Below are 57,671 nucleotides of genomic sequence, written 5' to 3'. Positions count from 1 at the left end.
GGAGTGGAGTGCTCCCCGCACCCGCGGGGATGTTCCCAGTGACGTGGAGCGCCTGGAGGAGCTGCCCATGTGCTCCCCGCACCCGCGGGGATGGTCCCTCCCCGTTGTACGGATGGTCCTCGAGCGCACGCTGCTCCCCGCCTGCGCAGGGGGATGGTCCCAACCTCGCGGAGGATCGGGAGTACCGGGAGCTCTGCTCCCCGCTTGTGCGGGGATGGTCCGTGCGGGACGGGCCGCGAGGAATCCGGGCCGGCTGTTCACTGTCGTCTTTGGGGACGGCTCTCTGGGGTGTGAGAGCCGAGGGTATGTTGCTTCCGTTCGCGTGGGGTTGTTCCCGAGCAATGCTCAGGACTTGTGGATCGGCCTCGGGCGGGGACGCGGAGGGCGTACCTTCCCGAATGATCCGCAAGGTCTCCGAGTAGGCCCGCGTTGCAGCGCGGGTCGGGAAGGCACGCCCGTGCTCAGCGTAGTCACCGACGACGGCTCCACACAGTCCGGCTCCCTGATCGACGAGATCGTCCGGGAAGGCGCCCGCCGAATGCTCGCCGCCGCTTTGGAAGCGGAAGTCAACCAGTACATAGCCGAGTTGGCAGCCGAGACCGACGAGCAGGGACGGCGCCTGGTGGTCCGCAACGGCCACCACCGACCCCGCACCGTCGTCACCGCGGCCGGGCCGGTCGAGGTCACCGCGCCACGGGTGAACGACCGCCGCATCGACGATGAGACCGGCGAGCGGAAGCGGTTCTCCTCCAAGATCCTTCCCCCGTGGTGCCGCAAGTCACCGAAGGTCTCCGAGGTCCTGCCGCTGCTCTACCTGCACGGCCTGTCCTCCGGGGACTTCGTGCCCGCGCTGGAGCATTTCCTCGGCGGCGCGGCCGGCCTGTCGCCGGCCACGGTCACCCGGCTGACCAAGCAGTGGGCCGACGACCACGCCGCCTTCCAGTCCCGGGACCTGTCCGACCGCGACTTCGTCTACGTCTGGGCAGATGGCGTGCACCCGAAGGTGCGGCTCGGGCAGGCGCACTCGTGCGTCCTGGTCCTGCTCGGCGTGCGCCTGGACGGCACCAAAGAGCTCATCGCCCTGGCCGAGGGGCTGCGCGAGTCGACCGAGTCGTGGGCCGAGCTGCTGCGTGATTGCCGCCGACGCGGCATGCGCGACCCCGAGCTGGTCGTAGGTGACGGCGCAATGGGCCTCTGGAAGGCCCTCGCCGAGGTCTTCCCTGCCGCCCGCCACCAGCGCTGCTGGGTCCACAAGGCCCGCAACGTAGCGAACTGCCTGCCCAAGTCCGCACAGCCCGGGGCCACGAAGGCCATGCAGGAGATCTACAACGCCGAGGACCGGACCCACGCCGAGAAGGCGATCGAGGCATTCGCCCGCGCCTACGGCACGAAGTGGCCGAAGGCGGCCGCAAAGATCACCGACGACCGGGACGAGCTGCTGGCGTTCTACGACTTCCCGGCCGAGCACTGGATCCACCTGCGGACCACGAATCCGATCGAGTCGACGTTCTCCACGGTCAAGCTCCGCACGAAGGTCACCCGAGGCGCGGGCAGCCCGGCCGCGGCCCTCGCGATGGTGTTCAAGCTCGTCGAGTCCGCCCAGTCCCGCTGGCGGGCGATCACCGGCGCCCACCTGGTCCCGCTCGTCCGCGCCGGCGCCCGCTTCGAAAACGGCCACCTGGTCGAACGCACCGAGAACCACGCAGCCTGAGGAGAATCTCACGATGACCGTCACCGACACCTACGGCACGAACACCCACACGGCCCAGCAGCTGGCCGACCTCCTCACCGAACGACTGCCAGCGACCTTCGCCGAGCGCGACAGCGACTACTTCGGCCTCTATTTCCTCGCCACACTCGCCGACACGACCCGCATCAAGGTCCAGCCCAACACCGTTCCCGGAGACGACGGCGAAGACGACCTTCTTGAGGACGACCACCCCGACGTGTCCGTCCTCCTCATCGTCACCGCACCGGCCGAGGCTCAGCCCCTGAGCACGGAACTTGCAGCCGTCGACGGACTCACCCGGCTCCGGTCATCCCGAAACTGAGAAGCCACCGATCCACAGGTATTGACGATTGCTCGTCCGAGGAAAGCCAAAACGAAGACCGCGACAGTCGGTTCGTAATCGTGGTACCAGCCCCCCAACTTCTGGAACCACCGGTAGAGGTTGTCATTGAGATAGACGAGCACACCCAGGAACATCAGGAGGATCGCCCACCACCGCAGATAGCGCAGTGCGCTCGACTCCGCAGCTGTCGTCGGACCGGCCAGACTGCGCCTCAATCGTCGACCCGCGACGAGCAACAACGCACCTGAGGCGACGTACCAGAACGCTGCCGAGGCGCTGTAGATGCCCCACGTCTCCCAAACCTGCCAGGGTTCCTCCGTGGTGGTCGTGATGAAATCCCAATGCTGCACCGTAGGTGGGCGGAAAGTGACCGTGGGATTCTGGTCCGGCTCTTTGCGCTGCCAGCTCAGTCTCGTTCCGCCCTCGCCGAAAGCCGGCCGAGGGCTGGCCGTCAGGGCGCCCCGCCCGCCCAGATCGACCTGAACCCTGTCCCAGTCGGCGCCCTTCAAAGCAGCGGAAGGGCGCAACGCGATGCGCCAGTTTTCCTTCGAGACGGTCAGAACCCAGGGGCCGACAGCGTCGGAGGAGCTGAATTGGACCCACGTGGAAGCCTCATAGTGAACCTTGACCCGCTGGCCGTCGGCCTTTACGGTCACCGGCTTGAACCGCCACTCGTAATCACGGAAGTCGTTCCACTCATCCGTGGGCTTGCCCACCAGGCACGCCAGAGCTGACCGATAGGCCGGTGAATGGGCGTCCAGGAGGAGGTCGGAGGCGTGCGTCCAGCCAGCGGGCACGCTGATGTCCATGGTGCTCGTGACCATGCTGAAGTCGTTGCCACGGTGCTCGAACTCGGCCAGCGCCGTGACCTTGGCCGTCTTGAGCTGGTCGGCTCGGCAGTCCGTCGGGGTGTCCTCAGCAGCCGCAGCTTCCCCCACCGAGGGCAGAAGGAGGCAGAAAAGCAGCAGAAGCACATGCAGACAGCGCGGAGCGGACCAGCCGGAACGGATCACCGTCCCAGGATCCCCCACAGCGGCGCGCACGATGCCGCGCGACGCCTCGACGCGCGGGCACGTCCACCCCAGCGGCCGTGTTACGTCAGTACGGTGGGCGGCCGGTTTCAGGGAGTGGTGAGGTGGAGGTTGGCAGGATAGTGGGTACGTCGCGGCGGCGTGGGCAGGGCGAGTTGGAGGCCCAGGTGCTGGCCGCGCTGCGGGCGGCCAGCGGGCCCGTCACCGCGGGTATGGTGCGGGAGCTGCTCGGCGGCGACCTCGCGCACACCACCGTCATCACCATCCTGACCCGCCTGCACGCGAAGGGCGCCGTGTCGCGCAAGCGCGCGGGCCGGTCGTTCGAGTGGACGGCGGTCGCGGACGAGGCGGGGCTCGCGGCGCTGCGGATGCGCCGGGTCCTGGACGGCGAGTCCGACCGTGAGGCGGTTCTCACGCGCTTCGTCACGGGACTGTCGTCGGAGGAGGAGCAGCTGATGCGGGAGCTGCTGGCGCAGGCCGAGGAGGAGAGGGAGGACTGACGCCACGGGGTCTTCGTCTTCCTTCCGCTGGTGCTTCCGCTGACCGCCTGGCCGGTCGCGAGGCTCGCCACGCACCGTCTGCACCCGCGCACGGCGACCCGGATGCTGACCGCGGTCGCCGCCGTCCTGGCCCTGTGCAGCACGCTGTGCCTGGCGCTCCTCATGGTCGTCGGAGCCGCCCAGCTGCCGGGGCAACCCGCTCCCCGACGCCTGGTCCGACCCCGAGGTGCGGGCGGCGCTGCCGTAAGCCCGCCCGGGTGAGGATCCTCGGGAGGCAACGGCCCGCGTGCGTCGATTGACGCGCGCGTCAGCACGGAGGAACCAACCTCATGAGACATCACACCTTGTATTGACCACGAGCGTTGTTGACAGTGATCTCGATCCAACCAAGCGCGTAGGTTGGGTTCCCTTCGGCGAAGAGCCTGTCACTGTCGCGGTGTGGGAGGGTGTCGCCGGGCGGAGGCTGGGAGTAGAGGTCGCAGACAGGCGGAGGTCAGAGCCCCATCAGGGCGGCCAGCCCCTGGCCCCTCGGGGATGTCCAGTCGACCGCCAGTTCGGAGATGATCTGTGCCGTCGAGGTGATCACGGCGCCGGCCTGCTCTATGCGACGTAGCGCGGCGTCGTCGCCGATCTTGGTGAAGGATGCCGACGCGTCGGTGACCACCTGCACTTCGTACCCCCTCGTCGAGCATTTGGAGGACCGGGAACACGACGCAGACCTCGGTCGTGATGCCGGCGACCACGAGCTTGCGTCGGCCGGTTTTCTAGACCGCCTCGTTGAAGTTCTCGTCGTGCATCGCGTTGACGATTCCGGTGCGCTTGATCCGGTCGGCAAATGCCTTTGGTGCGATCTCTTCGAGTTCCGGTACCAGCGGCCCCTGCCTGCGGTCCTCCTGGCTGGAGGTCAGTACCAGCGGCATGCCGACGGCGGTGGCGATCTCGGCCAGGTTGAGAGCGCTCTTCTTCACATCCTCGACGTCGTGCGAGTGCGTCCAGGACACAGTGCCGGTCTGGTGGTCGATCAGCAGCATCGCTGCGTTGTCCGCGGTGAACACCTTGCTGTGCATCGTTCCCGTCCTCTCCTGATGGTCGCTGTGCTGCCTTCACGGTTCCGGTTAGTCGTCGGTGCGGGGGGCGTCTTGCCGAACACCGGGCCGCCGAACGTTGCTCGTCCTGCCGGGGGAGCGCTCGGCTGGCTCGGGGACGTGGTCGGCGGCCCAGCTGGCCAGGATGCGCAGCGCGTCTTCGGAGTCGCTGCCCGGCTCGGCGCCGTAGGCGAACAGGATGAGGCCGTCGGCGGGCAGGTCGAGGGATTCGTAGGCGAGGTGAAGGGTGCCGACCACGGGGTGGTGGATGGCTTTGGCGCCCTGGTGGTACTGGCGGACGTCGTGGCCGGCCCAGCGGGTACGGAAATCGTCACTGCGGGTGGACAGCTCACCAATGAGGTCGGTGAGGTCCTTGTCGTAGGGGGCGCGGCCGGCCTGGGCGTGCAGGAGAGCGACCAGGTTGTCGGCGGCGCTTTCCCAGTCGCCCCAGAACTGGCGGGAGCGGGGGTCCAGGAATATGAACCGGCCATGGTTGGGGGTGGCTCCCCCGGCAGCTTCGATCATGGGGGCGTACAGGGCACGGCCGAGGCTGTTGGCGGCCAGGACGTCACCACGGCCGTTCAGGACGAACGCCGGACAGGCCATGGAGTCCAGGAGACGCTGCAGGTTCGGCCGCACCGAGGCGGCGGCCGCCCGGCGTCGGCGTCGACGTCCCGGACCGGCGGCGCGGGCAAGATCCTCCAGATGGGTGCGGTCGTCCTCACTCAGCCGCAGCGCCCGAGCGAGGGCGTCAAGGACCTGGTCCGACACTCCGGACAGGTCACCGCGCTCCAGCCGCGAGTAATACTCGACGCTGACCCCGGCGAGCTGCGCGACCTCGGCGCGCCGCAGTCCCGGTACCCGACGGGGGCCATGGGCGGGCAACCCCGCCTGCTGCGGGCTGATCCTGGCGCGGCGGGAGGTCAGAAACTCCCGGGTCTCGGCTGCATTGTCCACGGTTTCCAGGTTAGGGCGACATCTCGGAGCCATCCCGGAATGAGGGGTGCCCTGCCAGTACACCTTTCATCAGTGGCTTCTCCCCAGCCCGAAAGTTACGTTCTTATGACCGAAGGAAATACCAGACGATCTCACCACGAAACAGAAAGAGAAAGAGATACTGTCATGGCGGATATTTCGGAGATGGTCAAGGGGCTGGCGAAGGGCCTCAGCAGCCCGGTGCGTGCGCCGATCCTGCACACGCCGGACGAGTACGGGATGGCATACGAGGACGTCACGTTCCCATCCCTGGATGGCACCCCGCTGGAAGCGTGGTGGATCCCCTGCCCGGGCTCGGACAAGCTGATCATCGCCAACCACCCGATGCCCATGAACCGCTACGGCTTCCCCTCGCACCTGCCCCCGTGGCAGTTCGTCCCCGGCAACACCATCGAGGTCAACTACATGCGGGAGTACCAGCACCTGCATGAAGCCGGTTACAACGTGCTGACCTACGACGCACGCAACCACGGCCAGAGCGGCGACGCCAATGGCTTCATCTTCACCTGGGGCCAGTTCGAGTCCCGCGACGTGGCCGGCTCACTGCGGTACGCCAGATCCCGCCCCGACGCGGCCACCATGAAGGTGGGCCTGCTCAGCCGCTGCATGGGCGCCAACGCCACGTTCATGGCGATGACCCGGCATCCGGAGCTCTTCGCGGACGTGCACGCCCTGGTCGCCATCCAGCCGATCTCGATGCGCGCGATGGTCGAGCGCAACCTTGAGGCGATGGGGATCGCGGACCAGTTCGAGGCCGTGGACCGGGAGGTGGAACTGAACCTCAGCTTCACCATCGACGAGGTGTCGCCGATCGAGTACGCCAAGAACTGCCAGGTGCCCACCTTCATCACCCAGGTGCATGACGACGCACTGACCAAGCCCTCCGACGTGCAGGCGATCTTCGATGCCGTCCCCGTCGGCGACAAGAAGCTGTTCTGGATCGAGGGCAGCACCCGGCGCTGGGACGGCTACAACTACTTCTCCGAGCACCCCGAACGGCTGGTCGAGTGGTTCGACAAGCACGTGAACTGAACCCATGGCACCCTCGGGCCGCCTGAACGGCCCGAGGGTGACGCACAACGGCGCAAGTCTCCACCGCCGCTACAGCAGCGACGCAAACATCCCGGTTTCACGCGTCTCGTGTGCAGCCCTCACGAGGCTCCCGAGGCGGGGTCAGACGGGGCTTGGCCGAGGTCGGCGGCGGCGCCCAGCCCATACATCACCGCAGAGGTCTTCTTGTCCCACCCCAACGCCCGGCTGACCGCCCACGGCAGACGGCTCCTCATCGACCGAGTCCGAGCCGACAGACCCGTCGCCCACGTGGCCGACGAGATGGGCATCTCCCGCGCTACAGCCCACAAGTGGGTCCGCCGCTGGAAAGCCGAAGGCGACGCTGGCCTGCACAACCGCTCCAGTCGGCCACGGACGATTCCTCGCCGATACCGAGACCCGCATCTGCGAGCTGCGGCGTGACCGGAAACTCGGCCCAGCGAGGATCGGCCCGATTCTGGGACTGCCCACCTCGACCGTCCACCGAGTCCTGACCCGCAACAACCTGAACCGTCTGCGCTGGCTGGACCGACCCACCGGCCAGGTCATCCGCCGCTATGGGCGGTCACACCCGGGTGAACTGGTCCACGTCGACATCAAGAAAGCTCGACAACATCCCCGATGGCGGCGGGCATCGGATCATGCCCCGCCAGCAGGCCGCCGGCAACCGGCAAGCCACAACCGAGGTCCGCAAGGGGGGCAGTCCTGTGATCGGTTACAGCTTCGTCCACATGGCCGTCGACGACCACTCCCGGCTCGCCTACAGCGAGGTCCTGACCGACGACGCCAGGAGACCGCCGCGGCTTTCGGGGGCGCGCCAACGCCTTCTTCGCCGGGTACGGCATCAACGTCGAGCGAGTCATCACCGACAATGGCTCCTGCTACAGGTCCAGGCTGTTCGCGCAGATCTTGAGCGACGCCGGCATCATCCACAAACGCACCCGCCCCTACCGCCCGCAAACGAACGGCAAGGTGGAGCGCCTGAACCGCACCCTGCTCGACGAATGGGCCTACGTACGCCCGTACTCCAGCAATGCCGAACGCACCGACGCCTTGGCGGAATTCATCCACACCTACAACCATCACCGCGGCCATACCGCACTCGGTGGTCAGCCGCCCATCAGTCGAGTCAACAACCCTGCGGGTCAATACACCTAGGCCGTCCTCATTGCCGGAGCAAGGGCGGCCAGTAGACGGGCGCCGAGGTCACGCCGGGCGGCCTCGGTGTCCGGGTGGGCGTCGTCGAAGCCCATCCAGTCGACCTCGCGGACGGCGCTCTCGAACATTGCCAGGTTCAGGGGCTCGTCCGGACGGCCCGGCCACTCGTCCGCCTCGCGCAGCACCGTCTCCAGGAGGGACAGGGGCAGGGTGCAGCTCTCGGCGAGGAGGACCGCGTCGTACAGGTCCTTGGCCTGCGGATACATGTCGCAGCTCAGCCACATGAGCTTCCAGGCCAAGGACGATTCCCTGTCCGCGGCCAGCAGGCGGACCCCCGCGACCTCGGCGGGGCGGGGAGGGGTCGGGAGGCGCTCATTGAAGACGAAGTCGAGCTGGACCTGGCCGCCGGGAAGCCCGGGGACGGTCCACGGCAGGACCAGACGGTGACCAGGTACCCGTTCGTAGGTCCAGATGTACTCGGACACGGCTCCGGCCGCCGAGATCGACAGGTCCGTCCCACGATCCTCGGCGAGGCGCTCGGCCGCCGCGGCGATCCCGTCGAGCATCGTCCGGGTCCGGGCCTCCTCGATGCGCCAGGTCTCGGGGACGACGACGAAGTCGATGTCCTTCGGGGCGCGGGCGGCGTCGCCGAACCAGGCCCCCATCAGCATGCTGCCGCGCAGCACGAGGGAGCCGGCCCACGGCGACCCGGCGACGGCCGCGAGGACGAGCTCCAGCGCCGCGCGCCGGGCCGTCTGCCAGCGGGCCCGCAGCTCTGGGTCCTCGACGACCCCGTCGGCGGGCCGGAACGCCTCGTCGAAGTGCTTGAGGGCGGGGTCGAAGATGCGGTGCGGCGCGGCCACGTCGCCGACTCCCGCGGTCAGGGTCTGCGGAACCTCGGTCCTGCGGCACACACGGTCGGCGATGGGCTCGGTGACGCTGTCGGGCCCGTCAGGGATCGACGGCGTCCACTGCTTCTCGTTCATACGGTCTCCTCCAGCCAACCCTCATCCCACGACAGATCGCTGTCGGAGACCACGAATTCCCGCTCCTCCGCCACCGGCTCGTGTCCGGCGGCGATCAATGCGCCGACGAGCGCGTCGCAGGCGCGCCCCGCCGCGTCCGGGGGGCCTGGGTGACGCTGGGTCACGAAACGCTCGTGCCGCCCTCCCAGCCCCGGCAACACTCGGCGGGCGTTCCACGACACGTGCGCGCCGTGGGGCATGACGAGGTCCTCAAGCGCCGCCCGGTCGTACGCGGCGGGCAGCGCCAGCTTGACGTGGTGCTCGTAGTAACCCCCGCCAGGGCCCGCGGGCTCCGCGCTCCACGGCACCGTTTCCACCTTGACCCGAGCCGGCTCGAAACCGGCCTCCCGCAGCCCGGACACCACCGCCGGATGACCTGCGCGGCCGCGCAGGGTCAGCATCGGCTGGACCGGCGTGCGGCCACGCGCGAGGATGATGGTGGTGACCTTCAGGTCCCGATCCGCCGCCCAGGCGCCGAGGCGGGTCAGCTCCCCCTCGCTCCGGCACCGCACTGTCACATGCGTCTCGAAGACGTCGTCGGCCTCGTTCATCCCCACCCCTGGAACCCCTCGCGTATCACCGCGAGTCTGTCAGACGAGCCGCCGGGGGCACCTCCGAGTTTCCGTCCAGCGGGCCGTAGGTCACAGCCGACGACGATGGGAGACCGGGAGTGAGGACGGAGCGGATCGATTGGCGGCCGATCCGCAGGCGAACTGAGAGGCCGTGCGACGGCTGGATTGGCCGCCCCCAAGTCCGGCTCTCATGCCGGTTCGGAAGCGGGAGCCTCGGGCTACTCCAGGGGCCGAAGGTGCTCCGCGAGATGACGAACGGGCGGAAGGCAGGGTGTCTTCCGTTTCGCCTCCACCAGAGCAAGGCAGGCATGGCGGAACGGTAGCCGGATGGGCGATCGCGTCGTCCTGGACATCACCGGCGGGATGAGGAGGCCGTGCGGGACGTCGCGGTCGAGGCCGCCTGGTGGGCGACCTCAAGCACACCGAAGGTCGGCGTATCCCTGGGGAGCCCGGGGCCCCTATGTGTTTGGTCAAGGTGGTGGGTGCCGGGCGGGAGGCCGTCTGGCACTCTGCCTGCCATGAACGATGAAGCGTGTGTGGAGGAGTCGGTCGATGAGGGCATGCGTCCGTGCGTCTTCTGCAATCACCCTGTCGTGATCGACTGTCTCGACGAATGGGACTGCCCGGTGTGCGGCGTGCGCGATGAGGATCAGGCTGAGGCGGCGGGTCGGGACTCGTAGAAGGTTCCGTCCCGGAGCATGGCGAAGAGGACGTCGGCCCGGCGTCGGACGAGGCAGAGCAGGGCCTGGGTGTGGTGCTTGCCCTGGGCGATCTTCTTGTCGTAGTAGGCCCGCGATGCCGGGTCGCCCAGGGCGGCGAACGCGGAGAGGAAGAAGGCCCGTTTGAGCTGCTTGTCCCCTCTCGGGGACGGCTGTTCACCGCGGATCGATGAACCCGAGCTCCGGGTCGCCGGGGCGAGGCCGGCGTAGGCGGCGAGGTGGCCGGCGGTCGGGAAGGTGCTGCCGTCACCGACCTCGATCAGGATCCGGGCTCCGGTCCTGACGCCGACTCCGGGCATCGCCGTCGGCCCCGGCCGAGGCTCGGCGGCCGGTTCGATCGTCGCGTACGCCATGGGCATCACCGACCTCGCCCCGATCCCGCACGGCGTGCTGTGGCTCACTGCCAGGTGTTGGTGTGGGCTGCGGTGAGGAGGCGTTCCCAGGTACGGGGTGTGCCTCCGTGCTGTTCGGAGAGCGTGGCGGCGATTCGGCTCTTGGGTGTGCCGCCGGCCGAGGCGAGGGTTTCGCGGGCGGTTTCGAGGCGGGGTCGCCTTCGTAGGGGTGCTGGCGGGGGCCTTGGGGTTCGCCAGCGCGGTGGCCGCCGCCTTTGCTGCGGTCGGGGGCGTTGTCGCGGTGGTCGAGGACTTCGTGGCGGGTCCAGAGGAGGGTGCCGTAGCGGGTGGTGCCGCGGGAGAGGTGGCCCTGGGGGCGTAGGCCTGGGCGGTGGAGGGGGTGGTGCCGAGGATGTCGGCGGTCTCTTTGTCGGTGAGGAGGTCGTCGGGGTGTTCCCCGCTGGGCAGGGGAGGGACGGGCCTGCCTGCGAGGTAGGCCTCGGTCTGGGCCAGGTCGTAGAGCAGGAACCGGCTGCCGGGCAGGAGGCTGGGGACGTGTTCGCGGAAGGCGGGGGCGTCGCGTCGCCGCCAGGTGGCGAGGAGCCAGCCGAGAGGGGCAGGGGCGGATCGCCGGTCGCCGCTACCTCCTGAACTCAAGCAAGACGACCTCCTTCCCCCCTCACGACCGGGACCGGGGTCCCAGCCTCCCGTTCCTCGATGGGTGTAGCTGACTCCCGGGCCGGTCGGGGGGTGCACTGGATGGTTCGGGGTGCCCTCGCGCGGCGAGAGTTGGGGCCATGAACACGCACAAGGTCCTGCTCGCTGCCCTGCTCGTCCCGCTCGGTGCCACCCTGGCCGTCGCTCCGGCCGTCTCTGCCGCCACCCCACCTGCCCCGGCCGCCGCATCGGTCTCCGCCGACGCTGCCGCGCCCGTCGGTCCGGAGGAGGTCGTGGCCGCCGCGTTCCGCTCGCCCGAGGCGGCTCTGGGCCGGGTGGCTCACCCGCTGCGCACTACCGAGCCTCGTGGTGGTCTGGCTGACCTGCGCCCGTTCGGCCGGATGGTCGGCGACGCCCGGGTGGTGGGCCTGGGCGAGGCTACCCACAGCTCGCACGAGTTTTTCACCGTCAAGCACCGCATCTTGCGGTACCTGGTCGAGGAGAAGGACTTCCGGGCCTTCGCCCTCGAAGCCCCGTGGAGCACCGGACTGCGGCTCGATGCCTACCTCCTGCGTGGCGAGGGCGACTTGAAGCAGATCATGGACGAGGAGTTCCAGGGCACTTACCAGTGGTGGAACAACGCCGAGTACCGCGATCTGCTCCAGTGGATAGGCTCGTACAACGTCAAGCACCCCAATGACCCGGTCCGCTTCGTCGGCGACGACGGCGGGTTCGCCGGCGCGGAGCTGTACGACAAGGTGAGCGCCTACGCGGCTGCGGCCCGCCCCGAACTCACCCCGCAGCTCACCGAGCTGTACCGGGGCCTGCGGCCCGCCACCGACGCCGAGACATACGTCAGCGACTACCTGTCGAAGCCGATGGCCGAACGCAAGGAGCTCGCCGAGCGGACCGGCCGGGCGGTGGACCTGCTCAAGCAGCGGCCCGGCACGGGCGCCGACGCTGACGCGCACGCCTGGGCCGTCCAGCACGCCACCGCGATCCACCAGATGACCACGCTGTTCGCCTTCGACTGGGACGACCCCCAGAGCATCCCTGACATCATGCTCTACCGCGACCGGATCATGGCGGAGAACGTTGCCTGGTGGCAGCAGCAAACCGGCGACAAGGTCGTGCTCGCAGCCCACAACGGCCACATTGCCCTCAAGACCTACATCCCCGGCGCCTACCCGAAGGTCCAGGGCGACTTCCTGCGCGAGCAGCTGGGTGGCGGCTACCTCAGTGTCGGCCTCACCTTCGACCACGGCTCGTTCAACGCCTTCGGCTCAGACGGCGACGTCCACCGCTTCACCGTCGGCCCCGCCGCGCCCGGCACCGCCGAACACACTCTCGACCGGGTACGGTACCGCGACTTCGTGGTGGACCTGCGCAACGCCCCGGCGACAGCCCGCGCCTGGCTCGCCGCGCCGCGCACCGTCAAGAACATCGGCGCCACCTATCCCGGGATCGCGGACGCCCCGCAGATCCAGCTCTCGGAGTCGTACGACGTCGTGATCCACCTCCAGCGAGTGGAGGCGGCCCGTCTGCTCAAGTAGCACCGGGCTCGCGCGGTGCAGCGACGGCGCGGTAGGTCGGCCCGGCCGGCCCGACGTCCCGCGCCGCCGGCAGCGAGCGTGCTCCTGGCCGGAGCGCGCGACCACTCCCTCACGCAGTCGCTTTCCTTCGCGGCATCGGCCTTCCTGTGCGTGCTCCTGCTCCGGTTCACCACGACGCGGGCCTCGCCGCCCACCACCGACGACCGGACTCCACCGCGCACCACATGACCTGCCCCCCAGCCCTTTTCTCCCGGGCGGGGCCGTGTCTGGCGGCGAGGCAAGGGTGCGCTGGAGGCGTACCTGGCGGGCGGGGAAAGCCCATGGGCCGGTGAGGTGGCCACGGGTGGGACTGTAAATCGTTCGGTGTAACTCCCGATCATGGAGGACGCATCGATGACCAGTGAGAACGTGACCGAGACCGAGACCGAGACCAGCGAGGCGGTAGAGCCGCAGCCGGCAAAGACGGTGGACGAGCGGCTGATCGACGAGCTGGTGTCCCGGGCCCAGGCCGAGGGCCTGCAGCTGACCGGCGAGGGCGGGCTGCTGCAGCAGCTGACGAAGCGGCTGCTGAAGTCCGCCCTGGAGGGCGAGATCACCGACCGTCTCGGGTATGACAAGCACGACCCGGCCGGGAAGAACGGCGGCAACTCCCGCAACGGCACCCGCACGAAGACCGTGCTGACAGACGTCGGTCCGGTGGAGATATCCGTGCCCCGCGACCGCGACGGCTCGTTCGAGCCGAAGATCGTCAAGAAACGGCAGAAGCGCCTGACCGGCGTGGACGAGATGGTCATCTCGCTGTCCGCGAAGGGCCTGACCACCGGCGAGGTCCAGGCCCACCTGGCCGAGGCCTAGGGCGCCGACGTCTCCCGCCAGACGATCTCCACGATCACCGACAAGGTCCTCGATGGCATGGCCGAATGGCAGGACCGGCCCCTCGACCCCGTCTATCCGGTGGTGTTCATCGACGCGATCCACGTGAAGATCCGCGACGGCGCCGTCGCCGACCGGCCGATATATGTGGCTCTGGCGGTCACCGTCGAGGGCCGGCGCGAGATCCTCGGTTTGTGGGCCGGGGACGGCGGCGAGGGCGCCAAGCACTGGATGCACATCCTGACCGAGATCAAGAACCGCGGCGTGAACGACGTCCTGATGCTGGTCTGCGACGGTCTCAAGGGGCTGCCCGACGCGGAGGGTGCGATCGTGTGGGACTTGAGCGTCGACTCCACAGTGTGCCGTGCCCATCAGCATGCGGCTGGGGCCCGCAAGCGGGGAGACCTGCAGAAGGAACCACCGGGCGGTGTCCATGAAGAGCCCTGTGATTACGGGCTTGGGCGGTCGCGCGGTGGGTTCACCACCAAGCTGCACCTGGCCGTCGAACAGGGACAGAAGCCCATGTCGATCGTGGTGACCGTCGGGCAGCGCGGGGACTCGCCGCAGTTCGAACCCGTGCTGGAGAAGGTCCGCGTGCCTCGCATCGGGCCGGGTCGGCCACGCGTCCGTCCCGATCGCGTGCGGGCCGGGCGTATGCCTCCCGCAGGAACCGCGCCTACCTGCGCCGACGCGGGATCCGCTGCACCATCCCCGACAAGGCCGACCAGGCGCGCAACCGCAAGAAGTGCGGCTCTCTCGGTGGCCGCCCACCCAAGTTCGACGCTGAGGACTACAAGGCTCGGCACGCGGTCGAGTGCGGCATTAATCGCCTCAAAAGACATCGTGCTGTGGCCACCAGATACGACAAGCTCGCGGTCCGCTACGAGGCAACCGTCCTCGTAGCGGCCATCAACGAGTGGCTGTGACCAGCACGTTGTGTCAGCTTTCTCGGCCTTGCCATGTGGTGACGCAGGCTTCGTTTCCCTCCAGGTCGGCAAGCACCCAGAAGGCCGGGGCACGGCTCGCGGACACGAGTCGACCCCCAGCTGCCAGCGCGGCTTCGATCCGCCGAGGTGCCTCGTCATGCGGAACACTGATGTCGATGTGGATACGATTGCGCTGCGGACGCGCGCGGTCCATTTGCTGGAACCAGATGGCCGGGCCCTGCCTGATCGGGTCGACGAGCGGATCCTCCGGCCCCTCGGCGCCCGCCTCATCCGTATAGCCCAACACCGCCTTCCAAAACGGTCGAATCCCGGAGATGCTTAGGGCATCGATTGCGATCTCCAGAACCTGAACCGACCGTAGTGCCCCTGTTCCGAGTCCGGGATCCGGCAGAAACCCTGACTTGCCAGCGGTGGCAGAGATCCGACGCGCGAGCTCGATATCCCGGGTAGTAACCGCTGCATGGTCCAGCGACTGCAGAGTGAAGACCGTCAGATCGGGGCGGACATCAACCCGGAGATGGCGATCGGCATCGTCGCCACACACCGCGACAGCGTCCGCTGCCAGGCTGATTGCTTGAGCCAACGTCCCCACCAGAACCGACGTTTGCAAGGCGCCCAGCAAGTAGCGCCACCCGTGATCTCGGACTGCCTCCGACGCTTCCTGCCGACTCAATATCTGCTCCATGACCGCATCCTCGCAGCACCACCGTCCCCGCCGCCCAGTACTTCCGACACACGCCCTAATCTTCTGAGTCAGGAATTCTGTTCAGATGTATAGGCTTGCCCTGTGGCGCGTACTGGGCGGCCGAAGGCCGAGTTGATCCTGTCCAGCGAGGAACGGACTGCGCTCGAGGGGTGGGTGCGGCGCCGTTCCACGCCGCAGGCGTGGGCTCTTCGCTGCCGCATCATCCTGGCCTGCGCGGAGGGCGCTTCGAACAAGGATGTCGCGGCCCGGCTCGGCTCGACGCCGCATGCGGTGGGCCGGTGGCGGGCGAGGTTCGTCGAGCACCGGATCGCCGGCCTGGGCGACATGCCCCGCCCGGGCGGCCCTCGGACGGTGACCGACGAGCAGGTGGCCGCACTGGTCACCAGGACGCTAGAGGCGGCACCGAAGAACGCGACCCATTGGTCGACGCGGTCGATGGCGAAGGAACTGGGCCTGTCGCAGTCGACCGTGTCGCGGGTCTGGCGGGCGTTCGGCCTGCAGCCGCACCGCTCGGAGTCGTTCAAGCTGTCGACGGATCCGTACTTCGTCGACAAGGTCCACGATGTCGTCGGCCTCTATCTGGACCCGCCCGAGCGGGCCCTGGTCTTCTGCGTGGACGAGAAGTCGCAGATCCAGGCCCTGGACCGTTCTCAGCCGGTGCTGCCGATGATGCCCGGAGTGCCGCAACGCGTCACGCACGACTATGTCCGGGCCGGCACGACCACCCTGTTCGCCGCTCTGGAGGTCGCCACCGGCAAGGTCATCGGCTCCCTGCACCGGCGCCACCGGGCCGAGGAGTTCAAGAAGTTCCTCATCAAGCTCGACAAGGAAGTTCCGGACGGCCTCGCCGTCCACCTGGTGCTGGACAACTACGCCACTCACAAGACACCGGCGATCAAGACCTGGCTACTGGCCCACCCTCGGTTCCACCTGCACTTCACGCCGACCGGGTCGTCCTGGCTCAACCTGGTGGAGCGATGGTTTGCCGAGCTGACGAACAAGCGGATACGGCGAGGCGTCCACAAGACCGTCCAAGCCCTGGAGCAGGACATCCGGACCTGGATCGCCGCTTGGAACACCGACCCCAGGCCCTACGTCTGGACCAAGACCGCGAACGAGATCCTCGAACGCCTCGCCTCATATCTGAACAGAATTCCTGACTCAGAAGACTAAAGCGTGTTGCAGAAGGCTTCGATTCGGGCATTTCCCCTGTATGCGTGGGGTGTTGAGGGCTGAGCCGTTGTGGGTGGAGACGTTCACGGGTCTGCGGATGCGCCAGTTCGAGCGGCTGCTGAAGGTCGTGCGTGAACGGGGCGGGAACGGGCCCGGCGGCGGCCGGCCGTGGTGTCTGCCACTGGCCGACCGGGTGCTGCTGGTAGCCGTCTACTACCGCACGAACCTCACGATGCGGCAGCTCGCGCCGCTGTTCGGCGTCTCGCCGGCGACGGTGTGCCGGGTCATCCAGCGGCTGCGACCGCTGCTGGCGATCGAGCCGACAACCCGCCCGGACGACGCGGTCGAGCGGCTGTGGATCGTGGACGGCACCCTGATCCCGGTCCGCGACCGGAAGACCGGCGCGTCCTCACGCAACTACCGGTTCTCGGCGAACGTGCAGGTCATCATCGACGCCGACACCAAGCTGGTCATCGCCGGGGCCCGTCCGGTGCCCGGCACCACCGCGGACGCGAAGGCCTGGCGGGGTTCCGGCCTGGCCGCCGTCTGCGAGGGCGTGACCGTGCTGGGCGACGGCGCCTACATCAACACCGGGCTCGTCGTCCCGCACCGCAAACGCCCGGGCCGGGCCCTGCTGCCGGGCGAGGAGGAGGACAACGCCGAACACCGACGGGTCAGGGCCCGCGTCGAACACGCCTTCGCCCGCATGAAGCACTACAAGATCCTGCGCGACTGCCGCCAGCGCGGCAACGGCCTCCACCACGCGGTCCAAGCCGTCGCCCACATGCACAACCTCGCCCTGGCCGCGTGAGCAGGACAGCTCCGAAACCGGCCCTGACCTGCCCGGACACAACCTTCTGCAACACCCTTTAGAGCCTGAGGCTTGTGCACAGGCATCGGCCCGGGCGGGGACGCTGCGAGATGCCGGTGCCGGGCCGGCCGGATCGGCCGGATCGGCATCTGCTGGGAGCGGTGGGTGAACAGGAGTGTCTCGATCTGCCAGGCGGCCGTCGCCCCATCTGGTATGTCGAGGTCCCCCGGGAGCGTCGGGGGGAGGACCCCTTCATCGGCCGCGTACCCGACGAGCATGTCTCCTCCTGCTTGCCGAGGGCGCCGCTCCGTGTCGCAGGGCCCTCTGCAGAGCAGCACGGCAGAGGGCAGCGAATTCATTATCTTCTGATTTCTGTCGGATAAGGAGATCGGGATGCACGGGAGTGGCGCAGGCGTAGAGGCCGACAGAACCAGGTTCCTCCGCCTCCCGGGGCCACGCGGGGAAAGCGGTTCATGGCGTGATCATCTTGCCGGAGCCGCCAATCGGGGTGGCGGTTTGGACCCTGCGGTAAGGGCCGGGTAGACGCGGAACGGGGGGCGGCTCCGCTGATCTCCAGGAGCCGTGTGACCTGCCGCCCGGGCGCGTGACCAGGTCGGCGCCCGTGGGGACGGCTACGCTCGGTACCTGGTGGGCCGTGCCTTGTGCGCCGGCGGAAAGGCTTTGCCATGGAGTCGCGCGAGAAGGTGTTGTCGGATCTGATCACCGATGCGCGCCTGGTGGCGGGGCGGGAGCTTGCCGGGCTCGTGTTCCGGACGGGCCGGCTCCTGGGCCTGGACGGCACCTGTATGTACGTGACCGACCTGCAGCAGACCAGCCTGGTGGCGCTGCCGCAGCCCGTGGCGGCCGAGCCGCGGATGCTGGACATCGACGGCTCGCTGGCGGGCCTGGCCTACCGCACGGAGCGGATACAGCGTTCGCGGGACGGCGGCACCGTCTGGGTGCCGATGATCGACGGCATCGAGCGCCTCGGCGTACTGAAGGCCACTGCACCAGATCTTGACGAGGGCCTGATCGGGTGGTGCGAGGCGCTGGCGAGTGTGGCGGCTCTACTGCTGGTGTCGAAGTCGTCGCACAACGACCTGCTGACCGAGGCGGAGCGGCGCCGGAAGATGACGGTGCAGGGCGAGCTGGTGTGGGCGTTCCTGCCGCCGCGCACGATCGGGACCGCGCGCGTGACGTCGTCCGCGGTGCTGGAGCCCGCGTATGACATCGGCGGGGACGCGTTCGACCACAGTCTCACCGAGGACGCGCTGCACCTGACGCTGCTGGACTCGATGGGGCACGACCTCGCATCCGGCGGCGCGAGCGCGGCCGGCCTCGCCGCCTGCCGGGCCACACGCCGCTCCGGCGGCACCCTGGCGGACATCATTCCGGCGATCGACACCATCTTGAGCGAGTGGTTCACCGACCGGCTCATGACCGCGGTGATCGCCCACCTGAACGTCCTGGACGGCACGTTCACCTGGGTCAACTGCGCTCACCCGCCGCCGCTGCTGATCCGGGACGGCCGGGTGCTGCCGCGCATGCTCGAGCGGGAGCCCGATCTGCCCCTCGGGTGGGCCTTCCACACCGCCTCCCCGCCGACGGTGCACCGCACGCGTCTGCAGCCCGGCGACCGGGTCCTGCTCTACAGCGACGGCGTCACCGAGGCCCGCTCCACCCAGGGGGGCCTCTTCGGCGAGGAGCGGCTCGCCGACACCGTCATCCGCGCGATGGCCGCGGGCGATCCGGCTCCGGAAGCCTTGCGCCGTCTGCTGCAGGAGCTTTTGAACCATCAGGACCAACACCTCCGGGACGACGCCACCATCGTGCTGGCCGAGTGGCACCCCGGCCCCGACAGACCCTGATGCGAAGCAAGCGCCTCCCCCGGTCCTCATGCCGCGCGAGCGATCGCCGATGGCTTCACGGACAGGTGGCCCACCGTGGCGGTCAGTGCGATGGCGCAGCTTCCGTCGTGTCGGCGTACTCGTTGAAGTGCTCAGCCAGGTACGGATGAACATGCTCAGCTTCGTGAACGTCAGGATGTCGGTCGTGTGGTGGGAAACCTCAGGGCGGTGAGCCCTTGCCGTTGACGGCAAATCGAACGCATGATCGACTCATGCGAGGCGCCTTCGACGATGTCCCATTGACCAAGCTCTTCCCCCGCCTGTCGCCTGCCGACGTGAAATCCCTGGAACACACCGCTCGTGCAGTCGATGCGGCTCGCGCGCACGGAGACAAGGCTGAGTGGGAGTGGGCACTGGATCACGCGGTCTTCCCGGGCCCGCAGCCGTGGACGCCCATCGTGCTTGGCCTGGATGTCATTGAGCATGCGGACGGGGGTGATCAGCTGGAGTTCCTGCTTCAAATCGTGTGGTCAGACTTCGGCCGGCTCGCGGTCGACGCGGCGGTGAACGTGGCCTGCTGGTGCGACACCGATCACGCTAGCCATGACGTCGACGCCCTCAGGCTTGTTGTCGGTGAGGAGACCTCACTGCCCCGCGCCTTCAAAGCTGGTGCTGAGCGACTGATCGGATGGCTCACCGACCCTCGCGACGCGGATTTCTGGCGAGCCCGAGCGGCTCTGCCTCCCCGCCAGCCCGCCTAACTGGGTCTTTCGTCCCTGGATTTGGTCTTCACGTGCCTCGCCAAATGGGTGTGTTTCCCCCGGCGAGGCGGCGGGTCATGAGGCTGATCATCGCGACGTGAATCATGGCTTCAAATCGGGCCGGGAGGGCTTCGCAGTCGCGGGCCAGGCGGCGATGGCTCATCAGCCAGCCCAGGGTGCGCTCGACGACCCAGCGGCGAGGCTGGACGACGAACCCCTTGGTCGCGGGGTCGCGACGGACGATGCCGACGTCGATTCCCAGGGCGGCGCCGTGTTCCACGACGGTGTTCTTACTGATCGTTTCAGAATGATGTTCGCAGGCGGCGGAGGCATATGAGGCTGCAGGCCAGTTCGAGCAGGCCCTGGTGGAGATCGGCGCGTCGCTCGTATCGGATGCGGAGCCGTTTGAACCGGTGCAGCCAGGCGAAGGCGCGCTCGACCACCCAGCGCACCTTGCCCAGTCCCGAAGCGTGGGCAACGCCGCGGCGGGCGATCACGGGTTTGATGCCGCGTTTCCACAGCACGCGGCGGTATTTGTCGAAGTCGTAGCCCCGGTCCGCGTACAGACGCCGGGGCTTGCGGCGAGGACGTCCCCGCCGGCCCCGGATCGATGGGATGGCGTCCAGTAGCGGCAGGAGTTGGGTGACGTCATGACGGTTGCCGCCGGTCAGCGTCACGGCGAGCGGGGTGCCGTGGCGGTCGACGATCAGGTGGTGCTTGGAGCCGGGACGGGCACGGTCGACGGGTGAGGGGCCGACGTGATCCTCCCTTGGAGAGCCCGGATGTGCGATCCGTCCACGGAGCAGTCGTCCAGGTCCAGCAGGTCGGCGCGGCGAAGTTCGGTCAGCAGGGCGGCGTGCAGACAGCGCCAGGCGCCGACCTCGGTCCAGTCCCGCAGTCGGCGCCAGGCCGTCACCCCAGAGCAACCCACGGTTGCATGGGGCATCACACCATCGGCGCCGATTTGGTGGCATCTGTCCCGGGCGGACAGGGCTGATTCTTGGTGCCGGAGCTGCTTGCCGCTGAGGCGCGGGGCTCGGTGTACGGAGGCTGTCCTGGCGCCGCAACGAGCGGATACGGCCGTCAGGCTCCGGGTTTGCCTCTGGCTCATCGATTGGGCCGCGGCACGGCAGTCGTCGTCGGTCAGCCGCAGTGTTGTCGTGGTGATGGCGCGATGCCGGAGGATTGAATTCCGTTTGGGAAAACCGTTCACAATCGGCTTGTTCTGTAGCAGCGGTGTGCCCATACCGGACAGTAGCGTCACTCTTCCGACACACCGGAAGAGACGACGGCATGGCCTCGACGCACCACCCCAAGCATCACGCGCAGGCTGCGGCAACGGACGTCTACGTCTTCGGCTACGCGCAGATCATGATGGAGCTGACCCGTCGGCTGCAGACGAACACCGTGAAGGTGAACGCGACGCAGGCGCCCACCAACCAGTTCTGTCAGTACGACGCGCCTCCCACGCCGGAGATGAAGAACGTGGTGCGGCCCAACGTGGACACGCTGTACTCGCAGGCGTGGATAGACCTGGCGGCCGAGCCGATGGTGCTGGCGGTGCCGGTCATGGACGAGGGCCGCTACTGGCTGATGCAGTTAATGGACGCCTGGTCGAACACCTCCTTCAAGTCGCCCAGCAGCACCAGGCCGCTCGGCGCCCCGACCACCGATCCGTCCTCCGGCGCCCAGGTCTACGCCTACGCGCTGACCGGACCGGGCTGGGAGGGCGAACTCCCCGACGACGTCCATCAGGTACCCATGGAGACCGACACGGTCTGGCTGATGGGCCGCATCGAGATGTTCAACACGGGCGACGACGTGGACAACGTCACCGCGTACCAGAGCCTGATGCGGCTGCTGCCGCTGAGCGCGTGGCCCGACCAGGGCACCTACGTCCCGCCGGACGGCACCTACGACCCCATCGTCTCCATCGCCCCGCCGTCGGAGCAGATCAACGCCCTCAGCGGTCCGGACTTCTTCGCCCAGATGATCGAGCTGCTGCCCACCACCCCGCTCAACCCGCCGGACCCGGCCATGAGCGCCACTCTCGCGGAGCTGGGCGTCTACCCTTACGACCCCGCCAAGCTCCCCGACGCCCAGGTCCTGGACCGGGCCAAGGAGGAGGGCCTCAAGCTCATCACCAACCACAAGGGGCCCGCCCCGATCAACGGCTGGACCTTCGTCACGACCGACATCGGCTACTACGGCACCGACTACCTGCAGCGCGCCTACGTCGCCATGTTCGGCCTGGCCGCCAATCTCCCCGAGGACGCCCTCTACCCCAGCACCGGCGGCCCCTCGACGGACAGCACCGGCAAACCGATCCCCTACACCCTCACCTTCCCCGCCGACCAGCTGCCGCCCGTCGACGCGTTCTGGTCGCTGACCGCCTACGACGCCGACAGCTTCCTGGTCGCCAACACCGCCGAGATCTACTCCGTCGGCCACTTCACCGCCCCCGCGCCTGACTCGGACGGCGCGGTCACCCTGTACATCAGCGCCGTCGCGCCCGAGGACGACTCCGTGGACAAGACGAACTGGCTGCCCATCCCCACCAGCGGGAAGTTCACCGTCACCCTGCGGCTCTACGCCCCGCAGACCGACGCGATCCCCGCCGACTGGCCGCCCGCCCTCACCAGGGCCGAGTAGCCGACCTGCCGCACGGCAAGCCCCGGCCATGCCCCGGACGAAGGCCCGGACCCCGGTCTTCGTCCGGGCTGCCGCCATGAGCTCTCGACGGGACGCCTCCCGGCGCCATCTCAAACTACTGACAGTACGTCATGTCACCTTATTTCAATGAGCTTTGAGAAAATTCAGTCTATCCCGGGAAAGCTGTAGAAAGATCTCTTTTGGTAGCGCACCGCAAGCGCGCCACTCCTGTGCGTTTCCGCCTTCGGTCTCCGGCTTGATCCGGATGCCGACCGCAGGACGGCGGATCGAGGGGCGGCGTGCACTGTGCGCCGTCGTCGACGGCTGCCGCCCCGCTGCTAGGTGGCATTCCGCCGGAACCTGTCGTACGACGGTTCCCGACCCCGATGGAGAGCTCTCATGTCCCGCACCACCCGCTCCGCGACGCCGACCCGCCGCAGACGCCGCCCGGTCGCGCTGCTCGCCGCGACGGCCACCGCGTTCGGCCTGCTCGCCTTCGCGAGCCCCGTCCACGCGGATTCCGTCATCCAGGTCTCCGCCCCGGCCGGGCCGGTACAGGCGGGCACTGCCTACACCGTCACGGTCCAACTGCCCAACGCCAGCCCTGATCAGCGGAACAACGCCCCCCAGGTAGACCTGAACCTGTCCGGTGCCGCCGCCACGGTCACCACCGCGACCACCTCGGTGTGGGACTGGTCCTGCCAGATCAACAGCGGGACGGGCGTCTACTGCTGGAACCTCGCCGCCATGACCACTCCCGCGACGATCACCCTCACCGTCCTGCCCACCGCCGGCGGCACCGTGGCCGTCCATGCGAACGCCCTCGGCCTCTCCAACAACGTGGTCGGGTCCGACAGCGGCAGCACCGAGGTCACCGCCCCGGTCCAGGCCCCGGCCCTCACCGGCGTGAGCCCCTCCTCCGGCCCCGAGACGGGCGGCACCAGCGTCACCCTCACCGGCTCCGGCTTCACCGACGCGACCGCCGTCCACTTCGGCTCCACCGCCGCCACCTCGTTCACCGTCCTCTCGGACACCCAGATCATCGCCACCACCCCCGCCGGCACCCCCGGCACGGTCGACGTGACCGTCACCACCCCGGCCGGCACCAGCGCCACCGGGATCGCGGACCAGTTCACCTACGCCCCCGTCTTCCCCTTCGCCGGATTCTTCGCCCCCGTGCACAACCTGCCGGACATCAACTCCGTCAACGCCGGCCGCAGCATCCCGATCAAGTTCTCCCTCGGCGGCGACAAGGGCCTCAACATCCTCGCGAACGGCTCACCGCGGTCCCAGCAGACCGACTGCGGCACCGGAAAGGTCGACACCATCGAGACCGGCACCGCCAGCGTCTCCGGCCTCACCTACGACGCGGCCTCCGGCACCTACACCTACGTGTGGAACACCGACAAGACCTGGGCCGGCACCTGCCGCACCTTCCACCTCACCCTGACCGACGGCACCGACCACACCGCCGCCTTCAAGTTCAAGTAGCCACCAGCCCCTCCGCGGACTCACCACATGCCCCACAGCTCCGACTGGTTCCACCGGTCGGAGCCTTCGGGAATGCTCGGATCGTTGCTGTTTCCGCAGCAGCGGCAAGGCGGAACGTGCTCGATGGGAACACTTCCCGCCACCGCTGGTTCCTGGCGAGCCGTCACATAGCGCCATGTGATGACCCACAAGTAGGTTGCTCTGGGGTGACGGCCTGGCGCCGACTGCGGGACTGGACCGAGGTCGGCGTCTGGCGCTGTCTGCACGCTGCGCTGTTGACCGAACTGCGCCGCGCGGACCTGCTGGACCTGGACGACCGCGCCGTGGACGGATCGCACGTCCAAGCCCTCAAGGGAGGGACCATGTCGGCCCTTCGCCCGTCGACCGCGCCCGCCCCGGCTTCCAGCAGCACCTGATCGTCGACCGCCACGGCACCCCGCTGGTCGTCACGCTCACTGGCGGCAACCAACATGACGTCACCCGGCTCATACCGCTCTTGGAGGCGGTCCCGCCGATCCGTGGTCTGCGGGGGCGGCCCCGGCGGCTGTTCGCCGACCGGGACTACGACTTCGAGAAGTACTGCCGCCTGCTGTGGAAGCGCGGCATCAAGCTGATGATCGCCCTACGGGGCGTCACCCACGGCTTTGGACTCGGCGAAGTCCGCTGGGTCGTAGAGCGCGCCTTCGCCTGGCTCCACCGGTTCAAGCGCCTCCGCACCCGCTACGAGCAACGTGCCGATCTCCCTCAAGGGCTGCTCGATCATCCGCCTGCGGCGTCTTCGAAAGTCATCCTGAAACGATCAGTTAAGAGTATTTTGTCCCGGCAGGGGTGTTTGATGGCCTCTAGGGTGGGCGACCTGCCTGTAAAGGTTGAGGCGGGTGGTCGCCTTCGTGGCATCTGTGGCGGGTGACAGCAATCGAGGGTCCGTTTCAGTCCCTTCGCTCCCGTCTGATCCCAAGGCGCCCCCGCTCACCCCCGTTTGCACCCTGTGGTCGAGGGACTGGTCCCGGCACTACCGAAACATGCGCCGACAGCGACCGTATCCAAGTGACCTGTCCAATGCCCGATGGGAGTTGATGGAGCCCATCCCGTCGGCCTGGCGGGCCGAGCGGAGAGGAAAGGGCCTGGACATAGGCCGACCGCCCGAGCACGATCTGCGGCGGATCATGGACGCGGTCCTCTACGTCGACCACACCGGCATTCCCTGGCGCTACCTACCGCACGATTTCGCGCCCTGGGAGACGGTCTACGGCTACTTCGCCGCCTGGCAGAAGGACGGGCGTCTTCGACCAGCTCAACGGAGTTCTGCGGCGACGGGCACGCGAAGCCGAGGGCCGCAACCCCGAAGCAAGCGCATGCGTGCTGGACGCCCAGAGCGTCAAGACCTCCGCGAACGTGCCCGCAGCCAGCCAGGGCATCGACGCGGGCAAGAAGATCGCCGGCCGCAAACGCCACATCGGCGTCGACGCCCTCGGCCTTCTCCTGGCCGTCTTCGTCACCGCAGCCAGCGTCTCCGACAACGCCGGCGGCATCCAGGCGCTCTCACAAATCTCGGAGAGCCACCCGCGTGTCACCAGGGCCTGGGCGGACACCGGCTACCGCACCAAGGCCATCGACCACGGCGCCCGCCTGGGCATCGACGTCGAGGTCGTCCACCGCGACCCCGGCCAGCAGGGCTTCAAAAGCATCCCGCGGCGTTGGGTCGCGGAAAGGACATTCGGCCGGCTCATGCACCACCGCCGCCTGGCACGTGACTACAAGACCCACCCACACCGATCCGAAGCCATGATCCGCCTCGCGATGATCGACCTGATAAGCCGCAGACTCACCCGGGAATCCACCCCGAACTGGCGTGAGCTCTAGCCAGAGGCTTCACCTCTCGTCGGATGCTTGACGCAAGGCGATGAAACGCCAGTCGAGGAGGTCCACGCACTCATGAATCCCCGGCTTCAGGCCGGTGGCGCACTCGCGCATCACCAAGATGGCCTGCACATTACGACCGGCGGCGATCAGGCGGTCCACCTCCTGCTGCCCCTCGGCCGAGAGTCGGCCCCACAGAGAATCGTTCATTCCCGCATTGAACCGCCTGATCAAGCCAGCGGTTACATCGCCTGCATCGGCTGGTCAGAAGGACCTTTACCAAACACCCCTGCCGGGACAGAACGCACTTTTAGTGCAGGCATGCTCGGTACGGCTGAGTTGTCGTGGGTCGCAGCCGTCAAGCGAACGATGGCCACCGGTCGGCGGCCCACTCCCGCCAGCCGACCCAGCCGGGCGGCGGGCCAGCGACCCTGCGGCCCTCCAGCTCCGCTGCGTCGGGCTCCTCAAAATGCGCCTGTCCGTGCAGGATGTCGGCCTCGGACATCGGCAACGTCTCCTCGGGGACGGTCACCCGGCGGTGGGCGATACGGGCGCGTTGGGTCTCGTCGTCCACCGGCAGGTAGACCATGCGGAAACACGCTTCCTCGGCCTCCACCAGCCAGCGGATTGCAGACCGTTCGTCGCGTGACCAGCAGCCGTAGTCCACGACGACGTTGGTGCCAAGTTTGACCGCCTCCAAGGCGAGCCAGAGCATGCGCCCCTCCAGCACGTCGCGCTTCCCGTCCGCCTCCGCCTCGCCGAACAAGGGAATCATCCAGTCGTCGGGCGTCAGACGCAGCGCGCCGTGCTCCGCAGCGAGCTGCCGAGCCCGCGTGGTCTTTCCGGCCCCTGGCAGGCCGACCATCAGGAACAACGTAGTCACACCCAGATCGTGACAGGGAAGCCAATCAGACGACCACCGCTTATCCGCCCGATCACGGGCCGAGCCACAAGACCACGGTGACAGCGCCGTGGAAGACGAAGGCGCGCTTGTCGTAGCGCGTAGCCACGTCCTTTCCCGCCGACTACCCCTGGCAGGGCAACGAGGAGCCAGCAGCTCTCCCAGATCGGCAACGCGGTCCCGCCGAGGCTCGCCGCCCGTCTCCTCGTCCCGCACCTCGACCGCGCCCTCAGCCCGGACGACTACACCCTGGCCGCCTGATGCCCCATGTCCTCGCCCCTTCCGAAAGCCGGAACTCCGGGCGCGATCAATGGTCGGGCGAGGGCGCGGCGGGGCCGAGCGGGGTGCCGGCGGTGCTGCGGCTGCCTGCTCGCTTTGGCCGCTGGGCTTGTGCGTGGCGGGCCGTTCGCCGGGTCGCAACTGGAGAGCGTCCGGGTCGATGCGCCGCTTGTCGCGGGACCACCGGCGGGCGCCGGTCTTCGGTGTTCTTGCCCGGCCTCGGCCGGGTGGCCATGCGGCGCCTCCCTTTGCTCGTCCTCGTCCACGATCTCGGCGTTCACGACAGCGGTCGGCAGCCGCGTTGCGTACCCGGCTGCTGGATGCCCGGCTGGAGTTCCGTACCCGCGAGGCCCTGCGGGCCTTGGAGCGGACGTACGGGGAGATCGACGACTCGGACGGACTGATCGGGGACGTCGCGAACGGCCTGGCCGAGGCCACCCGGAGGGCCCGCCTGACCGCCCGGCCCGATCCGGTGGAGACCGCCGGGTGGTTCTTGAGCCACCTGCTGGACGACGCCAACGACGCCACGGACCTGTTCGACTACCGGTAGGTGCTGGGTGAGCCGGGTATGGCCCGGGCCCACCCCTTGGTGGTGGCCGCCTGGCGGGCCAACCCCAGGGGGTGGGCGGAGAAGTCCTCATGGAACGTCTCCTGAAGGCGGACGGCGGCAGCGTGGACGCGCTGATCACGATCCACGCTGCGGGCCTCGCCCGGAACGGCCACGCCCACCTCTTGATCGCCAGGGAGCTGGAGGCGGCGGGCCGCACGATCGAGGCCGTGGAGTGGGCCGAACGCGGCCTGCGGAGGCCGAGTCCGCCTGGGGACCGGACGAGGAACTGGCCACCTTCCTCTGCGAACGGTACGCGCGGGCCGGCCACCCGGCTGACGTGGTCACCGTCCGCCATGACCTGCGGCGGGCCGCCTCCCGCCGGCCGCGTACCAGCAGTTGCCAAGACACACCAGACTCGACGCCCCCTCATCGGGCGCGGCGGACGCGGGCGAGGACCAGAACCGCGTCGTCGGCCGGCTGGGCGGGCAGCAGGCTCGCGAGGATGCGGTCCGCCGTTGCTTCCAACGGGCCTGGGGGCCCGCCCAGTTCGGCGCGCAATGTCTTCAGACCGACCTCGAGGTCCGCGCCTCGTGTCTCGATGAGGCCGTCGGTGTACAGGGCGAGACTCGCGTTCCCGGGGAGTTCGATCTCGATCGTCCGGAAAGGACAGCCGCCGACGCCGAGAGGGATTCCCAGGACGTCGTCGATGGTCTCCACTGTGCCGTCCGGCCGGAGTACCAGGGGCGGGGGGTGGCCGGCGCTGGCGATGCGGGCTCCTCCGCTTTTCGGGTCGTAGACGATGTACAGGCACGTCGCCAGCTCGATGCCGGCCTCCTGGGCGCATGCGTCGAGCTCGGTGAGGAGGTCGTCGGGCTCGCTGTCGTGCCTGGCCAGAGCCTTGGCGGTGATACGAAGGCGGCCCATGGCTGCGGCGGCCGACACACCGTGCCCCATCACGTCGCCCACCACCAGAGCGACTCGGCCGTCGGACAGGCTGATCACGTCGTACCAGTCTCCGCCGACCTCGGTGATCCGACTGCCGGGTACGTACCGGTGGGCCACGTCCACGTACGGGCTGGTCGCCAACGCGCTGGGCAACAAAGCCCGCTGCAGGGTGAGGGCGATGTCCTGGACGCGGCTGTACAGACGGGCGTTGTCCAGGCAGATCGCAGCCCGTGAGGCGAGCTCACCGGCGAGGCTGACATCGTCCCGGGTGAAGGCCGGCCGGCCCGTGGACCGGCCGAACATGGCGATTCCCTGGACCGTGCCCCTGGCGATGAGCGGGGCGACGAGGACGCAGGCCAGCCCGCTCTCGGCGAAGAGCCGTGAGCGTGACTCGATGAGGACGGTCCGGGCCAGGAGCTCCTCGTTCACCACGGCGGAGATGGCGCGACCGGTCCTCAGCATGTCGTGGATGACGGAGCCGGGCGGATACCGCACCGTCTCCACCCCGCTCACGAGTTCGGTGGCCGGAGGGGGCAGGATCGTCCCGGAGGCGATCCTGCGGGTGAACAGCGGTCGCGCCGGATCAAAGTCCTCTGCCTCGTCCTTCCACTCCACGACTTCGACCACGGCGCCGTCGCAGAAGTCCGGCATCGAAGCGTCGACCAGCTCCTGGGCGGTGACGTTCACGTCCAGGGTGGTCCCGATGCGGGTGGAGGCCCCGTCCAGCAGAGCCAGCCGTCGACGGCTGGCGGTGGCTTCCAGGATGGCCTGTTCCCGGTCGGTCACGTCCAGCATCAGCCCGCCCACTCCGGGGCGCGAGCCGACCGCCTGGCTCAGGGGGAAGAAACTCACCGACCGCACCTGATCACGGTCCGGATGCCCCCGCGGACGCATGCCCACCAGGGTCCCCACGACCGGTGCTCCGCCCAGGGCGACGCCGCGGAGCATGCGCTGGTACTCGCCACCGTCGGACATGATCATGATTTCGTCCATGCGCCGCCCGAGGTGGGCCTCGATCGGCAGACCGTCCATGTCGGCGAGCGCCTGGTTGAGGTGGACGTACCGGAGGTCCTGGTCGAGCATGACGAGACCGATGGGGCACGTCTCGAAGAGGGCGTCGAGGAAGGCGAGGTTGGTCTTGACCCGATCGAGCTCGTCACTACGGCTCGCCAGGACCACCACCACCGAAGGTCCGCCGGATCCGGTCACGGAGAAGGCCCGGAAGCCGCAGTCGAAGACGGTGCGGTCACGATGCCGAGCCGGCAGCCGCCCCCTCCAGTAACCCTGGGTCCGGCCTCGCTCGGTCAGCCAGGAGCACGGATCGGGGGTGCCCGGGGGTCCGTCGGCGAAGAGAACGGCGCCGGGCTTCGACAGGACGGCGGTGGCGTCATATCCGAAGAGGTCCCGCGCGCCGGGCCCCCAGTAGCAGACGAGGTCCCCGTCATCGAGGCCGAAGACGGCCACGGGCACGTGCTCGAGCAGCGTCCCCGGCTCGGACCAGAACGGGCCGTGGGTCTCCTCGCCCCCCGGCCGAGCCGATGGCACGAGATGTCCCCTTCCACTCGCCGTTCCACCCATTATCCGGACACCACGGGCATTCCGCGGCACGAAGTGCGCCGTGGCGAGGACTGGGCCGAGAGAAACACCACCGGCCGCCCGTGGCCGGCTCAGCGCAGCAGGGCGGAAACGACGGCCGGCACGTCGTAGCGCTCGTCCCGTCCACCCCTCCACTTCCCTGAACCGGCATGACTTCCTGCACGGCGTGTGGGCGTGGGGGATCCACATCAGCGCGGCGGCGGCCCGGATCCCGCCCGCGCCCCCACGCGCCGCGCCTCGCCACACCCTCGCTCTGCGGAGGGGACCCGGATCGCCGGCTCGGCGACCGTCGCTCCCCGCTGCCGACGGCCCATAGAGGTCAGAAAATAAAGTATGAGCGACCTACTGGGACACGTCCGACGTCGGCTGCTCGGCTCGACCACGAGCTCTTCCTCTCCCCCTCGGCGTCCCCGCTCAGGAAGCCACCAGGAGCGTCAGGAGCACGCCCAGCCCCCCGAGGGAGGGACGCGGCGGCCGCAGCGTCTGTCCTCCCTTCTGAGCGTGCGCAGCGTGGCCGGCGAGGTGTTCCTCCTGCAGCTGGCCGTCGTGGTGCTGCTCGTCGCCGCCGCGGTGGTGGCGCTCGTGGTGCAAGCCCAGAGCGCCGGCATGGTGGACGCCCGGCACCGTACGCTCGCCGCCGCCGGAACGTTCGCGGAATCCCCGGGAATCGTCGCGGCCCTCCGCAGCCCCCATCCGAGCGCAGTGCTACAGCCGAGCGCAGAGGCGGCCCGGAAGATCGCCGGGGTCGACGGCATCAACGTGTACACACTCTCCGGGGTCACCCTCGCCCACAGCGACCCACGGCAGATCGGGAAGCACGTCGTCGGCCCCTTCTCCAAGGCGGCGGCCGGCCAGTCCTTCACCGAGACCTTCGAAGGGTCCCTGGGACAGTCCGTGGTATCGGTGGTCCCCGTCAAGGACTCCGACGGCCGTGTCATCGCCATCGTCTCCTCCCCGGTCACGGTCCAGAACGTGCAGAGCATGGTGAACCGGCAGCTGCCGGTCGTCCTCGGCAGTGCAGCCGCGGTGCTCGCCCTGTCCGCGGGCGGAACCGCTCTGGTGAGCCGTCGGCTGCTGCGCCGGACCCATGGCCTGGGACCGGCCGAGATGACGAGGATGTACGAGCACCACGACGCGGTGCTGCACGCGGTGCGAGAGGGCGTGCTGATCGTCGGCGGCGGCGGACGGCTGCTGCTGGCCAATGACGAGGCGCGGCGGCTGCTGCGGCTGCCCGTGGACGCGGAAGGCCTCCCCGTCACGGACCTGGGTCTGGAGGAGGGGATCGCCGAGCCGATCGCATCGGGCCGTTCCGCGACCGACGAGCTGCACATGGCAGCCGATCGGCTGCTGTCGGTGAACATCCGGCCCACCGCCCCCTATGGGCAGGCCGGGACCGTCGTCACGCTGCGGGACACCACCGAGCTGCGGGCACTCTCCGGCAGGGCCGAGGTGGCCCGCGAGCGGCTGAAGCTGCTCTACGACGCGGGGGTGCGGGTGGGAACGACGCTGAACGTCGAGCGCACTGCGGAGGAACTGGCGGAGGTGGCGGTCCCGCGGTTCGCCGACGTGGTCACGGTCGACCTGCTGGACCCGGTGCTGCGCGGCGAGGAGCCGGCCGAAGCGAGCACCGAGATGCGCCGCACCGCCGCCGTCGGCCTTCAGGGCGACCACCCGCTCTACCCCGTCGGCGAGCTGATCCGGTTCGTTCCCACCAGCCCCATGGCGGCCGGGCTGGCCGCCGGCCGTGCGGTCCTGGAGGCGGACCTGCGCACCACCCACGGCTGGCGGACCCAGGACCCGGCCAACGCCCTGCGGATCCTGGACCGCGGCATCCACTCCTTGATCGCCGTGCCCCTGCGGGCCCGGGGCGTGGTGCTGGGGATGGCCGGCTACTGGCGGGGGCAGGACTCTCCGCCGTTCGACGAGGAGGACGTGTCCTTCGCCGAGGAGCTGACCGCCCGGGCGGCACTGGCCGTCGACAATGCCCGCCGCTACACCCGCGAGCACACCATGGCCGTGACCCTGCAGCGCAGCCTGCTGCCCCGGGGCGTACCGGAGCAGTCCGCCGTCGAGGTCGCGCACCGCTATCTGGCTGCCCAGGCCGGTGTGGGTGGTGACTGGTTCGATGTCATCCCGCTGCCCGGCACCCGGGTGGCCCTGGTGGTCGGCGACGTCGTCGGCCACGGTCTCCACGCAGCCGCCACCATGGGCCGTCTGCGCACCGCCGTGTACAACTTCTCCACCCTCGACCTGCCTCCGGACGAACTCCTGAGCCACCTGGACGAGCTGGTCGCCCACATCGACACCGACGAGCAGGAGTGGCAGGGGATCACCGGAGCCACCTGCCTGTGCGCCATCTACGATCCCGTCTCGGGGCAGGTGACGGCCGCCACCGCCGGGCATCCGGGCCCCGCTCTGGTTCGCCCCGACGGAACCGTGTCCTTCCCCGAGGTGCCCGTCTCCCCGCCGCTGGGCCTGGGCGAGGGCCTGCCCATGGAGACCATGACGGTCACCCTGCCCGAAGGCTCCCGGCTGGCACTCTTCACCGACGGGCTGATCGAGAGCCGCGACCGCGATCCGGACGCGGGCCTGGCAGCGCTGCGCGCCGCCCTGGCCGGGCCCGCCCGCACCCCGGAGGAAACCTGCACCGCGGTGATCGACGCGATGCTGCCCACCAGGCCCAGCGACGACGTCGCGCTGCTGGTGGCCCGCACCCGCCGACTGGACCCCGCGCGGATCGCCGAGTGGGACGTGCGCCCCGACCCTGCGGCGGTGTCCCCGGTGCGCAACGCCTGCGCCCGCCGACTGGCGGACTGGGGCCTGGAGGAGATCGCCTTCACCACGGAACTCATCCTCAGCGAACTGATAACCAACGCCATCCGCTACGGCACCGAGCCCATCCGGGTGAGGCTGCTGTACGACCGCAGCCTGATCTGCGAGGTCTCCGACGGGTCCAGCACCTCCCCGCACCTGCGCCGGGCCGAGGCCACCGACGAGGGCGGTCGCGGCCTGTTCCTCGTCGCGCAGTTCGCCGAGCGCTGGGGCACCCGCTACACCGCACGCGGCAAGATCATCTGGAGCGAGCAGGCCCTCCTCGACGGGGCCGCACCGCCCGCGATGGATCTCGGGGAGGCGCTCCTGGCCGGGTGGGACGACGAGGGGTTCTGAGAACGCGCCGGTACGGCAGCCGCAGGGAAGACAGCGGACACCACCGTCTGGGACTGCGCCGCCGAGGCCGCCGAACGTACGCTGGCCTCGATCAGTACGCGACCGCCCGTTATGGAGCCTTTGTGCCGGCACCTCGTCTCCGGACAGCCTTCGTCGCCGCCTGCCTGGTCCTCGCGGCGCCCCTCGGCGCCTGCGAAGACAAGCCCACCACCGCGCCCAGGGCACCCGCGGCGGCCACCTCCGCCGCGGACGCCGGCGGCATGGCAGCACTGACCACAGCGGCCAAGAAGGAAGGCTCGCTCCACACGATCGCGCTCCCGAGCGACTGGGCCAACTACGGCGCAATGATCGACGGCTTCGAGAAGAAGTACGGGATCAGGGTCACGGTGGAGAACCCGGAAGGTACCAGCCAGGACGAGATCAACGCCCTGAAGGAGCACAGGGACGGAGGCCGCGCCCCCGATGTGATCGACGTGGGGGGCTCCTTCGCGCAGTCCGCGGCACGTCAGGGCCTGCTCGCTCCGTACAAGGTCGCCGCGTACGACGAGATCCCCAAGGAACAGAAGGACGACCGGGCCCGCTGGTACAACAGCTACGGCGGTTACATCTCGATCGGCTGTGACGCCAAGCGCGTCACGACCTGCCCCGCGACCTTCGCCGACCTGCGCAAGCCCGAGTACAAGGGCAAGGTCGCGCTCAACGGCGACCCCACCAAGTCCGGCTCCGCCTTCGCCGGGGTCTACGCGGCGGCCCTGGCCAACGGGGGTTCCTTCGACGACGTCCAGCCCGGCATCGACTTCTTCGCCGAGCTCAGCAAGAACGGCAACTTCATCCCGGTCGAATCCACCCCGGCCACGATCGCGAAGGGCCAGACCCCGATCAGCATCGACTGGGACTTCCTCAACCTCGGATACGCCGACGAATTCCGCGAGAAGGGCACGGACGTCGACTGGCAGACCGCCATCCCCTTCGACGGCAGCTTCGCTCAGTACTACGCGAACGGGGTGAACAAAGACGCTCCGCACCCCGCGGCGGCACGTCTGTGGCAGGAGTACGTCTTCAGCCCGGAGGGCCAGAACCTCCGGCTCGGCGCCTACGCACGCCCCGTCCTCATGGACGCCATGGAGAAGGACGGCACCCTCGACAAGGCCGCCGCCGAGAAACTGCCGACGGTCGAGGGCACGCCGACGTTTCCGACGGAGGCGCAGAGGGAGAAGGCAAGAGAGACCGTCAACCGCGGCTGGGCCGAGGCCGTCTCGGGCTGAGGGCCAAGGGCGTTCCTGACCAGGCGTGCACCCACCGGTCCGGGCCTCACACCGGTGGCCACCGCACTCGCGGCCGCTGTCCGGCCCGACTACAAGGCATGCTCACCGTTCGACGATCAGATCGAGGAGCTCTGCGAGCCGGTCCCTGACCGCCTCACGGTGGTGAAGGGCGTCCGGTGTCGACTCAGCGCTCGGCGGCACGCCCCGTCCGCGAAGACATGGAGCATGCGCAGCGTGCACAGGCAGTTGGCGAGGTGCGCGGGAACCGGGATCGTGATGCGGATGAGCTCACCCGCCTCTGCGACATCAGCGAGACCATGGTTTCGCTCGAGACCTCGCCCGCGACGGTGACGGTGACGGTGACCGCCGAGCGGATCTCCGTAGGAGCAGTTCCCCGCCTCGACATCGACCTCCTCTACGGCATGGACCGCCCCGATGCCGATGCGCCGGGACTGCCCCTTCAGGCTCCGGATGCCGGCCCGATCGTTAAGGACCACAGCCTGGTTGCGTACTTCAGCCACCCCCGAGCTGTAAGTTCGACGCGGACCAAGATCCGGACCATTTCCGGACCAGCCGCAGCCAAGAACACGCAACAACTGCCGTTTACTACGGCCAGCGCGGGTGCGGGCCCTGTACCGCCAACAGACCAAGAGCATTCTGCAGAGCTATTCCCCGAAGAAGCTCGGGTTCTTCCAGAGCCGTGAAGTTCGGCGCCTGGAGGGGACATCGTCCTCGCCAGGCATCAGCTCGGCAGGCACATGCCGGCACCGCGAGAAGACCGTGTGCAACCGACGGGCCGTGCAAGGGCATCTCGCGGACCGGTCGCGGTCCAGGCCTGTTCACCAGTCGCCCGTGCCGGCGATGCGGTGACGGGTGTGCCGGTCGCGCCTCGGTGATCCCTCAGCGGGCATGGAGCAGTACCGGGCCCTCCATCGGCGCAATTGGCCGTGTCGCGAAACCGGGATCCGGACCAGGCCGGAAGGACACTGTCGGCTGCTCGTTCAGTGCCGCGGGAACGCCAGTGCCGTCGGAGCCGGCCCCAGCGTCGTCGTGCCGGGGGGCGAGCGATGGCCCAGCCCCGTGCGGTACGCGTCCAGCGCGGCCTCGGTGCGGCCGCCGCGGCGCAGAAGGTCGCCCAGCAGACGGCACAGATCGGCGAGGTCGCCGCTCGCGCCGCTGCGCTCCAGCAGTCCGAGCGCCATGACGTAGTGCTCCTCGGCGGTCTCGCTGTCCCCCCGCTCCTCGGCGATCAGCCCGAGCAGCCTGTGCGCACCCCCCGCGTGCACCGCCCCGTGCCGGTCACCCAGCTCAAGAAATGCGGAGAGCAGGTCCGACGCCTCGTCGTGCCGTCCGAGCCGCCGGAGGACATCGGCCAACTCCACCTCCACCTGCGCGGTGAACAGAGCCGCGCGCTTGGCATTCAGCATGTCCCGGGCGGCTCGCAACTCCTTTTCAGCCGAAGCCAGTTCACCCTTCTGAGCCTGAACGTAGCCGCGCATCCAGTGGCAGTGCGCGAGATCGGTGCACAGGCTCAGCTGCTGGTAGATCGCCTGCGCCTTGGCCAGTGAGGCGTCGGCGTCGGCCGTGCGCCCCTCGGCGAGGAAGGTGCGAGCCACCTGCCGGTGCATGCCCGCCACCAGCGCCGGATCGTCGACCTGCGGAGCCAGCGCCAGGGCGAGCTCGGCGGCGTGCGCGGCACGGGCGTGTGCACCCATGTCGATGTACGGGCCGATCACGGCCGCGTACAGGATGACCAGCGCCTCGGGGTCGGCCAGGCCGCTCGCACCGAGCTCGTCGATGGTGGATTCGAGCAGGTAGCAGGCGTAACGCAGCTCCCCCGCCAGGAGGTGTGCGACGGCACGGCCCCGGATCGCGCGTGCGCGGCGGGGCAGCGGTTCCTCGGCGAGGAGCCGCTCGGCGGCCTGGAAGTGATGGCCCGCGTCGACCAGTTCACCGGTCTCCAGGGCACAGTCGCCGAGCCCGAGCAGCGCCTCGGCCTGCTCGGGAACAAGCCCGAGGTGCTCCGCGTCGGCGAGGAGCCGGCGGTAGCGCACGGCGGCCTCGTCCGCCGTCCCGGTGGCCAGCTGCTGGTGGGCGTCGGAGAGAGCGAGCCGCAGCTCGGTGGCGAGGTGTGCGGGGCGGCCGGTGGTCAGTTCTTCGTACGACGTACCGAGCCGCTCCGCAAGGAAGCGCAGTGCGGTCTCCGAGGGCCTGACCTTGCCCGACTCCAGCGTCGAGACGTACGCGGGGGTGTACGAGGGCTCGGCCAACTGCCGCTGCGTCAGCCCGCGTTGAGTGCGCAGGCGCTGTACTCGGTGGCCGATCGTGGCCGGATCGTCCATGCGGACCCCCTGGTTCGTGAACTCCCCAGTATCCAGAAGCAGTAGGCATTGCGCACCCCATGCCTTCCCTCTAGGTTAAGCAACTTGTTCAGCACATTTACTGAGGCGGTTAACTCGCCTGACAAGGGGCTGATTTCATGCGTTCAGCACGACGCGGAGCCATGGCGGCCGGAGTGGCCGTCGCCCTCGCGGCCGTCCTCGCCGCCGCACCCGGCAGCGCCGCTGCGGACCCGACGGCACCCCCCACGGCCGGAGTCGAGGTCGAGATACCCGGGCCGGAACACGGGACGCTCGCCGGATCCGGCCACACGCATGTGCCGCCGGGGGGCCGGAACCAGCCGGCCTCCCGCCTGACGGCGACCGAGGCGGTCGCCGACGGCGAGGTGGCCAAGGTGATCGACAACGGCCCCATCGCCGACCGGCTCGACATCGTCGTCGTCGGAGACGGCTACACCGTCGCCGAACTGCCCCGCTTCCACGCCGACGCCCAGCGGAAATGGGCCGAGCTGACGGCCGTCGAGCCGTACACCACCTACCGCAACCTCTTCAACGTCTGGACCGTCGACGCCGTCTCGAACCAGTCCGGCATCTCCGGCGACCCCTCTCCCGGCACCCTCCGGGACACGGCTCTCGGCTCGTACTTCTGGTGCGACGGCATCGAGCGGCTGCTCTGCGTCGACCAGGACAAGGTCGACGGATACGTGGCGAAGGCCCCCGAGGCCGACCTGGTGCTCGTCCTCGCCAACAGCACCAAGTACGGTGGCGCGGGCTACAACGAGCCCAGCAAGACCCTCGGCTACGAGGGCATATCAACGGCCTCGGCGGGCAACGAGAAATCCGGCCAGGTCGCGATCCACGAGACCGGCCACTCCCTGGGCAAGCTCGCCGACGAGTACTTCTACCCCGACTATCCCGGCTACGAGCGCTACGTGGGCCCCGAGCCCGCCGACTCCAACATCACGACCCTCACCGCCGACGACATGGCCGACCGGGGCACCAAGTGGCACCGCTGGCTCGGTGAGCAGTCTCCCGACGGCGGCGCCGTCGGCGCGTACGAGGGCGGCGGCTACTACGTCACCGGACTGCGGCGTCCCACCGAGAACTCCATGATGCGCTCCCTCGGCAAGCCCTTCAATCTGCCCGGAGTGGAGGCGATGATCGCCGGCTTCTACCGCGAGGCGCGCATCGCCTCCCCCGTCACGCCCACCGATCGCACCCTCCGCAGGGGCGACACCGCCAAAGCCCTCGTGCCCCGGCTGACGGGGGCGGACGGGCGTCAACTCACGATCCGCTGGTACCTGGACGGGCGGGAGATGAAGTCCCTCGCGGGCCGCACCGACGTACGGGTGTCCGACCCGGCCCTGCGGCTGCTCGACCTTCGGACCCACACGCTGTCCCTCACCGCCGAGGACCGTACGCCCTCGGTGCGGGACCGCGCCATCGCCCGGACGATGAGGACCACGGTCAGCTGGATGGTCCGGCTCTGACGGCTCCGGCGGGCATACGTCGCGGTTCGCGGACAGCTCGAGGACGCCGTCCGGGAGTGTGACGCGGTGGCGGTCGATGCGGATCGGGCAGCCCGAAGAGGTGGGCCGTCCCGTGGGCGACGACGTTGCGGCCCCAGCACCACACGTCCTGGTGGAAGGTGACGTCCCACGGTGGCGCTCCTTCCCCCGGTCGAACCCACCTCCCCACCGAGGGGGGTGGCTGACACCAGGATCCGGGCCATTCGCGGACCAGCGCTCCACCGACAACGACCGTCACGGCCGTTCCGGCTGGTCAGCGGGGGTGCAGCGCGCGTACCACCATGAGACGAAGAACCTGCCGGTCAGCCACTCGCCGAAGAAGCTCGGCTTCGTCTGACCGTCCCCGCCAAGGCGGGCCGGGAGGCACTGCGGGGGACGACCGAGTCCTTGAGCCACGAAGTGGTCCTGAGGTGGAAGGCAGGTGATGCCTCCTCACACTTCCAGCGGTCCCGGCGGCGGAACGGAACACAGCCCCGTGACGACGCCGTGGACCGCGCCGACGCGCGGCCACACCAACGACTGCACCCGGTTCACCACCATGATGGAAGCGATCCGGGTGCCCCGACCCGGACCCGGGCACCCCCGCATCCGACCCGATCACGTCCTGGACGACAAGGGCTACAGCTCGAACGCGATCCGCGCCCGGCGCGGCAGCCACAGAGGTCGGCCGCCGGCCTTCGACCGCGCGGTCTCCAAGCACCACCATGTCGCGGAACGGTGCTTCAACCACCTGAAACAGTGCCGCGGCAGCGCCATCCGGTTCGACAAGCTCGCCGTCCGCTTCGAAGCCACCGTCCTGATCGCCGCGATCGGCGAATGGACATGACGGGCCTGAACGGTCGGTTCCTGCACGAGAACGATGCAACCTGGCTCACTGCGGTCTGGGACGGGGCACCGCTGCCCTCACGGTCGCGCAGTGGCTTCCCAGGCGGCAGTGACACACCCTTCTTCCCAGTGCCACCACTCCCTCGTCTCGCCGTGCTCCAACAGCTCGCGGATTTTCAGCAGCTCTGCCTGCGGCGGGACATCCAAGGCCACCATCCCGAACCGCTCGATGCCTTCGCCCGTCGTGCCGAGGCGATGGAAGACCTCCAGCACGCTCTGCCGCGCGGCGGCTGAGCCGGCGTCCTTCAGCACGATGAGCCGGATGGTGCAGTTCTGCGAAGGCTGCACCGTTTCTCCGGCCCAGAGAACACCGTCGTCATCCGGTTGAACCCGGATGACGTCACCACTGGCGACTCCGCGGACGAACCAGGGAGTGTTGTCCAGCCGCACCGTGCCATCGCCGAGGTCAACCGCCCACGGACTCTCGACACTCGCCGTAGGCGCCTGAGGTGTCTGTCCGGTCCTCGCCCATCCCCGCGCGGGCGGGGTGGGCGAGGGCCAGGCAGGGCGTCAGGTCAGCGGGCGCGGCGGGTGCGCAGTTGGCGGGTGGGACCGGCGCGGACGGCGCCGACGCCCGCTACCGGCCCCTGCCCGACCCGTTGACCGGCGGGTGAACGGTCACGGCAAGGCCCCCGGGGTGGGTTCCCGGGGGCCTCGGCGGTGGGGTGGGGTCAGCCCGGCAGCGGGCGGTCCCGCTGGACGACGGCGTCGGTGTGCGCCGAGCCGTCGGCGACGCTGATCACCCGGTAGCCGCCCTTGTGGAAGACCCAGTACCAGTTCTGGGCGTTGCCCGGCTGCCGGCCAGGCACGGGCTGGACGGCGTCGACGTGCTCCACCCCCGCGAGGGACGACCACAGCGAGATGTCGTTGTCGTCGCTCTCGCGGCGGTCCCGGTACCCCCCGGCCTGCAGGGAGATGATCCGGTACCGCTGGCCCGCGGGCGTGGTGTGGAACATCCAGTAGTGGTACCGGCCGTCACCCCCGGGCTGCTTGTCGGGGATCGGCAGCACCGCGTCGACGTGGGTGACGGGGTCGGGGGCGGCGTCGAACGAGCTCCACTGGCTCAGCGGCCGCGCCCGGTTGCCGTCCACCCTGACCCGGACGGGCTCCTGTCCGTCGACGAGGACGTACCGGTAGCGCTGCCTGCCGTCGTCGCCCGTGAAGAACAGCCAGTGGCCGGACTCCCCGCCGATCTCCTGTCGGCCCGGGACGGGCCAGGCGGCGTCGACCCGCTTGATGTCGTGCAGGTCGTCCCAGAAGGACAGCGGCCGCGCGCCCGAGCCGTCGAGTGCGAGGGTGGCGTCGCCACCGCCGACCGAGGAGGTGAGTGGGACGGCCTTCCCGCCCTGGAAGGCGAGGTAGCGGCCCGGGTGCCCGGGCTGGGGGACCACCGCGTCGACCGGCCGCGCCTGGGGATCCGGCACGGGCGTGACCGACCCGCCGCCCTCCAGGCGCCCCTGGGCGAGACCGCGCAGAGTGCTCAGGGAGGGGCTGAAGGCGTACACCGCGCCCTCGGTCCTGACGAACGGACGGAACCCGAGCGTCGTGGTCTGCCGCTCACCCGCCGCGTTACGGCTCTCGAAGCTGACCTGGCCGTCGTTCACATCGGTCAGCTGCCCGCTCACCATGGGATCGGGGCCCGGCCGGTGCGGGCGGTCGTGCGGGAAGTCGGGGTCGTTGACCCAGTCGGCCTGGATGAACTCGAACTGCCGCACCAGGTCGGCCTGGTAGCAGACGAAGACGAGCCCCCGGGGGTCGTCGGCGCCGCCTCCCTCGCCCTGGGTGGGGTTGAAAGGCCGCCCGTAGGGGATGCCTCGGCGGATGATGCGCCGCTCGTCCATGAACTTCTCGTCGACCAGCTCGCCCCCGTCGACCAGTCCGTCGCGCGGGTTGGTCTTGCGCAGGTGGGAGAAGAGCGGGGTGACCAGACCGTCGGGGTCGTCCTTGAAGGTGATGTCGTTGTCCGGCTCGGGCTCCGGCTTCCCGGCCGGCTTCATCGGGCAGTTGGCGACCGACGCGCCGGACGGCCAGCGGCCCACCAGACGGGCGGCGAGCCACTCCTGGGTGGTCCGGTCGTCGACTGCCTTGGCGGCCTTGAGCCGCTTGAGCTCGACGCCGACCTGCGCCCACCAGCCGGGCACGTCCTGGTGGAGGCGGCGCAGGACCTGGAAGGAGCCGTTGCACATCCAGGCCGGGACACCGGCGGGCCGCTTGCCGTCGCCGGTGGCGTCGACGACGAACTTGTCGGCCGAGATCAGCCGGGTGCCGGGGTGGCCCAGCACATAGCCGGGGCGGGCCGGGTCCTCCTCCTCGAAGCCGCGCACGCCCGGCTCGCTGACGCCGTCCTTGAAGCCGAAGTGCTCCTTGCCCGCGGAGTCGCCGGGCAGGGTGGTCCCGTCCTGCTGGAAGACCACGACGGCCCCGGCGCGGGAAGCCGCCTCACGCTGCCGGGCCAGCTCGTTCTTGAGGTCGTCCTCGGTGTCGGAGGCGATCGTCAGGACGGCGTGCACGACGCGGGAGTGGTCGTAGCCGAACAGCCAGCCCTTCGGATCGCTGTCGTCGGTGTCGCCGAGGGCCAGTGCCCGGTCGGACGCGCCCTGGACGAACGCCTCGACCGTGCTCCCGCCGGGCACGGAGTCGAAGAGCTTCTCCTTGCCGGTGAAGAACTGGAGTCCGGGATGGGTGAGCGCGAGTCCCAGCCAGGTGGCCTTGAGGTGCTGGGGGTCGTCGCCCATCGAGTTGCGCCGGGCCTCGCTGAACCGGGCGTTGAATTCGGCGACCTGCCGGGTGGTGGCGATCTGCGGGACGAGGGCCTCCAGCCAGGAGCGGGCGGCGGTGACGTCGCCGAACTGGAGGAGGAGCAAGGACATGTTGTCCTTCTTGAAACCGGCCAGGATGTCGCCCTGGATCTCGGTGCTGTCGCGCAGCGTGAGCTGAGCGGGCATGAGTCTCCCTGAGGGTGTCGGGGACGGACGGGGTCGGGCGCGGTCAGGCGCCCGGGCGCAGCTGCACCCACTGGGCGGTGCTGGGCACGCCCTGGTCGTCGAGCAGGAACAGCAGGTAGTAGCCGGGGGGCGCTTCCTCGGCCGAGGCGGGGGTGCGCAGCACGAGCTTGTTGCCTGCGCGGCTGGTGATGGGCAGTTCGAGCCGGCGCTGGCTGGTGTCCACCGAGTGGGTGGAGGTGATGGGGGCCATCAGGACGGCCCGGCTGACCCGGTCCGGAGTGCTGGTGCTGACCCGCAGGTTGGCGGCGTACCCCTGCGGGGCGGTGGGGACGCCGGACAGGGTCGGCCGGTCGCCCTGGTGCAGGTAGGCCGGCTCGTAGATCTCGATCGTGCCGTTCATGTCGGACTTCACGTCCGGGTCGTTGGCGATCTGCTGGAGCTCGTCGCCGGTGACCATGATGCGGCCGTCGGGCAGCAGCACCGCGTTGGAGTGGTAGGCGCGCGGCAGCCGCTGGACGGGGCCGAGGCGCCACTGGCCGCTGCTGTCGCGCAGCTCGATCTGCCGGTACTTCTCGTCCGCGTTGGGGTTGTACGGACCGTTGCCGTAGTCGCGGATGTCGTAGCCGCCGTTGACGGTGAACAGCGTGCCGTCGGGCAGGATCAGCGTGTCGTCCTGGGTGCGGCCGAAGGCGCGCGGGGTGTCCTTGGTCCAGCGGCCGCCGGAGAACTTGTAGGTGTTGGGGTCGTTGCGGTTGCCGCCGAGGATCAGGACGGAGTCCGGGCCGTTGACGCCGTTGGGCAGGGCGACGGCGGAGCCGTAGTTGCGCATGCCGCCGTCGGGCCGGTTGGTGAGCTTGCGGCTGGTCTCCTGCTTCGGGTCGAAGACGTACTGCTCGTCGTAGTTGCGCCCGAACCCGTAGATCAGGCCGTCGCGCAGCGAGAACAGGTGCGGGTAGTCGACCGTGAACTCGGCCTTGACGGGCCACCTGTCGAGCGACTGGCCCCGGGGCCTGGCCGCCGGGTCCAGGGAGACGGCCGTGCCCTTGGCGGGGAAGCGCTCGATCGACTTGGACAGCACGCCCCATCCGACGTCGCCGTGGCCGGAGGTGATGAACTGCCGGCCGTCGGCGCCGGTGACCACGGTGGGGTACCAGCGGCCCTCCGCCATGTCCTGCTGCTGGAGCCAGGTCTCCTTCCACGGGTCGAAGACCAGCGCGAGGTGCGCGCCGGAGCCGTGGTTGCCGCCGAGGTTGCCGCCGAAGACGCCCACCATGCCGTTGGGCAGGTAGGAGTGGCCGGCGCAGAAGATCGGCGCGGGCCGCGGCTCGTCCGTGCCGTCGTCCACCTCGACGACGGGCGGCGGTACGGCCTTGAAGGCGGAGGCCTTCGTGCCCTCCTTCGGGTCCCAGACGTAGGCGCGTCCGGCGTTGTCGCCGCCGATGACGTCGGTGGGCGCGGTCTCCTTGTTCGGGCTGTCCTCGACGGGCTCGAAGGAGAACAGCAGGACCTTGCCCGTGGGCAGCAGAGCGACGTGGTCACCGAAGTCGGGGCTGGGGAAGTACTCGGTGAACTTGCCCCAGCTCTCGGCGTCGAACGCCGAGTTGATCTCCCTCTGGGACTCGGTCAGCCGCTTGAGGCTGCGGGTCCGCATGGGCTGCGAGTAGCCGTGGTCCATGGCCCGCATGCCGATGCGGTCGCGGGCCAGCTGTTCGGCGGCGCCCTGGCCGAGGGCTTCCACCTCGGCGGGGCGCACCTCGGCGCGGACCTGTTCGTCGGTGATGCGGACGCCGCCCGACCGGACGGGGGACTCGTGCGCCGGGGAGGGCTTCGAGCGGGCGGACGGCACGGAGGCGCCGGCGGGCGCGGTGGCGGACAGCGCGATCGCGGCACAGCCGACCGCGAGCGCCCATTTCCTTCTGCGGGACATCAGGCTCCTTAAGAGCGCATGGCAGCCACCCGGACGGAGCCGGGTGACCACACAGAGTGACTGAACGGGGCGAGTAGATCACACACCGTAGCGATTTGGGGGCTGACGTCCGAGCGGAACGATTCGGCATGGCCCATCGGTGTCTCACTCTGCGTGTCCACCGGGGCGCGGATCGACGCGCTGCTAGCAATGGGCCGTCTCCCCCTTCCCCTGCTCCAAGGAGGACTACTGCCATGCGCACGACTCGGGCCGCTCTCGCGGCCGTCGCGAGTGCCGTGACCCTGCTCGGCCTCTGCGCCGCCCCGGCCGCGGCGGACCCGCCCCAGCCGCCGCGCCACATCACCGGCAAGGTGATCCGCGGCGGCGCCGACGGCCGCCCCCACGAGCTGTTCTGTCCCGCGCCCTTCCAGGCCTACAGCGGCGGCTTCACCATCAAGGCCCGCAAGGGCGCCCGCTTCATCGAGGAACCCGCCGACCTGCTGGAGAGCCGCCCCAACGACACCGCGACCGGCTGGATCGTCGCCGTACGCAAGGGCCAGCTCCTGCCGTCACCGCACCCCCACCGCGCGCACCCGCGGATCGAGCCGGCCGACCTGGTCGTCCACGTCGTGTGCACACAGGACATGCCGACGCACGGCATGTGACCGTCCCCGCCGCGGGACCGCCGGCGCCTCGTCCCGCGCCGGCGGTCCCGCGGTGCTGAACTACCCTGGCCGGTGTGCTGCGCGATGTGACTGCTGTTCGATACGTGACCCCGCTGCGGTCCGGCGGCTCCGTGCCCGCAGTCGTGGAGGCCGACGACCTGGGCACGTACGTCGTGAAGTTCACCGGCTCCGCGCAGGGCCGCAAGGCGCTGGTCGCCGAGGTGATCGTCGGCGAGCTGGCCCGGGCCCTCGGGCTGCGCTTCCCCGAACTGGTGCTGGTGCACTTCGACCCGGCCGTCGCCGCGCACGAGCCGCATCAGGAGGTGCGCGACCTGCACGGGGCGAGCGCCGGCCTCAACCTCGGCATGGATCACCTGCCGGGCGCCCGCGACTTCACCCCCGAGATCGCCGAGGTCCTCCCCGTGGACCCGCTGGAGGCGGGCCGGATCGTCTGGATGGACGCGCTGACCGTCAACGTCGACCGTACGGTCCAGAGCTCCAACCTGATGGTGTGGCCGACGCTGGGCACCGTACCGCCGCGGCTGTGGCTCATCGACCACGGCGCGGCGCTCGTCTTCCACCACCGCTGGGACGGCGCGGACCCCGCCAAGGTGTACGACTTCCGCCACCACGCCCTCGGCCACTACGGCCCCGACGTGCGCGCGGCCGACGCCGAACTCGCGCCGAAGGTGACCGAGGAGCTGCTGCGCGGGATCGTCGCCGAGGTGCCGGACGCCTGGCTCACCGACGGCGGGTTCGCCACGCCGGGCGAGGAGCGCGAGGCGTATGTGGCCTACCTCCACGCGCGCGTGCGGGCGTCGCGGCAGTGGCTGCCCACCGACTTCCCCCACCGGGACGAGCTCGCCGCGGAGAACGCGCGGCGGGCGGCGAGGAATCAGCGAGGACGCCCCGCGTGGCTCAAGCAGGTCCCCGACCTGCACGGCAAGCCCGCGGCCGAACAGGATTGGTCGGTGCATCTGGGATGACGTCCGAGACCCGCCAGGTCCGGATCGAGTACTGCACCCAGTGCCGCTGGCTGCCGCGCGCGGCCTGGCTGGCGCAGGAGCTGCCGACCACCTTCGAGGCCGAGCTGGATGAGCTGGCCCTCAAGCCCGGCACGGGCGGGGTGTTCGTCGTGCGGGTGGGCGACGAGGTGGTCTGGGACCGGCGCGAGCACGGCTTCCCTGAGCCCACTGCGGTCAAGAGGAGATCCTCGCCCGCTACCGGACCGGGTGCTCCGCATCGGCCATCGCCCGCGAGCTCGGCGTGGACGGCAGGACGATCCTGCGCCGCATCCCCCAAGCCGAACGGCGCACCCACCTCCAGGCCCGGCAGCTGAACCGGCCGGCCCCCGGCATCGACGCGGCATCCATCCAAGCTCTGCGAGCCCAGGGCCTGACCTGGGCCGCGATCGCCGCCGAAACCGGCCTGTCGGTGAAAACAGTCCGCGCCCGCGCGTGAAACGGTGCTGGAGCCGCATCGACCTCGACCAGCTGCGCAGCATCGCCACCGTCACCCATACCGAGCTGTCCCCGGACGGTCAAGGCGGCCACCGCAGCAGTGGTCCCCGCGCGAGCGGGGATGCAGGGATCACAACTCGCGGTTCATCGTGGCCATAAGGGGGCGGGGCTGAGCGGCTGTCGTCCTTCGGTGCGAACTGCTCCCGCATGGCGGTCGCTCTTCGGGGCCAGGGACGAGGCCGACCAAGATCCGGGCCATACACGGACCAGCCGCCTACAGCCAAGCCGAATCATGGCCGTTTCCACTGGTCAGCGGCCACGCGAGGCGTGTACCACCAGCACTCGAAGAACCTGCTGGTCAGCTACTCGCCGAAGAAGCTCGGCTTCTTCTGACCATCCCCGCCAAGGCGGGCCGGGAGACACTGCGTGGGGCGACCGAGTCCTTGAGCCCCGAAGTGGTCCTGCCGTGGAGAGCAGGTGATGCCGCCTCGCGCCTCCAGCGGTCTCCCGGCGGCGGAACGGAACACAGCCCTGTGACGACGCCGTGGACCGCGCCGACGCGCGGCCACACCAACGACTGCACCCAGTTCACCACCGTGATGGAAGCGATCCGGGTGCCCCGAACCGGACCCGGGCACCCCCGCATCCGACCCGATCACGTCCTGGGCGACAAGGGCTACAGCTCGAAAGCAATCCGCGCCTGGCTCCGCCCGGGCATCCCGCACACGATTCCCGAGCGGGCCGCCGGGGCCGGCAAGCGGGCCCGGCGCAGCAGCCACAGAGGCCGGCCGCCGGCCTTCGACCGCGCGGTCTCCAAGCACCGCAATGTCGCGGAACGGTGCTTCAACCACTGGAAGCAGTGCCGCGGCAGCGCCACCCGATACTACAAAGCCGCCGAACCCTACGAAACAGCCGTCGCCCTCGCCTCACTCCTGATGGGCGTGACATTCGACGACAGAACCTGGGTCCAGCCTGAAGCGAATCACGCGATTCCCGAACGTTACTGATCCGCCTGGTTGCCACCGAAAGATCGTTCACGGAAGTGCGGACAGAACCTTGAAAACGGCCACCCCTTGCTCGGAGGTGATCCCACACCTGCTCGGTGGATCTCCCCACCCATACGGGGGGCGTGGCCGAGGTACGCGCCAGAGGGGCAACGAGATCATCTTGAAGCCCTGAGCGCTCGTCCCCCGTATTTCAGAGGGGCACGAGGGACACGCACCCTGTTCTGCCGGCGGCAGAACACCGACCGAACCGGGCTCGACGATCACTACAGTCCAGTCTCATGACGACGATCACGACGCGTACGGTTGAGTACCCGGCCGACGGTTTGACGATGATCGGGCACCTCGCGCTCCCGGCCGGTGTCGACCGCCGGCCCGCGGTGCTGCTCGGACCAGAGGGCATGGGACTCAGCGACGTCGAGCGCCGCCGGGCCGATGCTCTCGCCGAGCTGGGATACGTAGTGCTGGCCTTCGACCTTCACGGCGGGCGCTATTTGGGCGACCCCGAGGAGATGTTGGCCCGTTGCCTGCCGCTGCTCGCCGACCCCGACCGGATGCGGGGCATCGGCCATGCGGCACTCGACGTGTTGCGCACCGAACCGCGGACCGCCCCCGACCGGATCGCCGCCGTCGGCTACGGCACCGGGGGCGCCATCGGGCTGGAACTCGGGCGCGACGGCGCCAACCTGCGCGCGATCGGGACCGTCAACGCACTGACCACGGGCCGACCGGGCGAGGCAGCCCGCATCCGCTGCCCGGTGTGGGCCGGGGTCGGGTCGGAAGACCCGATCATGCCGCCCGCGCAACGGAACGCGTTCACCGCCGAGATGCAGGCCGCGGGCGTCGACTGGCGCCTCACGGTCTACGGCGGCGCCTTGCACGCCTTCCACCACCCGCCGGTCGACCACCCCACGGTCCCCGGCGTCGGCTACCACCCACAGCACGCGCGGCGAGCATGGCGCGACGTCGTCGACCTGCTCGCCGAGTGCCTGCCCGTGACGGAGGAGCCGGGGGCATGACTCAGGCATACAGCCTGGCGCCAGGTTTGGTCCGCGTCGGGCACTGACCGTCCCCTCCCCTCAGATCCGCACAGCAGAAGCACATGAGGGCGGGTGCTCGATCGCGGAGACGGACTCGGCCCACCGGCGCACCTGGCCGGGGATAGGGTCGGTGGATGCGCCAGTTCACGGATGGTGAAGCCTTGTCAGGGATCGTGCATGAGGCACTGGGGGCGGGAGCCCGCGTCGTCGGAGTGGACCGGTTGCGCGGCGGGAGCAAGAAGGGGGTCTACCGGGTTCACACGAGCGGATCACGTGCAGCGAGTGTGATCGTCTACAGCTGGGCCGAGGCCGAGAACTTCTGGCCGGCTGCAGAAGCCATCGATGCGGCCCATCCGTTCGCTCCCGCCTCCGGGCTGGTCCCCTTCCTGGCCGCTCAGCGGAGGCTGGACCGCCTCGGCGTCCGGGTTCCACAAGTGCTTCTGGCTGACGACAGCAGACGCCGCTGCCCGGCGGATGTGGCAGTTGTCGAGGACGTTGCCGGCGGCACTCTGGAAGCGCTCCTGAAGACGGATCCCGCACACGCATCACATGCCTTGAGCGAGCTGGCGGCAATGCTGGATGTGATGCACCAGCAGCACAGCCGACACTACGGCAGGGTGGACGTGCTCGAACGGGGCGACAAAGCCAGTGGCGATTCATGCGAGCAACTGGTGCTCGAGCGCGCCATCGAGGATCTCGCAGAAGCGGCCGAACGCGTTCCCAGGATCGAATCAGCCGCGGCTCCCTTGCACGATCGCCTGCAGGAGCTGGCCACAAGGGTGGCTCCGCGCACGCAGCACGGACTGATCCACGGCGAACTCGGGCCCGATCACGTTCTGGTCGATGCGTCCGGACATCCCGTCCTCATCGACATCGAGGGCCTGATGTTCTTCGATGTCGAGTGGGAGCACGTGTTCCTGCAGCTTCGTTTCGGCGACCAGTACCCAGCCTTGTCACGTCCCGGACTCGATCCGGTACGGCTCGACCTCTACATGCTCGCGATGCGTCTCTCGCTGGTGGCCGGCCCCCTTCGCCTGCTCGACGGCGACTTCCCGCACCGCACGCTGATGCAGGAAATCGCCGAGCACAACGCGAAGGAAGCACTGGCCTTGCTGGTCCAGTAGCACCGCGTCCGCCACATACGTATCGCCCAAGCCGCTACCTGCCTCGACGGCCGGCCGCCCTAACGGGCGGCTGGCCGTCCCGCGTTCCCCTCACTCACTCGGCAGTGCCGTCATTTCTCGTCGACACTCGCGAGCCGGCTGATCGACAACTGACTCCGGAACCGGTCGACAATCGCTGTTCCTTGAGACGAACGAAGCCACAGCTCGGAACCACCCCTGCCCTCCACCCACCAAGCGCCTTCTCAGCACTTGGCCGCAGGACTGAAACCGTGCGCCAGGTGTGGCTCCGTACGCCGGGGAAGCCTGTGAGGCGATACGCACGGGAGGGGGCTCTGTGACGGACGTCGACGTGGTGGTCGTGGGCGCGGGGGTGCTGGGCAGGTCGATCGCGTACACACTGGCGTGCGCCGAGCCGGAGCTGCGGATCGTGTTGTCGGGGCAGCGCGGTCCCGATGCCTCGCAGGCGGCCGGCGCCATGCTCGGAGTGCTGGGCGAGGTGACGGCGGCCGGTCTGCGGACCCGGCATGGCGAACTGCGTCTGAGGATGGCCGTGGAGGCCACCGCGCGCCGGCCGGCCTGGCGCGAGGGCGTACGGGAACGGGCCGGGGTGGCGGCGCCTGCGGACGGGTACGGGGCGGGGACCTACATCCTGCTGAACGCGGCGTCCGGGCCACTGGACGAGTCGGCGCTCCGGGGCTGCCGAACGTACACCGCACGGGGACCGGGCGGCTGCGCGCCCACGGAATCGGGTACGAACTCGCCAACCGCAAGGGCACGTTCAGGGCCGGTCGGGCCGTCCTCGCGGCCGGCGCGTGGGTCGGCGCGCTCCTGGAACGTCTCGACCCGGAACTGCCCGTCCTGCCGGTGGTCGCGGCCGAGGGCACCGCCGTCGCCCTCCGCCCCACCGCCGCCCCTATGCCGCCGGTGGTGTTGCGCACGCCCAACCGTGCCTACGCGTGCGGGTTCCACGCCGTCCCGCAGGCCGACGGCACCTGGTATCTCGGCGCCTCCGCCGCACCGGCCCTCCACCCCGGCGACACGCCCACCGCCGGTGCTCTCCGCTTCCTCCTCGACGCCGGTCTCGGCCAGCTCCACCACGGCTTGACCGGCGCCAAGGTCGACCGCGTCCACCACGGCAACCGCCCCGTGGGACTCGACGGACACCCCCTCCTCGGGAACGCCGGACGCCCCGGCCTGTGGGGCGCCACCGGCACGCACCTCGACGGCCTGCACGTCTCCCCGCTGATCGCCCAGGAACTCACCGCCGGGATCCTGCACGGCACCCCGAGCCCCTGGCTGAGCCCCTGGCGACCGGACCGGCAGCCGATCGCCGACTGGGCGATCGCCAGGCCGTCGAGGAAGCGGCGGCCCAGCACGCGGCCCTCGCCGCCGAGTCCCGGATGCGCCCACCCCTGACCGGCGACTGGCCCGGCCTGCTCGCCGGCGCCTACCGACAGCTCATGGAGCAGACGTACGCACGAGCCGGATGGCTACGTCCTCCCCCGTAACTCGCGCCGCTCGGCTACGAACACGGGCCCGCGCTCGCGAAACTCGCCCAGCGCCACCTCGACCGCCTGGCGGGCAGTCTCAGCCATAGAGCCTCGGGGGAAAGCGCCCGTGCCACAACGTGCCAGAGGGGCGGTAAACGGCGGTCACCTAGGGGCCTGCCAGGCAAGTCCACGCTGAGGCCATGCCGCGCGTTTCCACAGGTCAAGTGCTATTTACCTGCCGAAGCACCGGGTGATTCCCAAGCTTATGGCGCGGGTTCGATTCCCGTCATCCGCTCGTGAACGAAAGCCCCGGTCAGAGACCAGGGCCTTCGGCGTTGTCCGGACCTCTCTCCGGGCTCACGCGCATCACCGGCCCGTCGAGCCGTGCTCCGGGGTCTCAGAGGGGTTACAGCGTGGCGTCACGTGCCGCAGGTGCCGACCGGCAGGAGGGCTGCCACCTCCCCCAGTGGGATGTCCACAGCCTGCCCGGTGTCCGCGACCTCCAGGCCCAGGGCGCCCCCGCCGCTCGGCCGCAGGGTGCCGCACCAGGTGCCGGAAGCGGTGGAGACCTCGACCAGGGCCCCCGCCTTCGATGACCCCTCCTCCGGCCACCACGCCGTGCTGGCCGCGACAGCGACCAGGAGCACGGCCAGGAACGTGAGGCCGATGCCGAGGCGGAGCCGCCGCCCGGCCCGTACCGCGTCCGTCGGCGGCGGCGCGTGCACCGGCCAGGCGATCCGCGCCACGAGGTACGTCGCCACGCACGCGACACCGAGAGCGAGCAGCACCAGCACCCCGGCCACCGCCTCCACGGCGCGCGGCGCGGCCGAGCCGCCCGTGCCGCCGCTCTTGATCGCCCCACACAGCCCGGCGAAGCCCAGCACGGCGAGCTGGAGCGTCAGCCAGCCGCGCGCGGAGGTCTGCAGTCGGTCGTCCGCGTCATCTGTCATCCCGTCAGGATGACGAATGCAAGGCCGAGTCGACGGTGCACACGCGGGCAAGGCCCCCCGTGCGGCGGTTCGCACCGTGCGTGTACGTTCGAACCGCTCGGCCCTGGTCAGCAACCTGAGCCGTCGTCACTGCCCCGACATCGCCAGGGCCTGCCGTGCTCTCCGTGTACCCGTCGGGATGACGGCGAGGCATCCGCCACTACGCACCGATGCCGATCATCGCGAGCGTGATGTTGTCGGGACCTCCCGCTTCGATGGCGGCCTTCCACAGCTCGAAAGCGGCCCTGCCGTCGTCATGGACCCGCAGCACGTCACCGAGTGCGTCCTCCGGCACGGGGTCGGTCAGGCCATCGGTGCACACCAGGTAACGATCGCCGGCAGAGAGCGGCGACGTCGTGACGTGCGGTGTGATGGCGCTGAACCGGGGAGCACCACCGAGCGCCTGCGTGATGAGAGACGTGGTGCGCTGTCCTCGCGGCAGCGGCGGACTGTCGTCCACACTCACCTGACGGAGTCTGTCCTGAGTCGCATCGAACACCCTGCTGTCGCCGACGTTGAATACCAGCAGCGACTCTGCCAGCACGACGGCACCCGCAACTGTAGTGCCCATGGTGAGCAGCGCCGGATCACGGTCGGCGGCCGCGTACACCACGTGATTGCAGATGTTCAGCGCGTCACGTACGGCTTCCTCGCTGTCCAGTGAAGGACCGAACGACGCCAGTTGCCGGACGATCAGAGCACTGGCCACCTCACCGGCCGGCTGCCCGCCGATGCCGTCGGCAACCGCGACGACCAGTGGTTTGCCGAGAGGGAACACAAGCGTCTGCGGGTTCTCGGTCACGGTGCCGCACAGCGTCCATGGACCGGCCACAAGGCTGTCCTCGTTATGATCACGAACCAGCCCGGTATGACTCAGGGCAGTCACCTTTATGTACCGCATCGAAGTGTCCCGCCTCTCCGCAACGGCAGGCGTGTCCCACACCCCCCATTGTGGCGCCGCGAGCATACGGATGCCGCGCACCCGCCACATGAGGGACAAGAAGCGACAACACCACTGTTCCTCGTGCTCAGTTGGGCCCTTTGCCGCCCAGGGTGTGCCGCTGCATCAGCCGGGAGATGTCTTTCCCGGTGACGATCCCCACCAGATGCCCCGCGTCCACGACGAGGATGTACATGCCGGTGCGCAGGCTGAGCCGGTCGAGGGCCTCACTCAGAAGCTCGCCCGGAGCAGCGATCGCGCACTGGGGCAGCGGGGTCGCCACCTCGTGCACGCGCACCGTCTCCCGGCGCCCTTCCGGCACCGCTGTAAGCCTGCGTACCTGCACGATTCCGCTGGGACGGCCTTCGAAGTCGAGCAGCGGCAGAGCGGAATGGTGCGACTTCACCGCCACCTCGTCGATGAAGCGCTGGGCGGTCAGCCAATCGGCACCGGTGGCCACCGGGCTGGACATGGCATCGGCCACCCGCACCCCCCGCACTGCGGTGTGGAGAGCGGCGCGCCGCCGTTCCGCCCCGGCGACGACCATGATGAAGAGCCCGACGAAGGCAAGCCACAGCCCGCCCGGCGCCCCGCGCAGGAGGGAGGCCCAGCCGACAACCACCAGCAGCATTCCCATGGCCTGCCCGGCCCGGGAGACCGCCAGCTCCGCACGTTCCCGGTCTCCGGTGCGCCACCACAGCAGCGCCTGCAGCACCCTTCCACCATCGAGCGGCGCGGCGGGCAGCAGATTGAAAACGCCCAGGAACAGATTCGTCCAGCCGAGCCACACCAGGACGGCGGCGGGCACCGCCCAGCCGGACAGGGCATGAAGCCCGATTCCCGCTCCGAGCGCTACGCCTCCCACGGCCAGGCTGGAGAGCGGCCCGCTGACCGCCACCGCGAAAGCCGACGCGGCGGTCTGCGGTCGCCCCATCCGCGTCATGCCGCCCAGCGCCCACAGCGTCACGTCCTGGACCGAGATCTTCTTCCTTCGGGCAGTCGCGGCGTGTGCCGTCTCGTGGAGCAGCAGGCTGCCCATGAACAGTGCGGCTCCTACGACGCCGGCGAAGGCGTACGCGACGCCCGAGCGCCCTGGAGTCCATACGGGGAGGGTCTGGCTGCCCAGCCCGTACGCGAACAGCACCACCAGCAGCGGCACACTCCAGTGCACCCGCAGCGGCACCCCGACAACACGTCCGACACGGACCGAGCCGTTCATCGTCGTCTCCTGCCGGCTCAGCACCCGGTCCATCCGAGCAGGATCTCGCGCCCTGCACTCCGTGACCGGCCGGCGCGGCACTCACCACCATTGTCACTCTCGGAATCTCCCGCGGTCAGCCGGTGGATCCAGGGAGATGCCGCGCACTCTCTCGCGTTCGGTGAAGGGGGAACAGCCGCTCGCGAACACAGACCGCCATCACCGTCCTGGGGGAAGCATCCCCGCGAATGCGGGCAGCAGTGACCGCCGGTCAGCCGCGCGGCCGACGCCGGTCTTCGAGTACGACGAAGCCGCGGAGCACGATCTCCCGGAGCCGCGCGGCACCGCACCTGAGAGGCGAGGGTCCGCAGGGTCGGGCCACGAGCGAGGCCCCGGCCTTGCGGACCGCTGCCGCACGCGCCTCCTGTACCTGGAGGACGGCCCGCAGGAAGGGCTGGCTACGGCGCGGCCGCAAGACCGACGATCGGCTGCGCCGCCGCCAGGGAGACAGCAGCGGTACCCGCCTGGGCGGCGATGAGTTCCGCGACCGGCACCGTACCGGCCGCCTCCGGACGAAGGTCCTTGGCCGTCAGGCCATGCCGGGCAAGGACCTCGTTCGAGATGCCGACCCTTCCCTCCTCGGCGTCCTGCGCGAGGTCCTCCAGGAAGTCGAGCCGCTGCATGGCCGTGATGAGCGCCAGGCACGCACGCTCGAACCCAGCCGCCGCGGTGGTCCCGTCAGGCGCCAGCAGGCACATGGACAGCATGAGAGCGGGCAACGAGTACCCCTCGATGTAGTGCCCGACCTAAGCCTCCGAGCCGAACCGCTCCCAGGCCACCTCCTGGGCGGCTCCGGCGAGGAACGCATCGATGCGGCCATGCACACCGGATGCCGGCGAACGGTCCGCGAGAGGGTGTGGAGCACCGGCTGCGCGGCGCCGTTGGTCAAAGCCTCGTTCGTGAGTTCCCGCCATCGCTGCAACGCTTCCTCGCGTTCGAGGCGGTGTCCGCGGTCGATGCGGTCGTCGGTCTCCTGCATGAAGGCGACCAGGGCGATGACATCGGGCTGGAGCGGTGCGGGCAGCAGCAGCCGTGCCGCCAGGTACTCGGCCGGGGCGAACCGCCGTACCGCCTGGAGCTGTGCCGTGTACCCCCGGCGGGCTTCCGGTTCGTGGATGCCGACGCAGTCGAGGACACGTTCCCACATGCTCGGCCGCCTCAGCTGCTGAGCAGCACGCGGGCTGCCCGGGCCAGGAAGCGGGGGCTGGTCAGGGCCTTCGGCGGCAGTTGCATGTTCACGACTCCCATGTACTGGGCGTTCACGGCGGAATCGCGGACGGACGCCTCGGTGAGCCGGTCGGCGACCCACTTCTGCACGCGGTAGCCGCGGGGGTACGGGCCAGTGACGTGGGGCTGCGCGAGATCGGCTGCCGTGGAGAGCTGCCAGGCACCTTCCACGACGGCTTCGACGAGGCGGAAGTAGGCCCAGGCCGGATCCCGCGGAGAGGGGGTGGAGCGCAGGTAGGCGCCGAGGGCGTTGGCCGCCAGGGCCGAAAGCGTCAGGCCCTGGCCATAGACCGGGTTGACGCTGGCCAGCGCGTCTCCCACCACGACGAGGCCGCCCGGGAAGCGGTTCAGGCGGGAGTGCACCCGTCGGCGGCTTTCGACGAAGCGGTACGTCTTGACCTCGCCGATCATCTCCGAGGCGTCCGCCACCGTCCGGATCGGGTCGACGCAGCGGCGCATCCGCCGGAGGAACTCCTCGCGGTCGGGCCCGGGACGGTGGTCGGCGTAGCCGGCCAGGACGACCGACCAGCGGTCGCCCTCCACCGCGGCCAGGGCACCGGGCTCCGTGAGCGTGGGCTGGTAGTCGCTGGCGGGCCCCGGGCTGGAGTGGGCGATGACCGTGCCGCCCAGCTCGTCGCCGCGGTGGAACATCGCGGTGGCGTATCCGAGGTCGATCCTCATGCGGTCGACAGGCGCCGCGTCCCAGCCGTGGTCGACGAGCCAGTCCTCCAGCGGGCTGTTGCGCCCCATCGCGTCGACCACGAACTCGGCGTCGAACCTCTCACCGCCCTCGGTCTCGGGAGCCGCCGTGGTCACGCCGGCCACACGGTCGCCTCGGAGCACGAGACCGGTGACCTGCGCCTGGCAGAACCGCACGTTCTCGACGGCGGCGACCCGGCGCCGCAGGTGGCTCTCCAGGAAAGGCCGGGTGGCACCGAGCATGCGCGCCTGTGCCACCGGGGCCTTCAGCCGCCCGTCCAGATAGAACTGCACGTCGTCGCCCTCGCCGAGGAGGGCTCCGCCCTTCACCAGCTCGTCGGTGATCCCGGGGAACCACCGCTCCAGCTGCGTGTGTCCCATGGCCAGCAGGGCGTGGAGCTGGTGCCGCTGCGGGGTCCGGCGACCGAGCCCGTCGTCCCCTATGAGGTCGGGCTCCATCACCACGACGTCCTCGAAGTGGTCGCTCAGCACCCGGGCGGCGAAGAGTCCGGCGTAGCTTCCGCCCATGACGATGGCCCGCTTCACATGAACCCCCCACCTCAGCTCAACTGCTGAGTCCTCGAACGCTCGTTGCCGACGCTGTGCTTGGCATCGGCCGATCAGGACACTACCGCGCGCTCACCAGGGGTCTGCTGCGGGTCGAAGCCGTGGGCCCGCAGCTCGTGCCAGCGCCGAGACGACCAGCGGATGGTTCAGGTGGGCGGCAATGAGCAGCAGCCGGCCCCGCTCGTCGGATGCGGCCGTGTCCTCCCCGGAAGCGCGGCGACCGGGGGGACCGGTCGCGCCTGCCGCGAGCGAGCCGCGCGGGTCCGTGCCGCCTGGAGACGAAGGCCGGCATCGCGTAGCACTGCTGCCGTCACGATGGCCTGCCGCTCCGCCGCCGACAGGGGCAAGGCGCTCGCCTCCACCTGACGCGTGGTGGCCTCGGCCGCATCGGCCGACGACCAGGCCCGCAGCACGCGCATCCCGTCGAGGATCTCGACCACCCGGCGGTGCAGCGCGAACCGGACATTGGCACAGCGCAAGCCGGGCCCACTCGCGTCCAGCGCGAGCCTTTCGTCCACGACCTTCACAGCGAGCCGCCACAACAGCTGAAGGGCTTGAGACCATCCCCACGCGCATGGGGAACAGAGCCCCCGGGCCGCAACGGGCTCGCCGTCCCGGGGACCATCCCCGCGTGTGCAGGGAGCAGAAGGGGCTGCCGTGCCGCTCCCGCATCAGGTGCGAACCATCCCCGCGCAGGCAGGGAGCGAAGGCCGTTCAGCATCTCCGGTGACGTACCCGGAGGGTGGCTATGTAGGTGAGTTCCAAGAACGTCTGTTGCTCAGCAGCGAGAACGCCGGATCTACGGGAGAGTGATGTCGCCGAGTTCTGGGAACACCTGGGTGCTTGCTTGGGGAACATGGTTGTGCGCTCCGCACGACGAGGAATCCGGGTGCTGCCGAAGCCCACCGCCTCGCCACGTCCCGGGTCCGGGCTGAACATCAGCCTGCCAACTGAACCGAGACGGACCAGCATTCACTGAACAGCTACGCAGACCCCGAAGACACGAGCGACCCACCGATTCATTCGGGC

The 57,671-nt window shown here is 69.6% G+C and carries 44 protein-coding genes and 14 pseudogenes (1 of these 58 running past the window's edge); 33 read left to right on the top strand and 25 right to left on the bottom strand.

What is annotated here, in order from left to right; translation table 11 throughout:
• Positions 1-457: 457 nt before the first annotated feature.
• Together SVTN_RS39240 and SVTN_RS39235 are read left to right on the top strand one after the other, a co-directional pair.
• Positions 458-1,690 (top strand): annotated as a pseudogene (locus SVTN_RS39240) (IS256 family transposase); the annotation flags it as partial.
• Positions 1,691-1,724: 34 nt separating this feature from the next.
• Positions 1,725-2,051: a hypothetical protein gene (locus SVTN_RS39235; protein ID WP_041131193.1), complete on the top strand. Its 327-nt coding sequence runs from the start codon at positions 1,725-1,727 to the stop codon at positions 2,049-2,051.
• Here the strand turns inward: SVTN_RS39235 and SVTN_RS39230 are convergent.
• Positions 1,985-3,085, bottom strand: a complete 1,101-nt coding sequence (locus SVTN_RS39230) for a DUF6185 family protein (protein ID WP_159026571.1) — start codon at positions 3,083-3,085, stop codon at positions 1,985-1,987. The two genes, SVTN_RS39235 and SVTN_RS39230, sit on opposite strands and share 67 nt — an antisense overlap.
• 140 nt (positions 3,086-3,225) lie before the next feature.
• On the opposite strand from SVTN_RS39230, the gene SVTN_RS39225 reads away from it, so the two are divergent.
• Together SVTN_RS39225 and SVTN_RS39220 are read left to right on the top strand one after the other, a co-directional pair.
• Entirely contained in the window at positions 3,226-3,603 is a 378-nt protein-coding gene (locus tag SVTN_RS39225; RefSeq protein ID WP_245727835.1) for a BlaI/MecI/CopY family transcriptional regulator, read from the top strand.
• Positions 3,604-3,630: 27 nt separating this feature from the next.
• Positions 3,631-3,847, top strand: a pseudogene (locus SVTN_RS39220) (M56 family peptidase); the annotation flags it as partial.
• A 249-nt stretch (positions 3,848-4,096) separates the two neighbouring features.
• Here SVTN_RS39220 and SVTN_RS45180 read toward each other — a convergent pair.
• The 3 genes from SVTN_RS45180 to SVTN_RS39210 form a co-directional block, all read right to left on the bottom strand.
• Positions 4,097-4,267: a cysteine hydrolase family protein gene (locus SVTN_RS45180; protein ID WP_218922702.1), complete on the bottom strand. Its 171-nt coding sequence runs from the start codon at positions 4,265-4,267 to the stop codon at positions 4,097-4,099.
• A 100-nt stretch (positions 4,268-4,367) separates the two neighbouring features.
• Positions 4,368-4,670, bottom strand: a complete 303-nt coding sequence (locus SVTN_RS45175) for a cysteine hydrolase family protein (protein ID WP_218922701.1) — start codon at positions 4,668-4,670, stop codon at positions 4,368-4,370.
• A gap of 48 nt (positions 4,671-4,718) precedes the next feature.
• Entirely contained in the window at positions 4,719-5,645 is a 927-nt protein-coding gene (locus SVTN_RS39210; protein ID WP_052499579.1) for a helix-turn-helix domain-containing protein, read from the bottom strand.
• Positions 5,646-5,810: 165 nt separating this feature from the next.
• Between SVTN_RS39210 and SVTN_RS39205 the strand changes: the two genes are divergently transcribed.
• Positions 5,811-6,716 carry an alpha/beta hydrolase family protein gene (locus tag SVTN_RS39205; protein WP_041133310.1) on the top strand — a complete coding sequence of 302 codons (906 nt, stop codon included), beginning with the start codon at positions 5,811-5,813 and terminating at the stop codon, positions 6,714-6,716.
• A 204-nt stretch (positions 6,717-6,920) separates the two neighbouring features.
• Positions 6,921-7,892 (top strand): annotated as a pseudogene (locus SVTN_RS42880) (IS481 family transposase).
• On the opposite strand, the gene SVTN_RS39200 reads toward SVTN_RS42880, so the two are convergent.
• From SVTN_RS39200 to SVTN_RS39190, 3 genes and pseudogenes are all read right to left on the bottom strand, one after another.
• The gene (locus SVTN_RS39200; RefSeq protein WP_052499578.1) at positions 7,889-8,878 is read right to left on the bottom strand and encodes a nucleotidyl transferase AbiEii/AbiGii toxin family protein; all 990 of its coding nucleotides are present in this window, start codon (positions 8,876-8,878) and stop codon (positions 7,889-7,891) included. The pseudogene SVTN_RS42880 and the gene SVTN_RS39200 sit on opposite strands and share 4 nt — an antisense overlap.
• A complete protein-coding gene (locus tag SVTN_RS39195; RefSeq protein ID WP_041134755.1) occupies positions 8,875-9,468 on the bottom strand; it encodes a hypothetical protein in 594 nt (197 codons plus the stop codon). Before SVTN_RS39195 ends, SVTN_RS39200 begins: the two co-directional genes overlap by 4 nt.
• A gap of 670 nt (positions 9,469-10,138) precedes the next feature.
• A pseudogene (locus tag SVTN_RS39190) lies at positions 10,139-10,522 on the bottom strand (transposase); the annotation flags it as partial.
• Here SVTN_RS39190 and SVTN_RS46755 point away from each other — a divergent pair.
• The 5 genes and pseudogenes from SVTN_RS46755 to SVTN_RS46745 form a co-directional block, all read left to right on the top strand.
• Positions 10,503-10,604 (top strand): annotated as a pseudogene (locus tag SVTN_RS46755) (hypothetical protein); the annotation flags it as partial. The pseudogenes SVTN_RS39190 and SVTN_RS46755 sit on opposite strands and share 20 nt — an antisense overlap.
• A 733-nt stretch (positions 10,605-11,337) precedes the next feature.
• Positions 11,338-12,750, top strand: coding sequence for an erythromycin esterase family protein (locus tag SVTN_RS39185; protein WP_041133308.1), 1,413 nt, complete (start codon positions 11,338-11,340; stop codon positions 12,748-12,750).
• A 393-nt stretch (positions 12,751-13,143) separates the two neighbouring features.
• Positions 13,144-13,995: pseudogene (locus SVTN_RS45040) on the top strand (IS256 family transposase); the annotation flags it as partial.
• Positions 13,981-14,160: pseudogene (locus tag SVTN_RS46750) on the top strand (IS5 family transposase); the annotation flags it as partial. The pseudogenes SVTN_RS45040 and SVTN_RS46750, both read left to right, overlap by 15 nt.
• A 143-nt stretch (positions 14,161-14,303) precedes the next feature.
• A complete protein-coding gene (locus SVTN_RS46745; protein WP_425429068.1) occupies positions 14,304-14,549 on the top strand; it encodes a hypothetical protein in 246 nt (81 codons plus the stop codon).
• Between the two features lie 13 nt (positions 14,550-14,562).
• On the opposite strand, the gene SVTN_RS39170 is transcribed toward SVTN_RS46745, so the two are convergent.
• Complete coding sequence (locus tag SVTN_RS39170; protein ID WP_041133307.1) at positions 14,563-15,255, bottom strand: VOC family protein; 693 nt, start codon at positions 15,253-15,255, stop codon at positions 14,563-14,565.
• Positions 15,256-15,357: 102 nt separating this feature from the next.
• Between SVTN_RS39170 and SVTN_RS39165 the strand changes: the two genes are divergently transcribed.
• The 4 genes from SVTN_RS39165 (at position 15,358) to SVTN_RS39150 (ending at position 19,868) form a co-directional block, all read left to right on the top strand.
• Positions 15,358-16,449 (top strand): IS630 family transposase, encoded by a 1,092-nt coding sequence (locus SVTN_RS39165; RefSeq protein WP_041127257.1) that lies wholly within the window; start codon positions 15,358-15,360, stop codon positions 16,447-16,449.
• Positions 16,450-16,489: 40 nt separating this feature from the next.
• Positions 16,490-17,260, top strand: a complete 771-nt coding sequence (locus tag SVTN_RS39160) for an IS5/IS1182 family transposase (RefSeq protein WP_041133306.1) — start codon at positions 16,490-16,492, stop codon at positions 17,258-17,260.
• A 686-nt stretch (positions 17,261-17,946) separates the two neighbouring features.
• Positions 17,947-19,128 (top strand): PP2C family protein-serine/threonine phosphatase, encoded by a 1,182-nt coding sequence (locus SVTN_RS39155; protein WP_041133305.1) that lies wholly within the window; start codon positions 17,947-17,949, stop codon positions 19,126-19,128.
• Positions 19,129-19,406: 278 nt separating this feature from the next.
• Complete coding sequence (locus SVTN_RS39150; RefSeq protein WP_245727833.1) at positions 19,407-19,868, top strand: hypothetical protein; 462 nt, start codon at positions 19,407-19,409, stop codon at positions 19,866-19,868.
• Between the two features lie 28 nt (positions 19,869-19,896).
• Here SVTN_RS39150 and SVTN_RS39145 read toward each other — a convergent pair.
• Together SVTN_RS39145 and SVTN_RS42860 are read right to left on the bottom strand one after the other, a co-directional pair.
• Positions 19,897-20,160, bottom strand: a pseudogene (locus tag SVTN_RS39145) (transposase); the annotation flags it as partial.
• Between the two features lie 10 nt (positions 20,161-20,170).
• Positions 20,171-20,935 (bottom strand): annotated as a pseudogene (locus tag SVTN_RS42860) (IS5 family transposase).
• A 226-nt stretch (positions 20,936-21,161) separates the two neighbouring features.
• Here SVTN_RS42860 and SVTN_RS39130 point away from each other — a divergent pair.
• From SVTN_RS39130 to SVTN_RS39115, 4 genes and pseudogenes are all read left to right on the top strand, one after another.
• A complete protein-coding gene (locus SVTN_RS39130; protein ID WP_052499574.1) occupies positions 21,162-22,520 on the top strand; it encodes a DUF1254 domain-containing protein in 1,359 nt (452 codons plus the stop codon).
• A 399-nt stretch (positions 22,521-22,919) separates the two neighbouring features.
• Positions 22,920-24,011: a PxKF domain-containing protein gene (locus tag SVTN_RS39125; protein ID WP_041133302.1), complete on the top strand. Its 1,092-nt coding sequence runs from the start codon at positions 22,920-22,922 to the stop codon at positions 24,009-24,011.
• A gap of 191 nt (positions 24,012-24,202) precedes the next feature.
• A pseudogene (locus SVTN_RS42855) lies at positions 24,203-24,768 on the top strand (IS5 family transposase); the annotation flags it as partial.
• Positions 24,769-25,033: 265 nt separating this feature from the next.
• A pseudogene (locus SVTN_RS39115) lies at positions 25,034-25,874 on the top strand (IS5 family transposase).
• Between the two features lie 9 nt (positions 25,875-25,883).
• Here SVTN_RS39115 and SVTN_RS39110 read toward each other — a convergent pair.
• The gene (locus SVTN_RS39110) at positions 25,884-26,081 is read right to left on the bottom strand and encodes a hypothetical protein (RefSeq protein WP_041133301.1); all 198 of its coding nucleotides are present in this window, start codon (positions 26,079-26,081) and stop codon (positions 25,884-25,886) included.
• 148 nt (positions 26,082-26,229) lie between these two features.
• Entirely contained in the window at positions 26,230-26,754 is a 525-nt protein-coding gene (locus SVTN_RS39105) for a P-loop nucleotide/nucleoside kinase family protein (RefSeq protein WP_041133300.1), read from the bottom strand.
• A gap of 128 nt (positions 26,755-26,882) precedes the next feature.
• Between SVTN_RS39105 and SVTN_RS46740 the strand changes: the two are divergent.
• Both SVTN_RS46740 and SVTN_RS41330 read left to right on the top strand, forming a co-directional pair.
• Positions 26,883-27,033: pseudogene (locus SVTN_RS46740) on the top strand (DNA cytosine methyltransferase); the annotation flags it as partial.
• A 319-nt stretch (positions 27,034-27,352) separates the two neighbouring features.
• Positions 27,353-27,601: a hypothetical protein gene (locus SVTN_RS41330; protein WP_052499573.1), complete on the top strand. Its 249-nt coding sequence runs from the start codon at positions 27,353-27,355 to the stop codon at positions 27,599-27,601.
• A 426-nt stretch (positions 27,602-28,027) separates the two neighbouring features.
• Here the strand turns inward: SVTN_RS41330 and SVTN_RS39095 are convergent, their stop codons facing one another.
• Positions 28,028-30,091, bottom strand: coding sequence for a SpoIIE family protein phosphatase (locus SVTN_RS39095; protein ID WP_041133299.1), 2,064 nt, complete (start codon positions 30,089-30,091; stop codon positions 28,028-28,030).
• A gap of 552 nt (positions 30,092-30,643) precedes the next feature.
• Here SVTN_RS39095 and SVTN_RS39090 point away from each other — a divergent pair.
• From SVTN_RS39090 to SVTN_RS44530, 3 genes are all read left to right on the top strand, one after another.
• The gene (locus SVTN_RS39090; RefSeq protein ID WP_041133298.1) at positions 30,644-33,310 is read left to right on the top strand and encodes a SpoIIE family protein phosphatase; all 2,667 of its coding nucleotides are present in this window, start codon (positions 30,644-30,646) and stop codon (positions 33,308-33,310) included.
• Positions 33,311-33,432: 122 nt separating this feature from the next.
• On the top strand, positions 33,433-34,575 hold the full coding sequence (locus SVTN_RS39085; RefSeq protein ID WP_041133297.1) for an ABC transporter substrate-binding protein: 1,143 nt from the start codon (positions 33,433-33,435) through the stop codon (positions 34,573-34,575).
• Between the two features lie 176 nt (positions 34,576-34,751).
• Complete coding sequence (locus SVTN_RS44530; RefSeq protein WP_159026570.1) at positions 34,752-35,279, top strand: hypothetical protein; 528 nt, start codon at positions 34,752-34,754, stop codon at positions 35,277-35,279.
• Between the two features lie 297 nt (positions 35,280-35,576).
• On the opposite strand, the gene SVTN_RS39075 is transcribed toward SVTN_RS44530, so the two are convergent.
• On the bottom strand, positions 35,577-36,917 hold the full coding sequence (locus tag SVTN_RS39075) for a helix-turn-helix domain-containing protein (protein WP_041133295.1): 1,341 nt from the start codon (positions 36,915-36,917) through the stop codon (positions 35,577-35,579).
• Between the two features lie 137 nt (positions 36,918-37,054).
• Between SVTN_RS39075 and SVTN_RS39070 the strand changes: the two genes are divergently transcribed.
• Together SVTN_RS39070 and SVTN_RS39065 are read left to right on the top strand one after the other, a co-directional pair.
• On the top strand, positions 37,055-38,404 hold the full coding sequence (locus tag SVTN_RS39070) for a M64 family metallopeptidase (protein WP_245727831.1): 1,350 nt from the start codon (positions 37,055-37,057) through the stop codon (positions 38,402-38,404).
• A gap of 514 nt (positions 38,405-38,918) precedes the next feature.
• A complete protein-coding gene (locus tag SVTN_RS39065; RefSeq protein ID WP_041133293.1) occupies positions 38,919-39,269 on the top strand; it encodes a transposase in 351 nt (116 codons plus the stop codon).
• A 77-nt stretch (positions 39,270-39,346) separates the two neighbouring features.
• Here the strand turns inward: SVTN_RS39065 and SVTN_RS42850 are convergent.
• From SVTN_RS42850 to SVTN_RS39050, 3 genes and pseudogenes are all read right to left on the bottom strand, one after another.
• Positions 39,347-39,742, bottom strand: a pseudogene (locus SVTN_RS42850) (DUF4265 domain-containing protein); the annotation flags it as partial.
• 257 nt (positions 39,743-39,999) lie between these two features.
• Positions 40,000-42,273, bottom strand: a complete 2,274-nt coding sequence (locus SVTN_RS39055) for a Dyp-type peroxidase (protein WP_052499571.1) — start codon at positions 42,271-42,273, stop codon at positions 40,000-40,002.
• A 43-nt stretch (positions 42,274-42,316) separates the two neighbouring features.
• Positions 42,317-44,200: a galactose oxidase early set domain-containing protein gene (locus tag SVTN_RS39050; RefSeq protein ID WP_041133291.1), complete on the bottom strand. Its 1,884-nt coding sequence runs from the start codon at positions 44,198-44,200 to the stop codon at positions 42,317-42,319.
• 233 nt (positions 44,201-44,433) lie between these two features.
• On the opposite strand from SVTN_RS39050, the gene SVTN_RS39045 reads away from it, so the two are divergent.
• The 7 genes from SVTN_RS39045 (at position 44,434) to SVTN_RS46775 (ending at position 50,888) form a co-directional block, all read left to right on the top strand.
• Positions 44,434-44,844 (top strand): hypothetical protein, encoded by a 411-nt coding sequence (locus tag SVTN_RS39045; protein WP_041133290.1) that lies wholly within the window; start codon positions 44,434-44,436, stop codon positions 44,842-44,844.
• 74 nt (positions 44,845-44,918) lie between these two features.
• A complete protein-coding gene (locus tag SVTN_RS39040) occupies positions 44,919-45,830 on the top strand; it encodes a HipA family kinase (protein ID WP_041133289.1) in 912 nt (303 codons plus the stop codon).
• Positions 45,827-46,183: an Rdx family protein gene (locus SVTN_RS45995; protein WP_245727828.1), complete on the top strand. Its 357-nt coding sequence runs from the start codon at positions 45,827-45,829 to the stop codon at positions 46,181-46,183. The genes SVTN_RS39040 and SVTN_RS45995 overlap by 4 nt, the downstream gene beginning before the upstream one ends.
• A 654-nt stretch (positions 46,184-46,837) precedes the next feature.
• Positions 46,838-47,311, top strand: a complete 474-nt coding sequence (locus SVTN_RS39030; RefSeq protein ID WP_078908687.1) for a transposase — start codon at positions 46,838-46,840, stop codon at positions 47,309-47,311.
• A gap of 278 nt (positions 47,312-47,589) precedes the next feature.
• Positions 47,590-48,327, top strand: a complete 738-nt coding sequence (locus SVTN_RS39025; RefSeq protein WP_041133288.1) for a dienelactone hydrolase family protein — start codon at positions 47,590-47,592, stop codon at positions 48,325-48,327.
• A gap of 155 nt (positions 48,328-48,482) precedes the next feature.
• Positions 48,483-49,472, top strand: a complete 990-nt coding sequence (locus tag SVTN_RS39020) for a phosphotransferase family protein (RefSeq protein ID WP_041133287.1) — start codon at positions 48,483-48,485, stop codon at positions 49,470-49,472.
• A gap of 864 nt (positions 49,473-50,336) precedes the next feature.
• Entirely contained in the window at positions 50,337-50,888 is a 552-nt protein-coding gene (locus tag SVTN_RS46775) for an FAD-dependent oxidoreductase (protein WP_052499570.1), read from the top strand.
• A gap of 493 nt (positions 50,889-51,381) precedes the next feature.
• Here SVTN_RS46775 and SVTN_RS43485 read toward each other — a convergent pair whose 3' ends face one another.
• From SVTN_RS43485 to SVTN_RS38980, 8 genes and pseudogenes are all read right to left on the bottom strand, one after another.
• Positions 51,382-51,912 carry a hypothetical protein gene (locus SVTN_RS43485; protein WP_041133286.1) on the bottom strand — a complete coding sequence of 177 codons (531 nt, stop codon included), beginning with the start codon at positions 51,910-51,912 and terminating at the stop codon, positions 51,382-51,384.
• A 199-nt stretch (positions 51,913-52,111) separates the two neighbouring features.
• Complete coding sequence (locus tag SVTN_RS39005) at positions 52,112-52,852, bottom strand: PP2C family protein-serine/threonine phosphatase (RefSeq protein WP_041134747.1); 741 nt, start codon at positions 52,850-52,852, stop codon at positions 52,112-52,114.
• 127 nt (positions 52,853-52,979) lie between these two features.
• The gene (locus SVTN_RS39000; RefSeq protein WP_041134746.1) at positions 52,980-54,110 is read right to left on the bottom strand and encodes a site-2 protease family protein; all 1,131 of its coding nucleotides are present in this window, start codon (positions 54,108-54,110) and stop codon (positions 52,980-52,982) included.
• A gap of 437 nt (positions 54,111-54,547) precedes the next feature.
• The gene (locus tag SVTN_RS41320) at positions 54,548-54,868 is read right to left on the bottom strand and encodes a squalene/phytoene synthase family protein (RefSeq protein WP_245727826.1); all 321 of its coding nucleotides are present in this window, start codon (positions 54,866-54,868) and stop codon (positions 54,548-54,550) included.
• A gap of 119 nt (positions 54,869-54,987) precedes the next feature.
• Positions 54,988-55,296 (bottom strand): annotated as a pseudogene (locus tag SVTN_RS46735) (squalene/phytoene synthase family protein); the annotation flags it as partial.
• Between the two features lie 11 nt (positions 55,297-55,307).
• Positions 55,308-56,621 (bottom strand): FAD-dependent oxidoreductase, encoded by a 1,314-nt coding sequence (locus tag SVTN_RS38990; protein ID WP_041133285.1) that lies wholly within the window; start codon positions 56,619-56,621, stop codon positions 55,308-55,310.
• A gap of 167 nt (positions 56,622-56,788) precedes the next feature.
• The gene (locus SVTN_RS38985) at positions 56,789-57,187 is read right to left on the bottom strand and encodes a DUF6545 domain-containing protein (protein WP_342669715.1); all 399 of its coding nucleotides are present in this window, start codon (positions 57,185-57,187) and stop codon (positions 56,789-56,791) included.
• 427 nt (positions 57,188-57,614) lie between these two features.
• Positions 57,615-57,671, bottom strand: partial view of a hypothetical protein gene (locus SVTN_RS38980; RefSeq protein WP_245727824.1) — the 3' end only. The gene runs 333 nt beyond the window's last position; the window shows 57 of its 390 coding nt (coding positions 334-390); its start codon lies off the right edge, out of view — the gene reads right to left on this strand; the stop codon is at positions 57,615-57,617.

It is taken from the genome of Streptomyces vietnamensis (assembly GCF_000830005.1).
Taxonomy (GTDB): Bacteria; Actinomycetota; Actinomycetes; order Streptomycetales; family Streptomycetaceae; genus Streptomyces; species Streptomyces vietnamensis.
The sequence above is the reverse complement of the archived record's forward strand: the minus strand, read 5'-3'. Positions and strand labels throughout refer to the sequence as shown.

Bases quoted from the DNA above. Each gene is read 5' to 3' on its own strand.
- SVTN_RS39200 (WP_052499578.1), bottom strand. From the start codon at position 8,878: ATGAACGAGAAGCAGTGGACGCCGTCGATCCCTGACGGGCCCGACAGC.
- SVTN_RS45175 (WP_218922701.1), bottom strand. From the start codon at position 4,670: ATGCACAGCAAGGTGTTCACCGCGGACAACGCAGCGATGCTGCTGATC.
- SVTN_RS39055 (WP_052499571.1), bottom strand. From the start codon at position 42,273: ATGCCCGCTCAGCTCACGCTGCGCGACAGCACCGAGATCCAGGGCGAC.
- SVTN_RS39025 (WP_041133288.1), top strand. From the start codon at position 47,590: ATGACGACGATCACGACGCGTACGGTTGAGTACCCGGCCGACGGTTTG.
- SVTN_RS39170 (WP_041133307.1), bottom strand. From the start codon at position 15,255: ATGGAGCAGATATTGAGTCGGCAGGAAGCGTCGGAGGCAGTCCGAGAT.
- SVTN_RS39160 (WP_041133306.1), top strand. From the start codon at position 16,490: ATGCGTGGGGTGTTGAGGGCTGAGCCGTTGTGGGTGGAGACGTTCACG.
- SVTN_RS39205 (WP_041133310.1), top strand. From the start codon at position 5,811: ATGGCGGATATTTCGGAGATGGTCAAGGGGCTGGCGAAGGGCCTCAGC.
- SVTN_RS39125 (WP_041133302.1), top strand. From the start codon at position 22,920: ATGTCCCGCACCACCCGCTCCGCGACGCCGACCCGCCGCAGACGCCGC.
- SVTN_RS39130 (WP_052499574.1), top strand. From the start codon at position 21,162: ATGGCCTCGACGCACCACCCCAAGCATCACGCGCAGGCTGCGGCAACG.
- SVTN_RS39110 (WP_041133301.1), bottom strand. From the start codon at position 26,081: ATGAACGATTCTCTGTGGGGCCGACTCTCGGCCGAGGGGCAGCAGGAG.
- SVTN_RS45995 (WP_245727828.1), top strand. From the start codon at position 45,827: ATGACGTCCGAGACCCGCCAGGTCCGGATCGAGTACTGCACCCAGTGC.
- SVTN_RS43485 (WP_041133286.1), bottom strand. From the start codon at position 51,912: ATGACAGATGACGCGGACGACCGACTGCAGACCTCCGCGCGCGGCTGG.
- SVTN_RS39045 (WP_041133290.1), top strand. From the start codon at position 44,434: ATGCGCACGACTCGGGCCGCTCTCGCGGCCGTCGCGAGTGCCGTGACC.
- SVTN_RS39075 (WP_041133295.1), bottom strand. From the start codon at position 36,917: ATGGACGATCCGGCCACGATCGGCCACCGAGTACAGCGCCTGCGCACT.
- SVTN_RS39070 (WP_245727831.1), top strand. From the start codon at position 37,055: ATGCGTTCAGCACGACGCGGAGCCATGGCGGCCGGAGTGGCCGTCGCC.
- SVTN_RS39020 (WP_041133287.1), top strand. From the start codon at position 48,483: ATGCGCCAGTTCACGGATGGTGAAGCCTTGTCAGGGATCGTGCATGAG.
- SVTN_RS39195 (WP_041134755.1), bottom strand. From the start codon at position 9,468: ATGAACGAGGCCGACGACGTCTTCGAGACGCATGTGACAGTGCGGTGC.
- SVTN_RS39000 (WP_041134746.1), bottom strand. From the start codon at position 54,110: ATGAACGGCTCGGTCCGTGTCGGACGTGTTGTCGGGGTGCCGCTGCGG.
- SVTN_RS39155 (WP_041133305.1), top strand. From the start codon at position 17,947: ATGGAGTCGCGCGAGAAGGTGTTGTCGGATCTGATCACCGATGCGCGC.
- SVTN_RS39235 (WP_041131193.1), top strand. From the start codon at position 1,725: ATGACCGTCACCGACACCTACGGCACGAACACCCACACGGCCCAGCAG.
- SVTN_RS39185 (WP_041133308.1), top strand. From the start codon at position 11,338: ATGAACACGCACAAGGTCCTGCTCGCTGCCCTGCTCGTCCCGCTCGGT.
- SVTN_RS39005 (WP_041134747.1), bottom strand. From the start codon at position 52,852: ATGCGGTACATAAAGGTGACTGCCCTGAGTCATACCGGGCTGGTTCGT.
- SVTN_RS39050 (WP_041133291.1), bottom strand. From the start codon at position 44,200: ATGTCCCGCAGAAGGAAATGGGCGCTCGCGGTCGGCTGTGCCGCGATC.